Annotated in this window: 53 protein-coding genes and 2 pseudogenes (2 of these 55 only partly in view); 37 read left to right on the plus strand and 18 right to left on the minus strand. The window is 73.5% G+C overall.

Annotated features, from left to right (window positions below; translation table 11 throughout):
* Both ACWCV9_RS12640 and ACWCV9_RS12645 read right to left on the minus strand, forming a co-directional pair.
* Window positions 1–785, minus strand: partial view of an alpha/beta hydrolase gene (locus ACWCV9_RS12640; protein ID WP_450786039.1) — the 5' portion only. It extends 775 nt beyond the left edge of the window; only the first 785 of its 1560 coding nucleotides appear in the window; its start codon is at window positions 783–785; its stop codon lies beyond the left edge, outside the window.
* Window positions 786–920: 135 nt separating this feature from the next.
* Window positions 921–1961 (minus strand): Rv2578c family radical SAM protein, encoded by a 1041-nt coding sequence (locus ACWCV9_RS12645; protein ID WP_450786040.1) that lies wholly within the window; start codon window positions 1959–1961, stop codon window positions 921–923.
* A gap of 146 nt (window positions 1962–2107) precedes the next feature.
* Between ACWCV9_RS12645 and ACWCV9_RS12650 the strand changes: the two genes are divergently transcribed.
* From ACWCV9_RS12650 to ACWCV9_RS12695, 10 genes are all read left to right on the plus strand, one after another.
* Window positions 2108–2551, plus strand: a complete 444-nt coding sequence (locus ACWCV9_RS12650) for an SRPBCC family protein (RefSeq protein ID WP_450786041.1) — start codon at window positions 2108–2110, stop codon at window positions 2549–2551.
* Between the two features lie 179 nt (window positions 2552–2730).
* Entirely contained in the window at window positions 2731–5130 is a 2400-nt protein-coding gene (locus ACWCV9_RS12655; protein ID WP_450786043.1) for an MFS transporter, read from the plus strand.
* Window positions 5131–5283: 153 nt separating this feature from the next.
* Window positions 5284–7734: a SpoIIE family protein phosphatase gene (locus ACWCV9_RS12660; RefSeq protein ID WP_450786045.1), complete on the plus strand. Its 2451-nt coding sequence runs from the start codon at window positions 5284–5286 to the stop codon at window positions 7732–7734.
* 131 nt (window positions 7735–7865) lie between these two features.
* A complete protein-coding gene (locus ACWCV9_RS12665; protein ID WP_450786047.1) occupies window positions 7866–8585 on the plus strand; it encodes a class I SAM-dependent methyltransferase in 720 nt (239 codons plus the stop codon).
* A gap of 64 nt (window positions 8586–8649) precedes the next feature.
* Window positions 8650–9483 carry a M55 family metallopeptidase gene (locus tag ACWCV9_RS12670; RefSeq protein WP_450786048.1) on the plus strand — a complete coding sequence of 278 codons (834 nt, stop codon included), beginning with the start codon at window positions 8650–8652 and terminating at the stop codon, window positions 9481–9483.
* Window positions 9476–10780 (plus strand): M20/M25/M40 family metallo-hydrolase, encoded by a 1305-nt coding sequence (locus ACWCV9_RS12675; RefSeq protein ID WP_450786050.1) that lies wholly within the window; start codon window positions 9476–9478, stop codon window positions 10778–10780. Before ACWCV9_RS12670 ends, ACWCV9_RS12675 begins: the two co-directional genes overlap by 8 nt.
* 18 nt (window positions 10781–10798) lie before the next feature.
* A complete protein-coding gene (locus ACWCV9_RS12680) occupies window positions 10799–12754 on the plus strand; it encodes a prolyl oligopeptidase family serine peptidase (protein WP_450786052.1) in 1956 nt (651 codons plus the stop codon).
* Entirely contained in the window at window positions 12751–13674 is a 924-nt protein-coding gene (locus tag ACWCV9_RS12685; RefSeq protein ID WP_450786053.1) for a S66 peptidase family protein, read from the plus strand. Before ACWCV9_RS12680 ends, ACWCV9_RS12685 begins: the two co-directional genes overlap by 4 nt.
* Window positions 13675–13701: 27 nt before the next feature.
* A complete protein-coding gene (locus tag ACWCV9_RS12690) occupies window positions 13702–14253 on the plus strand; it encodes a GNAT family N-acetyltransferase (RefSeq protein WP_450786055.1) in 552 nt (183 codons plus the stop codon).
* Window positions 14254–14323: 70 nt separating this feature from the next.
* Window positions 14324–16288 carry a DUF5107 domain-containing protein gene (locus ACWCV9_RS12695; RefSeq protein WP_450786253.1) on the plus strand — a complete coding sequence of 655 codons (1965 nt, stop codon included), beginning with the start codon at window positions 14324–14326 and terminating at the stop codon, window positions 16286–16288.
* A gap of 5 nt (window positions 16289–16293) precedes the next feature.
* Here the strand turns inward: ACWCV9_RS12695 and ACWCV9_RS12700 are convergent, their stop codons facing one another.
* A complete protein-coding gene (locus ACWCV9_RS12700) occupies window positions 16294–16644 on the minus strand; it encodes a VOC family protein (protein ID WP_450786056.1) in 351 nt (116 codons plus the stop codon).
* Between the two features lie 80 nt (window positions 16645–16724).
* Between ACWCV9_RS12700 and ACWCV9_RS12705 the strand changes: the two genes are divergently transcribed.
* Window positions 16725–17168: a phage holin family protein gene (locus ACWCV9_RS12705; RefSeq protein ID WP_450786057.1), complete on the plus strand. Its 444-nt coding sequence runs from the start codon at window positions 16725–16727 to the stop codon at window positions 17166–17168.
* Window positions 17169–17199: 31 nt separating this feature from the next.
* On the opposite strand, the gene ACWCV9_RS12710 is transcribed toward ACWCV9_RS12705, so the two are convergent.
* The gene (locus tag ACWCV9_RS12710) at window positions 17200–18156 is read right to left on the minus strand and encodes an LLM class F420-dependent oxidoreductase (RefSeq protein WP_450786058.1); all 957 of its coding nucleotides are present in this window, start codon (window positions 18154–18156) and stop codon (window positions 17200–17202) included.
* 221 nt (window positions 18157–18377) lie between these two features.
* Here ACWCV9_RS12710 and ACWCV9_RS12715 point away from each other — a divergent pair, with 221 nt between their 5' ends.
* Genes ACWCV9_RS12715 through ACWCV9_RS12775 form a run of 13 tightly spaced genes read left to right on the plus strand, consistent with a single transcriptional unit; the run spans window position 18378 to window position 28034 of the window.
* Window positions 18378–19763, plus strand: coding sequence for an NAD(P)/FAD-dependent oxidoreductase (locus ACWCV9_RS12715; RefSeq protein WP_450786060.1), 1386 nt, complete (start codon window positions 18378–18380; stop codon window positions 19761–19763).
* Complete coding sequence (locus ACWCV9_RS12720; RefSeq protein WP_450786061.1) at window positions 19760–21607, plus strand: transketolase; 1848 nt, start codon at window positions 19760–19762, stop codon at window positions 21605–21607. Before ACWCV9_RS12715 ends, ACWCV9_RS12720 begins: the two co-directional genes overlap by 4 nt.
* Complete coding sequence (gene ligD, locus ACWCV9_RS12725; RefSeq protein ID WP_450786063.1) at window positions 21604–22539, plus strand: non-homologous end-joining DNA ligase; 936 nt, start codon at window positions 21604–21606, stop codon at window positions 22537–22539. The genes ACWCV9_RS12720 and ligD overlap by 4 nt, the downstream gene beginning before the upstream one ends.
* A gap of 44 nt (window positions 22540–22583) precedes the next feature.
* Complete coding sequence (locus tag ACWCV9_RS12730; RefSeq protein ID WP_450786065.1) at window positions 22584–22955, plus strand: gas vesicle protein GvpO; 372 nt, start codon at window positions 22584–22586, stop codon at window positions 22953–22955.
* 38 nt (window positions 22956–22993) lie between these two features.
* On the plus strand, window positions 22994–23416 hold the full coding sequence (locus tag ACWCV9_RS12735) for a gas vesicle structural protein GvpA (RefSeq protein WP_385842913.1): 423 nt from the start codon (window positions 22994–22996) through the stop codon (window positions 23414–23416).
* Window positions 23413–24183, plus strand: coding sequence for a GvpL/GvpF family gas vesicle protein (locus tag ACWCV9_RS12740; RefSeq protein ID WP_450786067.1), 771 nt, complete (start codon window positions 23413–23415; stop codon window positions 24181–24183). The genes ACWCV9_RS12735 and ACWCV9_RS12740 overlap by 4 nt, the downstream gene beginning before the upstream one ends.
* Before the next feature lie 30 nt (window positions 24184–24213).
* Complete coding sequence (locus ACWCV9_RS12745) at window positions 24214–24471, plus strand: gas vesicle protein GvpG (protein ID WP_450786068.1); 258 nt, start codon at window positions 24214–24216, stop codon at window positions 24469–24471.
* A gap of 1 nt (window position 24472) precedes the next feature.
* Window positions 24473–25132, plus strand: a complete 660-nt coding sequence (locus ACWCV9_RS12750) for a DNA primase (RefSeq protein ID WP_450786069.1) — start codon at window positions 24473–24475, stop codon at window positions 25130–25132.
* Window positions 25129–26298: an SRPBCC family protein gene (locus tag ACWCV9_RS12755; protein WP_450786071.1), complete on the plus strand. Its 1170-nt coding sequence runs from the start codon at window positions 25129–25131 to the stop codon at window positions 26296–26298. Before ACWCV9_RS12750 ends, ACWCV9_RS12755 begins: the two co-directional genes overlap by 4 nt.
* Window positions 26295–26654, plus strand: coding sequence for a gas vesicle protein (locus ACWCV9_RS12760; RefSeq protein WP_385842907.1), 360 nt, complete (start codon window positions 26295–26297; stop codon window positions 26652–26654). Before ACWCV9_RS12755 ends, ACWCV9_RS12760 begins: the two co-directional genes overlap by 4 nt.
* On the plus strand, window positions 26651–27529 hold the full coding sequence (locus ACWCV9_RS12765) for a GvpL/GvpF family gas vesicle protein (protein WP_450786073.1): 879 nt from the start codon (window positions 26651–26653) through the stop codon (window positions 27527–27529). Before ACWCV9_RS12760 ends, ACWCV9_RS12765 begins: the two co-directional genes overlap by 4 nt.
* Window positions 27526–27747, plus strand: coding sequence for a gas vesicle protein (locus tag ACWCV9_RS12770; RefSeq protein ID WP_385842905.1), 222 nt, complete (start codon window positions 27526–27528; stop codon window positions 27745–27747). The genes ACWCV9_RS12765 and ACWCV9_RS12770 overlap by 4 nt, the downstream gene beginning before the upstream one ends.
* A complete protein-coding gene (locus ACWCV9_RS12775; RefSeq protein ID WP_450786074.1) occupies window positions 27744–28034 on the plus strand; it encodes a gas vesicle protein K in 291 nt (96 codons plus the stop codon). The genes ACWCV9_RS12770 and ACWCV9_RS12775 overlap by 4 nt, the downstream gene beginning before the upstream one ends.
* A gap of 7 nt (window positions 28035–28041) precedes the next feature.
* Here ACWCV9_RS12775 and ACWCV9_RS12780 read toward each other — a convergent pair whose 3' ends face one another.
* The 3 genes from ACWCV9_RS12780 to ACWCV9_RS12790 form a co-directional block, all read right to left on the minus strand.
* Window positions 28042–28212, minus strand: coding sequence for a hydrophobic protein (locus ACWCV9_RS12780; RefSeq protein ID WP_450786076.1), 171 nt, complete (start codon window positions 28210–28212; stop codon window positions 28042–28044).
* Between the two features lie 42 nt (window positions 28213–28254).
* The gene (locus ACWCV9_RS12785; protein ID WP_450786078.1) at window positions 28255–29076 is read right to left on the minus strand and encodes a class I SAM-dependent methyltransferase; all 822 of its coding nucleotides are present in this window, start codon (window positions 29074–29076) and stop codon (window positions 28255–28257) included.
* 125 nt (window positions 29077–29201) lie between these two features.
* Entirely contained in the window at window positions 29202–30698 is a 1497-nt protein-coding gene (locus ACWCV9_RS12790) for a phosphatase PAP2 family protein (RefSeq protein ID WP_450786080.1), read from the minus strand.
* A gap of 52 nt (window positions 30699–30750) precedes the next feature.
* Here ACWCV9_RS12790 and ACWCV9_RS12795 point away from each other — a divergent pair, with 52 nt between their 5' ends.
* Window positions 30751–31401: a histidine phosphatase family protein gene (locus tag ACWCV9_RS12795; RefSeq protein ID WP_450786081.1), complete on the plus strand. Its 651-nt coding sequence runs from the start codon at window positions 30751–30753 to the stop codon at window positions 31399–31401.
* Window positions 31402–31455: 54 nt separating this feature from the next.
* Window positions 31456–33075: an ABC-F family ATP-binding cassette domain-containing protein gene (locus tag ACWCV9_RS12800; protein WP_450786083.1), complete on the plus strand. Its 1620-nt coding sequence runs from the start codon at window positions 31456–31458 to the stop codon at window positions 33073–33075.
* 63 nt (window positions 33076–33138) lie between these two features.
* Here ACWCV9_RS12800 and ACWCV9_RS12805 read toward each other — a convergent pair whose 3' ends face one another.
* Entirely contained in the window at window positions 33139–34254 is a 1116-nt protein-coding gene (locus tag ACWCV9_RS12805) for a baeRF2 domain-containing protein (protein ID WP_450786085.1), read from the minus strand.
* Window positions 34255–34287: 33 nt separating this feature from the next.
* Between ACWCV9_RS12805 and ACWCV9_RS12810 the strand changes: the two are divergent.
* A pseudogene (locus tag ACWCV9_RS12810) lies at window positions 34288–34598 on the plus strand (DUF6158 family protein).
* Window positions 34599–34663: 65 nt separating this feature from the next.
* On the opposite strand, the gene ACWCV9_RS12815 reads toward ACWCV9_RS12810, so the two are convergent.
* From ACWCV9_RS12815 to ACWCV9_RS12825, 3 genes are read right to left on the minus strand one after another with little or no spacing between them, the layout of a single operon-like run.
* Window positions 34664–35206 (minus strand): type 1 glutamine amidotransferase domain-containing protein, encoded by a 543-nt coding sequence (locus tag ACWCV9_RS12815; RefSeq protein WP_450786087.1) that lies wholly within the window; start codon window positions 35204–35206, stop codon window positions 34664–34666.
* A 16-nt stretch (window positions 35207–35222) separates the two neighbouring features.
* The gene (locus tag ACWCV9_RS12820) at window positions 35223–35837 is read right to left on the minus strand and encodes a diguanylate cyclase (RefSeq protein ID WP_385842896.1); all 615 of its coding nucleotides are present in this window, start codon (window positions 35835–35837) and stop codon (window positions 35223–35225) included.
* Window positions 35834–36211, minus strand: coding sequence for a DUF2795 domain-containing protein (locus ACWCV9_RS12825; protein WP_450786088.1), 378 nt, complete (start codon window positions 36209–36211; stop codon window positions 35834–35836). The genes ACWCV9_RS12820 and ACWCV9_RS12825 overlap by 4 nt, the downstream gene beginning before the upstream one ends.
* 329 nt (window positions 36212–36540) lie before the next feature.
* Between ACWCV9_RS12825 and ACWCV9_RS12830 the strand changes: the two genes are divergently transcribed.
* Window positions 36541–37497 (plus strand): DMT family transporter, encoded by a 957-nt coding sequence (locus tag ACWCV9_RS12830; protein ID WP_450786090.1) that lies wholly within the window; start codon window positions 36541–36543, stop codon window positions 37495–37497.
* Between the two features lie 39 nt (window positions 37498–37536).
* Here the strand turns inward: ACWCV9_RS12830 and ACWCV9_RS12835 are convergent, their stop codons facing one another.
* Window positions 37537–39333 (minus strand): thiamine pyrophosphate-requiring protein, encoded by a 1797-nt coding sequence (locus ACWCV9_RS12835; protein ID WP_450786092.1) that lies wholly within the window; start codon window positions 39331–39333, stop codon window positions 37537–37539.
* Between the two features lie 264 nt (window positions 39334–39597).
* Here ACWCV9_RS12835 and ACWCV9_RS12840 point away from each other — a divergent pair, with 264 nt between their 5' ends.
* From ACWCV9_RS12840 to ACWCV9_RS12850, 3 genes are all read left to right on the plus strand, one after another.
* Window positions 39598–40152, plus strand: coding sequence for a hypothetical protein (locus ACWCV9_RS12840; RefSeq protein ID WP_450786093.1), 555 nt, complete (start codon window positions 39598–39600; stop codon window positions 40150–40152).
* Window positions 40153–40333: 181 nt separating this feature from the next.
* The gene (locus tag ACWCV9_RS12845; protein ID WP_450786095.1) at window positions 40334–41590 is read left to right on the plus strand and encodes an aminotransferase class I/II-fold pyridoxal phosphate-dependent enzyme; all 1257 of its coding nucleotides are present in this window, start codon (window positions 40334–40336) and stop codon (window positions 41588–41590) included.
* Entirely contained in the window at window positions 41587–42645 is a 1059-nt protein-coding gene (locus ACWCV9_RS12850) for an MBL fold metallo-hydrolase (RefSeq protein ID WP_450786096.1), read from the plus strand. The genes ACWCV9_RS12845 and ACWCV9_RS12850 overlap by 4 nt, the downstream gene beginning before the upstream one ends.
* 3 nt (window positions 42646–42648) lie before the next feature.
* Here the strand turns inward: ACWCV9_RS12850 and ACWCV9_RS12855 are convergent, their stop codons facing one another.
* Together ACWCV9_RS12855 and ACWCV9_RS12860 are read right to left on the minus strand one after the other, a co-directional pair.
* A complete protein-coding gene (locus ACWCV9_RS12855; RefSeq protein ID WP_450786254.1) occupies window positions 42649–43269 on the minus strand; it encodes a DedA family protein in 621 nt (206 codons plus the stop codon).
* A 5-nt stretch (window positions 43270–43274) separates the two neighbouring features.
* A complete protein-coding gene (locus ACWCV9_RS12860) occupies window positions 43275–44048 on the minus strand; it encodes an MBL fold metallo-hydrolase (RefSeq protein WP_450786098.1) in 774 nt (257 codons plus the stop codon).
* Between the two features lie 84 nt (window positions 44049–44132).
* Between ACWCV9_RS12860 and ACWCV9_RS12865 the strand changes: the two genes are divergently transcribed.
* The 4 genes from ACWCV9_RS12865 to dnaK all read left to right on the plus strand — a co-directional run bounded on the left by ACWCV9_RS12865 (window position 44133) and on the right by dnaK (window position 49324).
* Complete coding sequence (locus ACWCV9_RS12865) at window positions 44133–44564, plus strand: hypothetical protein (protein WP_385842890.1); 432 nt, start codon at window positions 44133–44135, stop codon at window positions 44562–44564.
* A 92-nt stretch (window positions 44565–44656) separates the two neighbouring features.
* Window positions 44657–46771 carry a phage holin family protein gene (locus ACWCV9_RS12870; protein WP_450786100.1) on the plus strand — a complete coding sequence of 705 codons (2115 nt, stop codon included), beginning with the start codon at window positions 44657–44659 and terminating at the stop codon, window positions 46769–46771.
* A gap of 125 nt (window positions 46772–46896) precedes the next feature.
* Window positions 46897–47322 carry an OsmC family protein gene (locus tag ACWCV9_RS12875; protein WP_450786102.1) on the plus strand — a complete coding sequence of 142 codons (426 nt, stop codon included), beginning with the start codon at window positions 46897–46899 and terminating at the stop codon, window positions 47320–47322.
* A 130-nt stretch (window positions 47323–47452) separates the two neighbouring features.
* Complete coding sequence (dnaK, locus tag ACWCV9_RS12880; protein WP_450786103.1) at window positions 47453–49324, plus strand: molecular chaperone DnaK; 1872 nt, start codon at window positions 47453–47455, stop codon at window positions 49322–49324.
* A 30-nt stretch (window positions 49325–49354) separates the two neighbouring features.
* Here the strand turns inward: dnaK and ACWCV9_RS12885 are convergent, their stop codons facing one another.
* Both ACWCV9_RS12885 and ACWCV9_RS12890 read right to left on the minus strand, forming a co-directional pair.
* Window positions 49355–50218, minus strand: a complete 864-nt coding sequence (locus tag ACWCV9_RS12885; RefSeq protein WP_450786105.1) for a helix-turn-helix domain-containing protein — start codon at window positions 50216–50218, stop codon at window positions 49355–49357.
* A gap of 95 nt (window positions 50219–50313) precedes the next feature.
* Entirely contained in the window at window positions 50314–51141 is an 828-nt protein-coding gene (locus ACWCV9_RS12890; protein ID WP_450786107.1) for a helix-turn-helix domain-containing protein, read from the minus strand.
* A gap of 128 nt (window positions 51142–51269) precedes the next feature.
* Here ACWCV9_RS12890 and ACWCV9_RS12895 point away from each other — a divergent pair, with 128 nt between their 5' ends.
* Both ACWCV9_RS12895 and ACWCV9_RS12900 read left to right on the plus strand, forming a co-directional pair.
* Window positions 51270–51575 (plus strand): 4a-hydroxytetrahydrobiopterin dehydratase, encoded by a 306-nt coding sequence (locus ACWCV9_RS12895; RefSeq protein ID WP_450786108.1) that lies wholly within the window; start codon window positions 51270–51272, stop codon window positions 51573–51575.
* A gap of 5 nt (window positions 51576–51580) precedes the next feature.
* Window positions 51581–52327, plus strand: coding sequence for a class I SAM-dependent methyltransferase (locus tag ACWCV9_RS12900; protein WP_450786109.1), 747 nt, complete (start codon window positions 51581–51583; stop codon window positions 52325–52327).
* A gap of 37 nt (window positions 52328–52364) precedes the next feature.
* On the opposite strand, the pseudogene ACWCV9_RS12905 reads toward ACWCV9_RS12900, so the two are convergent.
* Window positions 52365–55022, minus strand: a pseudogene (locus ACWCV9_RS12905) (cellulose binding domain-containing protein).
* Window positions 55023–55170: 148 nt separating this feature from the next.
* Window positions 55171–56634, minus strand: partial view of a glycoside hydrolase family 48 protein gene (locus tag ACWCV9_RS12910; protein WP_450786110.1) — the 3' portion only. 1455 nt of this gene lie beyond the right edge of the window; 1464 of the gene's 2919 nt are visible here — the last part of the coding sequence; the start codon falls outside the window, past its right edge; it ends in the stop codon at window positions 55171–55173.

Here is a 56634-nt window from a genome sequence, read left to right on the forward strand (position 1 = left end):
TGCCGGGCGATCCACGCCATCAGCGCGCGGTGGCGGTCGTTGAAGGCGTAGTCCTGGCTCAGGTTGTCCTGGTACCAGACACCCGAGGGGTCCACGATCGAGTCCAGCACCAGCCGGCGCACCCGCTGCGGAAACAGCTTGGCGTAGACCGCGCCCAGGTAGGTGCCGTAGGAGTAGCCGAAGTAGCTGATCCTGGGCGCGCCGAGCGCCTCCCGGATCGCATCGAGGTCCCGCGCGGCGCTGACCGTGTCCATGTAGGGGAGTACGTCGGCGTGCCGGCGGCCGCACGCGGCGGCGAAGGACTGCGCCCGCTTCAGGTTCGCCTGTTCCACCGCGGCCGTGGCCGGCACGGTGTCCGGGCGCACCGGGGCGAAGTGGCGGGGCGCGCAGTCCAGGGCCGGGCCGCTGGCGCCCACCCCGCGCGGATCGAAGCCGATCACGTCGTACCGGGCCGCCACGCTGCGCGGCAGCGCGGCGGCGACGAAGCCGGCCAGCGCCAGCCCGCTGCCGCCGGGGCCGCCGGGGTTGACCAGCAGCGGCCCCTGGGAGACCGCGGCGGTGTGCGGGACGCGCGAGAGGGCGAGGCTGATCGTCCGGCCGGCCGGGTTCGCGTGGTCCAGCGGCACCCGCAGCGACGCGCACTGCATGCTCGGGTACTCGCTCGTGCCGCACTTCTTCCAGGCGAGCCGCGGAACGGGGGCGGCGCTCGCGCGCGCGGGGGCGGCGGTGACCGAGCCCGCCAGCACCGCGGCGGCTGCGCACAGCACGGCCGTGCGTCTTCTCATGGGGCCTCCCGGGACGGAGGGATCGGCGAACCGTGAGGTCACGGCTCTCGCCGGATCGTCCCGGCAACGGCGGCCCGAAGAACGCGTCCCGGCCAGAGTTGACCCGATTGGGCCGAGGGATGCCCTCGAACGCGCTCAGATGAGGGTCAGCTGGGTCGGCTCGGACCCGGTCGCGGGTTCGGCCGGCCGGATCCGGCGCGCCGCACGCGCGCGCGTGGGTCCGATGCCGTACTCCTGCGCCAGCTCGTGCACCTGACGGGTGATCCGGCGCTGGTACCACGTCGGCGCGTAGGCTCCTTGCGCGTACATGCGCTCGTAGCGGCCCACCAGGTCCGGGTGGTGGTGCGCCAGCCAGGCCATGAACCACTCGCGGGCACCCGGCCGCAGATGCAGCGTGAGCGGGGTGACCGAGGTGGCCCCGGCCTCCGCGATGGCCCGTACCGCGGCCCGCAGCTGCTCCGGACGGTCGCTCAGGAACGGGATCACCGGCGCCATCAGCACCCCGCAGCCGATGCCGTGCTCGCCGAAGGCCCGTACGACGTCCAGCCGGCGCTCGGGCGCGGGGGTGCCCGGCTCCACCGTGCGCCACAGCTCGGTGTCGAGGAAGCCCACGGAGACCGAGACGCCCACGTCCGTCACCTCGGCCGCCCGCACCAGCAGCTCCAGGTCGCGCAGGATGAGCGTGCCCTTGGTGAGGATCGAGAAGGGGTTCGCGTGCTCGGTGAGGGCCGAGATGATCCCCGGCATCAGCCGGTAGCGGCCCTCGGCGCGCTGGTAGCAGTCGACATTGGTGCCCATCGCGATGTGGTCGCCGCGCCAGCGCCGGGAGGCGAGCTGGCGGCGCAGCACCTCGGGAGCGTTCACCTTGACCACGATCTGGGAGTCGAAGCCGAGGCCGGTGTCGAGGTCCAGATAGCTGTGCGTCTTGCGCGCGAAGCAGTACACGCACGCGTGCGTGCAGCCCCGATAGGGATTGACCGTCCATTCGAACGGCATGCGCGAGGCGCCCGGCACCCGGTTCAGCACCGAGCGCGCCCGGACCTCGTGGAAGGTGATCCCGCGGAACTCGGGCGTGTCGAAGGTGCGGATCGTCACCGCGTCCGTGCCGAACAGGGCCGGCTCGGCCCGTCCGTGCTCGGTCTCCTCGGCGGGATCGGTGAGGTTGTCCCAGCGCATGACGCCTCCTCGGTAGCACTGCGGCCCAGAATAGAACATGTGTTCCCATGATCGTGCGGGCCCCGATTTGGGCGGCCGGGCGCCGGGGTGGTTGGCTTGCCGTGGTTGGTTACCAACCCCGAGCAACCAGGTCCTGGAGGAACGCAATGGCGCAGGTCGAGGCCACAACGGAGCGGGTCGTCGCGGCGGACGCGGAGAAGGTGTTCGACGCCCTCGCCGACTATTCCGGCACGCGGCAGAAGCTGCTGCCCGAGCACTTCAGCGAGTACGAGGTGCGCGAGGGCGGCGACGGTGAGGGCACCCTCGTCCACTGGAAGCTCCAGGCCACCAGCAAGCGGGTGCGCGACTGCCTGCTGGAGGTCAGCGAGCCCACCGACGGCGAGCTGGTCGAGAAGGACCGCAACTCCTCCATGGTCACCACCTGGCGTGTCACCCCCGCCGGCGAGGGGAAGTCCCGCGTCGTCGTCACCACCACCTGGCAGGGCGCCGGCGGCATCGGCGGCTTCTTCGAGAAGACCTTCGCGCCCAAGGGCCTCGGCCGGATCTACGACGCCCTGCTCGCCAACCTGGAGCGCGAGGTCACCAAGTAGCCCCAAGTGTCAGCCGGTGAAGGGGAGTTGATCTCCGGCATTGACCTCCGGAGTTGACCCCTTCACCGGTTCGGGTGGATCTCCACCCCGGCCCCCCGCGCACCGTAACCCGCCGCAGTTGTCCGCAGTTGCCTGCCTTAGGCGCGACATGTGACAGGTGTGACTGAGGGGAGCGGCACATGGGCGGGACGGCACTGGTGAAGCGCGAGCCGGACACGGCACCGGCCCCGGACGCCGTCGAGGCACCGCCGCCGCCCGCTCCGGCCGCCGCACTCGGCGCGGGCCGCGTCCGGCTCGTCTTCTTCGGGCTGATGCTCGCCCTGCTCCTCGCCGCGCTCGACCAGATGATCGTCGCGACCGCGCTGCCCAAGGTCGTCGGCGAACTGCACGGCCTGGACCGGATGTCCTGGGCGATCACCGCCTACCTGCTCACCTCCACCATCGGACTGCCCCTCTACGGCAAGCTCGGCGACCTCGTCGGCCGCAAGGGCGTCTTCCAGTTCGCCATCGCCGTCTTCGTCGTCGGCTCCGCGCTCGCCGGCCGGTCCCGGTCCATGGACCAGCTGATCGCCTTCCGCGCGGTCCAGGGCGTCGGCGCCGGCGGACTCATGATCGGCGTGCAGGCGATCATCGCCGACATCGTGCCGCCCCGCGAACGCGGCCGCTACATGGGCCTGATCGGCGCCGCCTTCGGCCTCGCCTCCGTCGCCGGCCCGCTGATGGGCGGCTACTTCACCGACCACCTCTCCTGGCGCTGGTGCTTCTACGTCAACGTCCCCTTCGGCCTGGTCACCCTCGCCGTCGTCACCGCCGTCCTGAAACTCCCCAGACCCGCCGCGCGCGGCCGCCTCGACGTGCCGGGCGCGCTGCTCCTCGCCGTCGCCTCCACCTGCCTGGTCCTGCTGACCAGCTGGGGCGGCACCGAGTACGCCTGGGGCTCGAAGCAGATCGTCGGCCTCGGCGCCGGCGCGGCGGCCGCCGCCGCCCTCTTCCTCGTCGCCGAGCGCTTCGCCGCCGAACCCCTCATCCCGCTCCGGCTCTTCCGCGACTCGGTGTTCAACGTCAGCGGCCTGGTCGGCCTGGTGGTCGGCGTGGCCCTGTTCGGCGCCGCCAGCTATCTGCCGACCTTCCTCCAGATGGTCGACGGGGCCAGCGCCACCGGGTCCGGGCTGCTGATGCTGCCCATGATGGCCGGGATCGTCGGCGCCTCCGTCCTCGGCGGACAGCTCATCAGCCACACCGGCCGCTACAAGGTGTTCCCCGTGCTCGGCAGCGCCGTCGCCGCCGTCGGCATGTGGCTGCTGTCCCGGCTCCAGACCGACACGCCCCGGCTGCACTACAGCATCTGGATGGCCGTGCTCGGCGCCGGCATCGGCCTGGTGATGCCCGTCCTCGTCCTGGCCGTGCAGAACTCCGTACGCCCCGCCGACCTCGGCACCGCCACCAGCGCCAACAACTACTTCCGGCAGATCGGCGGCAGCGTCGGCGCCGCGATCTTCGGCACCCTCTTCGCCGACCGGCTCACCCGCTCCCTGCGCACCGGACTGCCCCCGCGCGCGGGCGGCCGGCTGCCCGACCCCGACTCGCTCACCCCGCAGCTCGTCCACGCGCTGCCCCCGGCCCTGCGCGACGCCTACATCCGCGCCTACGCCGACGCGATGCCCCGGATCTTCCTCTACCTCGTCCCGGTGCTCGTCCTCGGCCTGCTCATCGCCTTCTTCCTCAAGGAGAAACCACTGGTGTCCCACCACACCCCCGCCACCGATCCGCAGACCGCGCCGGTGCCCGCCCCGCTCCCGCCGCCCCGGTCGTCGTACGCCGCCGGAGTCCCGGTCTGCGGCACCGTGCAGCACCCGGACGGCACCGTGGTGCCCCGCGCGGCGCTCACCCTGATCGACGCCGCCGGAGCGCAGATCGGCCGCGGCGCGAGCGGTGAGGACGGCCGGTACGCGCTGTCCACCCCGGGCTCCGGGGCGTACGTCCTGATCGCCGCCGCCGGCGGCCACCAGCCGCAGGCCGTCTCCGTCACCGTCGGCGAGCGCCCCGTCGAACTCGACGTCGTCCTCGGCGGCGCCGGCCGCCTCGCCGGCTGTGTCCGCACCGCCGACGGCACCCCCGTCCGGGACGCCACCGTCACCCTCACCAACGTCCACGGCGAGGTCGTCGCCGCCGTCCGCAGCGGCCGCGAGGGCGGTTACGTCATCACCGAACTGGTCGCCGGCGAGTACACCCTGGCCGCCAGCGCCCCCGCCTACCGGCCCGCCGCGCTCCCCGTCACCGTGCAGGCCTCCCGGGAGACCCGCCAGGACGTCGAACTCGCCGGCGGCGCCGTGCTGAGGGGTACCGTCCGGGCGAGCGGCGGACGCCCCGTGGAGGACGCGCGCGTCACCCTCCTCGACGCCGCCGGCAATGTCGTCGACACCCTCACCACCAAAGCGGACGGCACCTTCCGGTTCGTCGACCTCTCCTCCGGCGAGTACACCGTCATCGCCGCAGGTTACCCGCCGGTCGCCACGGTTCTCCAGGTCGCGGGCGGTGGCCGGACCGAGCGGGACCTCCAGCTCGGCCACGAGGACTGACCCGGGCACCGAGGCGGCGCACCGCCGCGACCGGCACCGATCCGGGGTGACCAATTCCAGGATTCGGCACACATCGCGACCGGACGTCGCCGTACGGTAGTGGCGGGCGGCACAGATCGTTTTGTACAGCCGTGGGGAGAGAGGGCCTGGGCCATGGACCGTGGCAGCGAGCGGGACACACCTCCCGGCCGCGGCGCCGGCAGCGCCGCGCCCGGCCGGATTCCGCTGGCCGTTGTCGTCGTCGACCGCAACGGCCTGGTGTCGCACTGGAGCAGCGGCGCGGGCCGGTTGTTCGGCGTGACACGGCAGCAGGCGGTGGGGCAGCCCGCGGCGGATCTGCTGCCCGTCTCCGGCGCGCTCCCCGACCAGGGCGACGCCATGCCGGACGCCTTCGAGTCCTACGACGGGCTCGGCCCCGACCTGGAGGCCTCGCTCGGCGGCGACACCGCCTACGCCACCGCGGGCCGCGCCCGCCTCGTGCCGCCCGGCCGGCACCCCGAGGGCGAGCGGATCGACGTGCTGTGGTGGGCCTATCCGCTGGTCGGCCCCGACGACTCCCGGCTGCTCGTGCTCGCCACCGATGCCACCCGGCTGTGCGAGGACCGCGGCCACGAGGACGAGACCGCCGAACGCATCTCGCCCGGCTTCGCCCGCCACACCGAACTGCCCGCCTCCGCGGAACTCGAACGGCGGCTGCCCGAGATCCTGCCCAACATGGGCCCCGGACTCAGCGGCCGCATCGTCTCCCAGGTCCTGGAACTCGGCTACCCGGTCCTGGAGTTCAGCCAGTCCGACCGGGTGCCGGTGACCCCGTACTGGGGCGTTCCGCGCCGCCCCGGACGCGGCAGCCGTACCGAGGCCGTCGTACCGCAGCCGCGGGCCGCGGGCGCCGTCGTGGTCCCGGCCGGCGCCGAACAGGAGCTGGAGTACGCCGCCGTCCGCGAGCGCCTGGAGTTCCTCAACGAGGTCAGCTCCCGCATCGGCTCCTCCCTCGACCTCGGCGAGACCATCCGCGAGGTCACCAGCGCCGCCGTCCCCCGGTTCGCCGACTTCGCCGGCACCCATCTGCGCGCCGCGGTCCTGGCCGGCGAGGACTTCCCGGACGGCCCGCCCGACGCCAGCACCGTGATGTTCCGCGTCTGGGTCGAACACAACGACGAACCCGGCCGCTGGGACGACACCGTGCCCGTCGGCGAGGCCTTCGCCTTCCCCGAGCACACGCCGTTCTACCGGTGCATGGTCACCGGCGAACCGGTGCTCGTCCCGCGGGTCACCGAGGAGCTGTCCGAGCGCATCTCCGGCGAGTTCGAGAAACGCGACCTCCGGCCGCTCATCGGCGGCAGGTCCCTGCTGATCGTCCCGCTCAAGGCACGCAACGTCGTCCTCGGCTTCATGGTGCTGATGCGCCGCCCGGACCGGCCCGCCTTCGACGACATGGACCGCACCACCGGCGCCGAACTCGCCGCCCGCGCGGGCCTCGTCCTCGACAACGCGCGCATGTACACCTACCAGGAGAACGTCGCCGACACCCTCCAGGACAGCATGCTGCCGCAGGTCGAGCCGAGGATGGCCGGCTGCGACATCGCCACCCGCTATCTGCCCGGCACCCGGCTCGGCCGGATCGGCGGCGACTGGTTCGACACCATCAAACTGCCCGGCTCCCGCACCGCCCTCGTGGTCGGCGACGTCATGGGCCACGGCCTCAACTCGGCCGCCATGATGGGCCAGCTGCGCACCGCCGTGCAGACCATGGCCGCCATGGAGACCCCGCCCGCCCAGCTGCTGCGCAACCTGGACGACCTGGCCCGCCGGCTCGGCGACAACTACCTCGCCACCTGCCTCTACGCCGTCTACGACCCCATCCGCGGCGAACTCCACCTCGCCAACGCCGGACACATCCCGCCCGTGCTGGTCCGGGCCGAGGACGGCAGCAGCCGGCTCCTCGAACTGCCCACCGGTGCGCCCATAGGGGTCGGCGGTGTCCCCTTCGAGGCGATCCGGGTCAAGGTCGCGCCCGGCGACCGGCTGGTGCTGTGCACCGACGGCCTGGTCGAGGTGCGCGGCACCGACATCGGCGAGGGCCTCGCCGCGCTCTGCGAGTCCGCCGCGCACCCGGCCGCCTCCATGGACGACGCCTGCGACACCATCATCCGCGCCCTCAACACCCGCGACGGCCGCAAGGACGATGTCGCTCTGCTCATGGCCCGCCTCAACGGCATCCCTGACGACCATGTCGCCGCCTGGCGGCTCGGCGCCGACCCCCGCGAGGTGGGCCGGGCTCGCCGCCTGGTCCGCGAACGGCTCCTCGACTGGGGTCTGCCGCAGGCCGTGGACACCGCCGAACTGCTGGTCAGCGAGGTCGTCACCAACGCGGTCCAGCACGCCGGGAGCGACCCGATCGAGCTGCGGGTGGTCCGCACCGACGCCCTGCTGTTCGAGATCACCGACGACGAGCCCGCCCTGCCGGCCATGGTGAGCGCCGCGCCCGACGACGAGTCCGGCCGCGGACTGCGGGTGGTCAGCCGGCTCGCCCGCGAGTGGGGCGCCAGCGCCAGCGGCCACCGCAAGACGGTCTGGTTCGAACAGGCGCTCACGGAACGGTAGTAAGGGGGGCGTGCCGTTGTCGGTGCGCCCCTCGCCGCTCCGTATATCTCGTGAAGGTGGCTCCAGGCCTCTTGCCCCGTCCCCGATCACCGCGATATCCCGATCACGGAACCGAACCGTGGGGAGATCGTATGAACGTCTCGGACAACTACCGCAGCGCCTGGGAGAGTTACTGGAGCGCCACCTCCGACGCCCGGGGCGAGGCCATATGGGACTCCGACCCCTCCCTCGGCGCCGCACCGCACGCCGAATTGCTCCTGCCGTACGCCGACCCGGGCCGTACCGTGATCGACCTCGGCTGCGGCAACGGCACCCAGACCCGGTACCTCGCCACCCGCTTCGCCCGCGCGGTCGGCGTCGACCTCTCGCACGCCGCGGTCGCCCACGCCCGCCGCGCCTCGGGCGGTGACGGGCCCGAGTTCCAGCAGCTCGACCTCACCGACACCGACGCGGTACGCGCCCTGCACGACCGGCTCGGCGACAGCAACGTCTATATGCGGGCCGTCATCCACCAGAGCGAACCGGCCGCACGCCCCGCGGTCGCCGCCGCCGTCGCCACGCTCCTCGGCACCGAGGGCCGTGCCTTCGTCGTGGAGCTGACCTCCGGCTCCCGGGACGTCCTCAAGCGCGCCGCCTCCCAGCCGGGCGGGCCGGGACCCAAGCTCCAGCGCGTCTTCGAGCACGGCCTGAAGCCCGCCGACGCCGACGACCAGGAGATCCCCCGGCTGCTCGAGGAGGCCGGCCTGGCCGTCCTGGACAGCGGAGAGACGGTCCTGCCCCAGACGGAACACCTCCTCGACGGCACCCGCATCGACCTACCCGCCCGGTGGTTCGTCCTCGCTGCCAAGTAAGGAGTTCTGCGTACCGGCCCGGGGTCGTGGTGCCGGTGGGGTGGGGCGCGTAACGTGAGCCGGCATGAAGATCCTCATCAGTGCGGACATGGAGGGGGCGACCGGTGTCACCTGGCCGGCGGACGTGCTGCCGGGGACGCCGGAGTGGCAGCGGTGCCGGGCGATGTTCACCTCGGACGTGAACGCCGCTGCCCAGGGCTTCTTCGACGGCGGGGCCGACCAGGTGCTCGTCAACGAGGCGCACTGGACCATGCGGAACCTGCTGCTGGAAGACCTGGACGAGCGGATCGAGATGCTCACCGGGCGGCACAAGGCGCTGTCCATGGTGGAGGGCGTCCAGCACGGGGACGTCGACGGCATCGCGTTCGTCGGCTACCACGCGGGCGCCGGCATGGAGGGCGTCCTCGCCCACACCTACCTCGCCAACCAGATCACCGGGGTCTGGCTGGACGACGTCCGCGCCAGCGAGGGCCTCCTCAACGCCCGGGTCGTCGCCGAGTACGGCGTCCCCGTCGTCCTGGTCACCGGCGACGACACCGCCTGCGAGGACGCGCTCGGCTATGCGCCCGAGGCGCTGAAGGTCGCCGTGAAGGACCATGTCTCGCGGTACGCGGCCGTCTGCCGCACCCCGGCCCGTACCGCCGCCGACATCCGCGCCGCCGCCAAGGAGGCCGCACGGCTCGCCGTCCGGTACGAGCCCGTGCACGGCGGCCCGCACACCGTCGCGGTGGAGTTCGACGCCGAGCATCTGGCGATGGCCGCAACCGTCGTCCCCGGTGTGCTGCGGACCGGGGAGCGCAAGGTGGCGTACCGCAGTCCGACCATGTACGAGGCCATTCGCACGTTCAAGGCGGTCACCACGATCGCCTCCGCCGCCGTGGAGGAGCAGTATGGCTGACCAGCAGGCCCTGGACGAGGTGGTCGAGTTCACCTCCGGCCTGATCCGGATCGACACCACCAACCGGGGCGGTGGCGACTGCCGGGAGCGGCCGGCCGCCGAGTACGCCGCCGAACGGCTGGCCGGCGCCGGCCTGGAACCGCTGCTGCTGGAGCGCACCCCGGGCCGTACCAACGTCGTCGCCCGGATCGAGGGCACCGACCCGTCCGCCGACGCGCTGCTGGTCCACGGCCATCTCGACGTGGTTCCGGCCGAGGCCGCCGACTGGAGCGTGCACCCCTTCTCCGGGGAGGTCCAGGGCGGCGTGGTGTGGGGGCGGGGCGCCGTCGACATGAAGAACATGGACGCGATGATCCTGGCGGTCGTCCGCTCCTGGGCCCGGCAGGGGGTACGGCCCCGCCGCGATCTCGTCATCGCCTTCACCGCGGACGAGGAGGCCAGCGCCGAGGACGGCTCCGGCTTCCTCGCCGACCACCACCCCGAACTCTTCGAGGGCTGCACCGAGGGCGTCAGCGAGTCGGGCGCCTTCACCTTCCACGACGGCGCCGGCCGGCAGATCTATCCGATCGCCGCGGGGGAGCGGGGCACCGGCTGGCTGAAGCTCACCGCCCGCGGCCGCGCCGGACACGGCTCCAAGGTCAACGAGGAGAACGCGGTGACCCGGCTCGCCGCCGCCGTCACCCGCATCGGCGAGCACCGGTGGCCGTCCCGGCTCACCCCGACGGTGCGGGCCGCCCTCGCCGAACTCGCCGCCCTCTACGGCATCGACGCCGACCTCACCGACCCGGACCTGCTGCTGGACAAGCTCGGCCCGGCCGCCCAGCTGGTGGAGGCGACCGTCCGCAACAGCGCCAACCCGACGATGCTGGCGGCCGGTTACAAGGTCAACGTCATTCCGGGCGAGGCGGTCGCCCATGTCGACGGGCGGTTCCTCGCCGGCACCGAGGAGGAGTTCCGCGCCACTCTGGACGAGCTGACCGGCCCCGACATCAGCTGGGAGTTCATCCACCGGGAGGTCGCCCTCCAGGCACCCGTGGACACGCCGACCTTCGCCCGGATGCGGGCCGCCGTCGAGGAGTTCGCGCCCGAGGGACACGTCGTGCCGTACTGCATGTCGGGCGGCACCGACGCCAAGCAGTTCTCCCGGCTCGGCATCACCGGCTACGGCTTCACCCCGCTGAAGCTGCCCGAGGACCTCGACTACCAGGCGCTGTTCCACGGGGTGGACGAGCGCGTACCGGTGGCGGCACTGGAGTTCGGCGTGCGGGTCCTCGACCGCTTCCTGCGCACCGCCTAGCCCACGGAGGACCGCCGGATGACCGAGGCGCCGTACGGATCCTGGCCGTCGCCCGTCGACGCGGCCCTGGCCGCCGCGCACGACGGCCGGCCCGAGTGGGTCGGCTTCGTCGGCGACGAGGTGTGGTGGACCGAGCCCCGGCCCGCCGAGGGCGGCCGCCGGGCCCTGGTCCGGCGCCGCGCCGACGGGCGGGCGGAAACGGTACTGCCCACGCCGTGGAACGTGCGCGGCCGCGTCATGGAGTACGGCGGCCGGCCCTGGACCGCGGTGCCGCGCGACGGGCATCCGCTCGTCGTCTTCGCGCACTTCGCCGACCGGCGGCTCTACCGGTACGAGCCGGGCGGCGAGCCCCGCCCGCTGACCCCGGTGTCCGCGGTGGGCGGCGGGCTGCGCTGGGCGGAGCCGCGGGTGGACCTGGCGCGCGGCGAGGTGTGGTGTGTGCTGGAGGAGTTCACCGGGGGCGGCCCCGGTGACGTCCGACGGGTCCTGGCCGCCGTACCGCTGGACGGATCGGCCGCCGAGGACCGCCGCGCCGTACGCGAACTCGCCCCGGCGCGGCACCGGTTCGTCACCGGGCCGCGGCTGTCGCCGGACGGCCGGCGCGCCGCCTGGCTGGGCTGGGACCATCCGCGGATGCCGTGGGACGGCACGGAACTGCTCGTCGCCGAGGTGACGGACGGGGGCACGCTGGAGCGGGTGCGCACCGTCGCCGGCGGACCGGACGAAGCCGTCGCCCAGGTCGAGTGGTCGTACCCGGACGGCGCCCTGCTGTACACCAGTGACCGCGGCGGCTGGTGGAACCTCCACCGCGACGGCACCCCGCTGTGCCCCCGCGAGGAGGAGTTCGGCGGGCCGCTCTGGCAGCTCGGCCTTCAGTGGTTCGCGCCGCTGGACAACGGGCTGATCGCGGTCGTCCACGGCCGGGGGCCGGCCGTGCTCGGGATACTGGACCCGGCATCGGGCGAGGTCGTCGACGCCGCCGGGCCGTGGACCGAGTTCGCGCCCACCCTCGCCACGCACGGCGACCGGGTGGCCGCCGTCGGTGCGAGCCCGCGCAGCGGCTACGAGGTCGTGGAGCTGGACACCGCCACCGGCCGGGCCCGCCCCGTCGGCGCCCGCCACCGCGACCCCGTCGACCCCGCCTACTACCCCGAGCCGCGCGTCCGCACCTTCCCCGGGCCCGGCGGCCGCCCGGTGCACGCCCACGTCTATCCGCCGCACCACCCCGAGTACACCGCCCCGGACGGCGAGCTGCCGCCCTATGTCGTCTGGGTGCACGGCGGTCCCACCGACCGGGCGCCGCTCGTGCTGGACCTGGCGATCGCCTGCTTCACCTCCCGCGGCATCGGTGTCGCCGAGGTGAACTACGGCGGCTCCACCGGATACGGCCGGGCCTACCGCGAGCGGCTGCGCGGGCAGTGGGGCGTGGCCGACGTCGAGGACTGCGCGGCCGTCGCCCGCGCCCTCGCCGAGGAGGGCACCGCCGACCCCGCCCGGCTGGCGATCCGGGGCGGCAGCGCGGGCGGCTGGACCGCCGCCGCCTCCCTGACCACCACCGACGTCTACGCCTGCGGCACCATCCGCTACCCGGTCCTGGACCTGGCCACCTGGGGCCCGCAGGACACCCACGACTTCGAGTCCCACTACCTCGAGTCGCTGGTCGGCCCGTTCACCGAGGTGCCGGAGCGGTACGCCGAGCGTTCGCCGACCCGCCACGCCCACCGGCTCACCGCGCCGTTCCTGCTGCTCCAGGGCCTGGACGACGCGGTCTGTCCGCCCGCCCAGTGCGAGCGCTTCCTCGCCCGCCTCGACGGCCGGGTCGTGCCGCACGCCTACCTCACCTTCGCGGGGGAGGGGCACGGCTTCCGGCGGGCCGAGACCACCGTGCGCGCGCTGGAGGCCGAGCTGTCGCTGTACGCTCAGGTGTTCGGACTGGACATGCCCGGTGTCCCGAGGACGGAGCTGCACACGTGAAGGAACTCCAGCGCCCCCGGCGCCTGGCCCCGGGCGCCCGGGTCGCCGTGGTCGCGCCCAGCGGGCCGGTGCCCGAGGAGCGGCTCCAGCTCGGGCTCGACGTGCTGCGCGGCTGGGACCTGGACCCGGTCGTGGCCCCCCATGTCCTGGACCGGCACGACGGGCTGCGCTATCTGGCGGGCCGGGACGCCGACCGCGCCGCCGACTTCCAGCGGGCCTGGTGCGACCCGTCCGTCGCCGCCGTGCTGTGCGCCCGCGGCGGCTACGGCGCCCAGCGCATGGTCGACCTGCTCGACTGGGACGCGCTGCGCGCCGCCGGACCCAAGGTGCTGGTCGGCTTCAGCGACGTCACCGCCCTGCACCAGGCCTTCGCCACCCGCCTGGGCCTGGTCACCCTGCACGGCCCGGTGGCCGCCGGGATCGACTTCGTCAAGAGCGCCCGCGCCCAGGACCACCTCAGGGCCACCCTCTTCCACCCGGAGACCGTGCAGTCCGTGGCCACCACCGGCACGGCCCTGGTGCCCGGCCGGGCCCGTGGTGTCACCCTCGGCGGCTGCCTCAGCCTGCTCGCCACCGACCTCGGCACCCCGTCCGCCCGGCCCGGCGCCCGCGGCGGACTGCTGCTGATCGAGGACGTGGGCGAACGGCCGTACGCCGTCGACCGGTTGCTGACCCAGCTGCTGCGCACCGGCTGGCTCGACGGGGTCACCGGGATCGGACTGGGCTCCTGGCACGGCTGCGGGCCGTACGAGGAGCTGCGACCCGTCCTCGCCGACCGGCTCGCCGGGCTCGGTGTCCCGGTCCTGGAGCAGATGGGCTTCGGGCACGGCGCGGACGCGCTCACCGTCCCCTTCGGCGTGGCGGCCGAACTCGACGCCGACGCGGGCACCTTGACCCTGGACGCGCCCGCGCTGCGCTGACCGGCGGCAAAACCGTAGGCTGACCGCATGCCGCACACCGCACCCCACTACCTCGCCGAGGGCCCGCGGGTGGCCATCCGCCACTTCACCCTCGCCGACGGGCCCGAGTTCACCGCGCGGGCCCGGGAGAGCAAGGACCTGCACCGGCCGTGGCTGTTCCCGCCGGACACCGAGCAGGCCTACGCCGACTACGCCGGCCGGCTGATCGAGGACCCGGGCAAGGCCGGTTTCCTGGTGTGCGAGAAGGGCAGCGGCGACATCGCCGGATACATCAACATCAACAACATCGTGCGGGGCGCCTTCCAGTGCGGTGCCCTCGGCTACGGCGCCTTCGCCCACGCCGCCGGGCGGGGCCTGATGCGCGAGGGCCTCGACCTGGTGATCGGGTACGCCTTCGGCCCGCTCGGACTGCACCGGCTGGAGATCAACGTCCAGCCCCAGAACACCGCCTCGATCGCCCTCGCCCGCGGCGCCGGATTCCGCAACGAGGGCTTCTCGCCCAGGATGCTCTACATCGACGGGGCCTGGCGCGACCACGAACGCTGGGCGCTCACCCAGGAGATGCGCACCCCCCGCTGAGCCCGCCGGGCACCCTTTGCGCAATCCTGACCGGCAGCGCCCCTGGCCGACTCACCGGCCGCCCGGTTCCCTGGTCATCGTGACGAGGATCCGACGTGAGGAACTGACGCTGCCCGCCGCACCGCTGGGCCCCGACAACCCCCTTCCCGCCCTGCGCCCCCTCGACGAGGTGCACCGCACCGACGACCGCGACCCGGCCGGCCCGCTCCGCCACGCACCGCTGCGCAGCCTGCTCCCGGTCCGGGTCCGCGACGGCTACGACCGGCACCGCGAGCCGCGCACCCTCGACGCGCTGGTGATCGAGAACGACCGGCTGCGCGCCACCGTCCTGCCGGGCCTGGGCGGCCGCGTCGTCTCCCTGCTCCACCTGCCCACCGGACGCGAACTCCTCTACCGCAACCCGGTGTTCCAGCCGGCGAACTTCGCCCTCAACGGCGCCTGGTACTCCGGCGGCATCGAATGGAACATCGGCGCCACCGGCCACACCGCCCTGTCCTGCGCACCCCTGCACGCCGCCCGGGTCGCCGCTCCCGACGGCGGGGAGATGCTGCGGCTGTGGGAGTGGGAGCGGCTGCGCGACCTGCCCTTCCAGGTCGACCTCTGGCTCCCCGACGGCTCCGACTTCCTCTACGCCGCCGTCCGCATCCGCAACCCGCACGAGCACCCGGTGCCCGCCTACTGGTGGTCCAACACCGCCGTCCCCGAGGAGCGCCGCATCCTCGCCCCCGCCGAGGAGGCCTGGTCCTACGGCTACGAACGCCGTCTGCGCCGCGTCCCCGTTCCCGTCCACGACGGCATCGACCGCTCCCACCCGCTCGACAGCCCCCACGCCGCCGACTACTTCTACGACATCCCCGAAGGTCGCCGCCGCTGGATCGCCGCTCTCGACGCCGACGGCCACGGCCTGGTGCAGACCTCCACCGACCTGCTGCGCGGCCGCAAGCTCTTCGTGTGGGGCAGCGGCCCGGGCGGACGCCGCTGGCAGGACTGGCTCACCGCACCCGGCACCGGCGGCTACTGCGAGATCCAGGCAGGCCTCGCTCCCACGCAGCTGGAGTACGTCCGCCTCGACGCCGAGAGCGAACTGTCCTGGCTGGAGGCGTACGGCCCGCTCGACGCACCCGTCGAAGGGGAGTGGGCCGGGGCCGTCCGGGGCGTGGCCGAGCGGCTGGAGTCGGCACTGCCCCGTGCCCGGACCGAGCAGGCGTACGCGGTCTGGCAGCCGTACGCCGACACCGAACCCGGCGAACACCTCGCCACCGGTTCCGGCTGGGGCGCGCTGGAGGTGCTGCGCGCCGGCTGGAAGCTGCCCGGCACCCCCTTCGCCGAGTCCACCCTCGGCCCCGACCAGGAACCCTGGCTGACGCTGCTGCGCACCGGCTGCCTGCCCACGCCGCGCCGGGCAGGGCCGCCCGGCGAGACCCTGGTCGCCCCGCACTGGCGGGACATGCTGGAGACCGCGCCCGCCACCCCGCACACCGAGTACCACCTCGGCATCGCCCAGTGGCACGCCGGCGACCGCGCCCAGGCGGTGCGCAGCTGGGAGCGCGCCCTCCCGCTCGCGCCCGTGCGCTGGCCCGCCGTGCGCTGCCTGGCCGTCGCCGACCGGGAGTCCGGCCACCACGAGCGCGCCGCCGACCGCTACCGGGGCGCCTTCGACGACCTGTGCCGCTCCCTGGCCGCACCCCCCGGTGACGACGACGGGATCCGGACCGCCGCCCTCGCCGCCCTCGCCGCACTCGGCCGGGAGGCCCTCGAAGCACTGCTCCGCGCGCGCCGCACGGCCGAGGCCCGGGCGGTGTGGGACCGGCTGCCGGCCGCCGTCCGGGGGCGCGGCCGGTTCCGGCTGCTGCTGGCCGAGCTGCTGCTCGCCGAGGGCCGCCCCGCCGAGGCGCGCGCCGTCTTCGACGAGGGCTTCGAGGTCCCCGACCTGAGGGAGGGCGAGGACGCCATCGGCCGGCTCTGGGCCCGCCTCACCGACGAGCCCCTGCCGGCCCGCTACGACTTCCGGATGCACCCGGACCCGGCGGTCTGACCGGCTCAGGCCCGCTGGTGGTCCACGTACTCGAAGACCGCCCCGTCCGGATGCACCGCGAGCAGATTGCGGCCCACCGGCGTCGGAACCGGCCCCGCCACCACATGGGCGCCCAGCTCCGTCAGCAGCCGGTGGGCCTCCTCGACATCCGGTACGGCGATGGTCGCGGCCACCTTGCGCAGCAGCTCCAGCTCCTCCTCGGGCCCGCTCATCAACAGGAACGACCCCACCGCGGCCACCCGCACACCACCGCGCTCGAAGCGCTGGGCTCTGCCGCCCGCGAGCCGCTCGTAGAAGGGGACGGCGGTTTCGAGGTCGTCGACGCAGATGCGCAGCGAGGCGCCCAGAATCTCCATGCGCCCGAGCCTAGTTGGCGTGACGGCGCACGTGCAGGGGGCGGGCGTTACCGGGCGTGAACGGCGGGTACCCGCAGGGTATGGACCGTTTGGATCACCTGGAACATCTCGACAAAGCCCTGGTCGACGAGCTGGCGCAGGTGGCACGCGAGACGGTGCGGGACGAGCTGCGCGAGCAGACCCGCAAGCAGCGCCGTACCGCCCTGCTCTACGCCGCGTCCGGCACCGCCGCCCTGTACGCGGGGGCCGCGCTGTCCCTCGCGCTGGGGCTGGCGCTGGCCCTGGGCCTGCCCGGCTGGGCGGCGGCCCTGATCACCGCGGGGATCCTGGGTGTGATCGCCTATGCCCTGCGCAGCGCCGCCCACCCCCATCACCCCAACACGGGCCGCCCCGCCGCCGGGCATGTCGTCGGAGGCACCGCCCCGACCGGCCCGCCGAGCGGCCTGGGCGTCCCCTATCCGCCGATTCCGCAGACGCCGCCGCGGCCCCCGGAGAACCCGGCAGCCCCGCACCACCGGGCCTGAGCGAGGGTGTGAGTGCCTCGGCCGATCGGCGTCAGCCGGTCAGCCGGGGCAGCACCTTCGTGCGGTAGAAGTCGAAGAAGCCGCGCTGGTCCGGCCCGATCTGGTTCACGTACACCCGGTCGAAGCCGGCGTCGGCGAACGCCCGCAGCGCCGAGACGTGCTGCTCGACGTCGTCGCCGCAGACCACCTTCTCCCGCACCGCGTCCTGTGTGACCAGCTCGTGCAGCTGCTCGAAGTGGCGCGGTGACGGCAGGATCTGCCCCATCTCGCCGGGCAGCAGCTCGTTGTACCAGAGCCGGTGCACCGTCCGCACGCACTCCTCGCGGTCGGTGCCGTAACAGACCTTGGTGCCGCCGCTGACCGGCTTGGCCCCGCCCCCGCCCTTGCGGAACCGGGTGACCATCTCCTCCTCGGGCGCCATGGTGATGTAGCCGTCGCCCACCCGGGCGGCCAGCGCGGTCGCCTTCGGACCGAAGCCGGAGATGTCGATCGGCACGGGCTCGTCGGGGACGGTGTAGAGACGGGCGTTCTCCACGGTGTAGTGGGTGCCGCGATGGCTGACCTCCTCGCCGGTGAACAGCCGCCGCATCACCTGGATCGCCTCCTCCAGCATCTCCAGCCGGACGGGCAGCGGGGGCCACCGGTCGCCGAGGATGTGCTCGTTCAGCGCCTCACCGGTGCCGACGCCGAGCCGGAAGCGGCCCTGGGTCAGCACCGCGCTCGTCGCGGCGGCCTGCGCCACCACGGCCGGATGGGTGCGTACGGTCGGGCAGGTCACGGCGGTCTCGATGGGCAGCGACACCGCCTCGGACAGGGCGCCGATCACGGACCACACGAACGCGCTCTGGCCCTGCGCGTCGTTCCACGGGTGGTAGTGGTCGGAGATCCACAGCGCCTGGAAACCGGCCTGCTCGGCCATCCGGGCCTGCTCGATGAGGTCGGCCGGGCCGTGCTCCTCGCTGGCCAGGAAATAGCCGTACTGGGGCATGGAAAGTACCTCCGCGCGGGCGAAGCTGTGCTGGGTGTGCTCCGGTCCCGGGCCGGGTACCGGGGGCCCGGCGGGCGAAACGCCACGAGCGCGGCCCGCGGGCGCGGACCGGGCGTACGGGTGACCGGCCCGGCGTTTGGGTGCCCCCGCCCCGGTTACGCGGAATGCCTCGGACGAGCCGTGTCCGAGCCGCACCACAGCCATACCGCCGGAGGCGCACCGTGAGCCGACCTCACATCGTGATCGTCGGCGCCGGTTTCGCCGGGTACCGGGCTGCCCGCACCCTGGCCCGGCTCACCCGGAACCGGGCCGACATCACGCTGCTGAACCCCACCGACTACTTCCTGTACCTGCCGCTGCTGCCGCAGGTCGCGGCCGGTGTCCTGGAGGCCCGCCGGGTCACCGTCTCGCTGCCGGGCACGCTGCACGGGGTGCGGCTGGTGCTGGGCGAGGCGGACGGGGTCGATCTCGACGGCCGTACGGTGCGGTACACCGACCCCGAGGGCGGCGCCGGCACCCTCCGCTACGACCGGCTGGTGCTGGCCGTCGGCAGTGTGAACAAGCTGCTGCCGATCCCGGGGGTCGCCGAGCACGCGCACGGCTTCCGCGGGCTGCCCGAGGCGCTCTACCTGCGCGATCACGTGACCCGGCAGATCGAACTCGCCGGTGTCTGTGACGACCCGGACGTCCGCGCCGCCCGGTGCACGTTCGTCGTGGTGGGCGCCGGCTACACCGGCACCGAGGTGGCCGCGCACATGCAGCTGCTCACCGACCGGCTGGCCCGGCGGCAGCGGCTGCCGGAAGGCGTGCGGCCGCGCTGGATCCTGCTGGACGTGGCGCGGCGGGTGCTGCCGGAGATGGACGAGCGGCTCTCCCGTACGGCGGACCGGGTGCTGCGGGCGCGCGGGGTCGAGGTCCGCATGGGCACCTCGGTGCAGGAGGCCACGCACGACGGGGTGCGGCTCACCGACGGCCGGGCCGTCGCCTCCCGGACCCTGGTGTGGTGCGTCGGCGTGCGGCCCGACCCGCTGGTCGAGGCGGTCGGGCAGCCGCTGGAGCGCGGACGGCTGGTCGTCGACGAGCATCTGCGGGTGCCCGGCCGGTCCGAGGTGTTCGCCTGCGGTGACGCGGCCGCCGTACCCGATCCGCGGGCCCCGGGGAAGTTCACCACGATGACCGCCCAGCACGCCTGGCGGCAGGGCCGGGTGGCCGGCGAGAACGTGGCCGCCTCACTGGGCCTCGGCCGGCGCCGGCGCCCCTACCGCCATCGCGAGCTGGGCTTCGCCGTCGATCTCGGCGGCGTGCGGGCCGCCGCCGACCCGTTCGGCGTGCCGCTGTCCGGGCCGGCGGCCGGCCTGGTCACCCGCGCCTACCACCTGGCCGCGCTGCCGGGCAACCGCGTCCGGGTCGCGGCCGACTGGTTGCTGGACGCCGTACTGCCCCGCCAGGGCGTCCAGTTGGGCCTCGTCCGCGCCTGGTCGGTGCCGCTGGACACCGCCTCCCCGGAACTCGCCCGGATCCCGGGCGGGCCCCCCGATCGACCGGCCGGCACTCCTGCCGGGCGCCATCCCGACGACTTCGTGCAACGAGACCGAGGAGACCGATGAAGACCGACGAACTCGCCGCCCTGGGACAGCAGCTGCGCGTGGACAGCGTGCGGGCGTCCGCCGCCGCGGGCTCGGGCCACCCCACGTCCTCGATGTCCGCGGCCGACCTGCTCGCCGTGCTGCTCGCCCACCATCTGCGCTACGACTTCGAACGCCCCGACCACCCCGCCAACGACCGCTTCGTCCTGTCCAAGGGACACGCCTCGCCGCTGCTGTACGCCGCGTACAAGGCGGCCGGGGCCATCGAGGACGGCGAGCTGGTCACCTTCCGCAAGCTCGGCAGCCGGCTGGAGGGCCACCCCACGCCCCGCCGGCTGCCGTGGGTGGAGACCGCCACCGGCTCGCTCGGCCAGGGCCTGCCGGTCGGGGTCGGCATCGCTCTGGCCGGCAAGCGGCTGGAGCGCAACGGCCACCGGGTGTGGGTGCTGTGCGGGGACAGCGAGCTGGCCGAGGGCTCGGTCTGGGAGGCCGCCGAACACGCCGGGTACGAGCGGCTCGACAACCTGGTCGCGATCGTCGACGTCAACCGGCTCGGGCAGCGCGGGCCCACCCGGCACGGCCACGACCTGGACGCCTACGCCCGCCGCTTCCAGGCCTTCGACTGGCACACGATCGAGGTCGACGGCCACGACGTCGACGCGATCGACCGGGCGTACGGGGAGGCGCTGTCCACGGCCGGGCAGCCCACGGTCATCCTCGCCCGCACCCTCAAGGGCAAGGGCGTCGCCGCCGTCGAGGACCGCGAGGGCCACCACGGCAAGCCGCTGCCGGACGCCGACGAGGCCGTCGCCGAACTCGGCGGCCGGCGCCAGGTGCGCTTCCGGGTCGGCGAACCGCCCGCCGCCGCCGTACTGCGCGACCTGACCACCGAGGTCCTCCGGCTGCCCCGCTACGACACCGGCGACGAGGTCGCCACCCGGGACGCCTTCGGCACCGCCCTCGCCGCGCTCGGCGCCGCCCGCGGCGACGTGGTCGCGCTGGACGGCGAGGTCGGGGACTCCACCCGCACCGAGGAGTTCGCCAAGGCCCACCCGGACCGCTTCTTCGAGTGCTACATCGCCGAGCAGCAGCTGGTCGCCTCGGCCGTCGGCATGGCCACCCGCGGCTGGGTGCCGTACGCCGCCACCTTCGCGGCCTTCCTCACCCGCGCCCACGACTTCGTGCGGATGGCGTCCATCAGCGGCGCCGGCATCAACCTGGTCGGCTCGCACGCCGGGGTCGCCATCGGCCAGGACGGGCCCTCGCAGATGGGCCTGGAGGACCTGGCGATGTTCCGGTCCGTGCACGGCTCGACCGTGCTCTACCCGTGCGACGCCAACCAGACCGCCCGGCTGGTCGCCGCGATGGCCGGCCTCGACGGCATCCGCTATCTGCGCACCTCGCGCGGCAAGACCCCGGTGATCTACGGCCCCGACGAGGAGTTCCCGGTCGGCGGCAGCAGGACGCTGCGCAGCAGCGATCAGGACCGGCTGACGATCGTCGCGGCCGGGGTCACCGTGTTCGAGGCGCTGGCCGCGGCCGACCGGCTCGCCGCGGACGGCATCCCGGTCCGGGTCGTCGACCTGTACTCGGTCAAGCCCGTGGACGCGGCCACGCTGCACCGGGCCGCCGAGGAGACCGGCTGCCTGCTCACCGTGGAGGACCACCATCCCGAGGGCGGCATCGGCGACGCCGTCGCGGAGGCCTTCGCCGACGGCCGGCCCGTGCCCCGGCTGGTCCGGCTCGGCGTACGCACCATGCCGGGCTCGGCCGCGCCCGACGAACAGCTGCACGCGGCCGGGATCGACGCCGCCGGTATCGCGGCGGCCGCGAAACTGCTGGTCGAGGAGGCGATCGTGCGGTGAGCGGCGGTGCCGCACGGCACATCCGGGCGGGCCGCCGCACGGTCGCGATCCAGCGGCCCGGCAAGGTCCTCTTCCCGGCCGGCGCGGGTGCGCCCGAGTACACCAAGGGCGACCTCGCCGACTACTACCGGTCCGTCGCCCGGTATCTGCTGCCGCACGTGCGGGGCCGCCCGCTGATGCTGGAGCGGTATCCGGACGGGGTCGGCGGGCAGCGGTTCATGCAGAAGCACACCCCGGAGCACTACCCGGACTGGATCACCAGGGCCGAGGTGGCCAAGGAGGGCGGCACCGTCACCCATGTCGTCTGCGACGACACCGCCACCCTCCTCCACCTCGCCGACCAGGCCTGCCTCACCCTGCACCGCTGGCTGTCCCGCACCGACCGGGCCCGTGGCCCCGACCATCCCGACCGGCTGGTCCTCGACCTGGACCCGCCGGGCGAGGACTTCGCCCCCGTCCGCGAGGCCGCCCACTGGCTGCACGAGCTGCTGGACGACCTGGGACTGCCCGCCGCCCCGATGACCACCGGCTCGCGCGGAGTGCACCTCGTCGTCCCGCTCGACGGCCGTCACCACGTCGACGAGGTACGGCGGTTCGCCCGCGACCTCGCCGAGTTCGCCGTGTCCCGCCACCCCGACCGGCTCACCACCGCCGCCCGCAAGGACGACCGCGGTGACCGTCTCTACCTCGACGTCCAGCGCAACGCCTACGCCCAGACCGCCGTCACCCCCTACACCGTCCGCGCCCGCCCCGGCGCCCCCGTCGCCGTGCCCCTGTCCTGGGAGCAACTGGACGACCCCGGCCTCGACGCGCGCCGCTGGACCATCGCCGACGCCGCCGACCAGGCCCGCAGCGGACCCTGGGACGGACTCGCCAGCCGCGGCCGCTCCCTGGGACCGGCCCGGCGCCGCCTCACCGAGATGCGGCACTGAAGGTTTGGCCAAGGGATGAACGGCCACTCGCAGGGAGAGGTGCCATGTCGAACACAGATCACACGGATAAGCCACAGAGTTCACAGAAAGCCCAGAAGTCACGGGAGGTGCACGGCACCCCGGACAGTGGCGCGGACGCCCCACGGCCGGAGCCGATGGAGGTACTGCGCCAGGCCCGCACCCAGCTCGCCGAACTCACCGGATACGCCCCCGAGTCGGTGTCCGCCTTCGAGCAGACCGAGGACGGGTGGGCGGTGGAGGTGGAGGTGCTGGAACTCGCCCGTGTCCCCGACACGATGAGCCTGATGGCGAGCTACCAGGTCGAGCTGGACCCGCAGGGCCGGCTCACCGGCTACCGCCGGGTGAGCCGCTACGAGCGCGGGCGGGCCGACGCCCGACGGTCCGGCGGCCGCTAGGCCGCCGCCCGAAACCAACCAAGAGGAGGAACGGCCGCATGACCGTTGTCCCGGCACAGCAGTCCGGCGGCGCAGGCGGCACGAGTGGCCTGTACGACGTACTGGAGCTGGTGCTCGACCGAGGGCTCGTCATCGATGCGTTCGTACGCGTGTCCCTGGTCGGCATCGAGATTCTGAAGATCGACGTACGGGTCGTCGTGGCCAGCGTCGACACCTATCTGCGCTTCGCCGAGGCGTGCAACCGCCTCGACCTGGAGGCCGGCCCGAACAAGTCCCCCGGCCTGCCCGAGATCGTCGGTGAGATCACCGAGGACGGCGCCCGCGGCAAGGCCAAGGGCGCGCTGTCCGGCGCCGCGCAGACCGTCTCCGACGCCTTCAAGCAGGCCCGCGGCGAGGCAGAGGAAGAATCCCGGCCGCGGCCGCGCAAGGCACCGACCCGCCGGAAGGAGGAGCAGGAGTGAGCACCTACGTCTACGGCATCACCGCGCGGTCGCACCCGCCACTCTCCGAGGGGATGACCGGTGTGGGCGATCCGCCCGAGCCGGTGCGCACCCTCACCACGGGCGAGCTGGCCGCCGTGGTCAGCGACGCCCCCGAGGGGCTCCGCGCCAGGCGCAGGGATCTGCTCGCCCACCAGAACGTGCTCGCCGCGGCGGGTGCGGCGGGCTGCGTGCTGCCCATGCGGTTCGGCAGCGTCGCCCCCGACGACGACGCCGTCACCGCGGTCCTCGCCGAGCGCGAGGAGCACTACCGGGAACGCCTCGCGGCCCTGGACGGCAAGGTCGAGTACAACGTCAAGGCCACCCATGTCGAGGACGCGGTGCTGCACCGGGTGATGGCCGAGCACGCGGACATCCGCGCCCTCGCCGAGGAGAACCGGCGGGCGGGCGGCGGCGGCTACGAGGCCAAGCTCCGCCTCGGCGAAATGGTCGCGGCCGCCGTCAAGGCCCAGGAGAGCGAGGACGCCGCCGAGGTGATCGCCCTGCTGGAGCCGGCCGCCGCCGCGGTCAGCGCGGGCCCCGAGTCCACCGGCTGGCTGCTCAACGTGTCCTTCCTGGTGCCCCGGGACGGCGCCACCGAGTTCCTGGCCGCCGTGGAGCGGATCCGGGACAGTCATCCGCACCTCGACCTGCGGGCCAACGGCCCGCTGCCGCCGTACAGCTTCGTGGACCCCGGCCCGGCCCAGCCCGCGAGCAGCACGGCCGATGCCGGCAGCGGAGCGCGATAGCGGCCGGGGCGCGGTCGGAAGGAGGCCCCCGTGGGACTGATCGGCGAGGTGCTGCTGCTGCCGTTCGCGCCGGTACGCGGCACCGGATGGGTGGTCCGGCAGCTGCTCCGGGAGGCGGAACGGATCTATTACGACCCCGCCACCGTGCGGGCCGAGCTCGCCCGGCTGGAAGAGCGGCTGGAGGCGGGTGAGATCACCGAGGAGGAGTTCGAGCGGCGCGAGGACGAACTGCTCGACCGGCTGGAGACCGCGCTTGGCTCCGGCCACCCCACAGGCGACGGGATGTGACATGAACCGAACGGCACTGGGCCTCGCGGTTGGGGCCGGATACTTCCTGGGACGGACGAAGAAACTCAAGATGGCCCTCGCGGTCGGATCCCTGGTCGCCGGGAAGAAGCTCAACCTCAGTCCGAAGATGCTCGCGGACCTGGCGAGCCAGCAACTGAAGAACAACCCGCAGTTCAAGGAGATCGGAGACCAGATACGCCAGGACCTGCGAGGGGCCGGCAAGGCCGCCTCCGGGGCCCTGGCGGAGCGGCAGATGAACGCGCTCGCCGACCGCCTGCACAACCGCACCTCCCAGCTGCGCGACGGCCTGGCCGGGGCCGTGCCCGGCACCGGTTCCGCCGAGTCCGACGACGAGGAGCCGGAGGGCGAGGAGCCGCGGGACGAGGCCCAAGGCGACGAGGACTCCGACGAGGGCTCGTCGCGCCGCGAGGGCGGTGAGAAGGCCGACCGGCGGGGCGACGCGCCGCGCAAGAAGGCGGCCGAGACGGCGCGCGACAAGAAGGCGACGGCGAAGGCCCCCGCCAGGAAGGCCCCCGCCGGGAAGGCGACGGCGAAGAAGACGGCCGCGGCCCGCAAGAAGGCCGCGAAGAAGACGGCCGCCGCGGGCGGCGCCGCCCGCGGCGGCTCCTCGGGGCAGTCGAAGGGCGGCGATGACCGATGACCGAGGCTGTCGGATCCGCCACGTCCGCGGCCGGCAAGGCCAGGGACGCGGCCGAGGAGAACCCGCTGGCCGGCCTCGCCCACAGCGAGGCAGCCGACCGGCTCAAGGCGGAGGCCCAGGACTTCCTGGCCGCCCAGGCCACGAAGATGCTCACCGGCCTCGGCCGCAAGCTAGGCGAGACCACGGGCAAGCTCAACGACATCGCCGAAGGCAAGAGCCCTGGATTCGCGGGGCTCGCGCTCGACGGCGGGCGCAAGCTCGCCGAGGGCAAGGGGCCGCTGCGTACCGCCCTGGAACTGGGCGGCTCCCGTGTCAAGGAGAACGTGATGAACGCCGTCAAAGGCCTCGGTGGGAGCAAGGGCAAGAAGGGCGGCGCGGGCAAGAAGCCCACCGTCATCATGGAGTCCATCGACGTCGGCGTACCGCTGCGCACCGCCTACGACCAGTGGACGCAGTACAAGGACTTCAGCGGCTTCGCCAAGGGCGTGAAGAGCGCGAGCCGCTCCGACGACACCCACTCCGACTGGCAGGCGAAGATCTTCCTGTCCAGCCGCAGCTGGAAGGCGCAGACCACCGAACAGATACCCGACTACCGCATCCAGTGGACGTCGGAGGGCGCCAAGGGCACCACCAAGGGCGTGGTCTCCTTCCACCGGCTGGAGGAGAACCTCACCCGGGTCCTGCTGGTCATCGAGTACTACCCGACCGGTCTGTTCGAGAAGACCGGCAATATCTGGCGCGCCCAGGGCCGCCGGGTCAGGCTGGACCTGAAGAACTTCGCCCGCTTCATCACCCTCAAGGGCGAGGCGGAGGACGCCTGGCGCGGCGAGATCCGCGACGGCGAGGTGGTGCGGAGCCACGAGGACGCCCTGGCCGAGGAGGAGCAGGAGAAGGAGCAGCGGGAGGACGAGGGCGCCGAGGCAGAGGCCGAGGAGCCGCAGGAGGGCGAGGAAGAGGAGGAATCGGAGGAAGAGGAGGACGAGCGCGAGCCCCGGTACGAGGACGAGGACGAGGAGCCCTACAAGGACGAGGCCGAGGAGGGTGAGGAGCCCGAGGAGGAGTACGAGGAGGACGAAGAGGACGAGGCGCCCGAAGGCGAGTACGACGAGGAAGAAGAGGAAGAGGAAGAGGAACCCGAGTACGCGGGAGGCGGGAGCCGTCGATGACGACCCCCAGCCGCTTCGGCGACTCCGGCAGCCGGTTCCCCGAGCCCTACGGGCAGGGCGGCGGCGCCAACCTCGCCGACATCCTCGAGCGCGTGCTCGACAAGGGTGTCGTCATCGCGGGCGACATCCGGATCAACCTGCTCGACATCGAACTGCTCACCATCAAACTGCGTCTGATCGTCGCCTCGGTGGACAAGGCCAGGGAGATGGGCATCGACTGGTGGGAGAGCGACCCCGCACTCTCCTCCCGGGCCCGCCGTGACGAGCTGGCCCGGGAGAACGCCGAGCTGAAGGAACGGCTGGCCCGGCTGGAGGAGCTCGAGCCGGGCCGGGCGCCGAAGGAGGAGGCACCATGACCGGACTGCGGTATGTGTATGCCGTCTGCCGCCCCTTCGACAAGCCTCTGCAATCCCAGCTCAGCGGCATCGGGGGTGCCCCGCCGGCGCTGCTGCGCCACCACGGGCTGGTCGCCGTGGTCAGCACGGTCCCGGAGGCCGACTTCTGCGAGGAGGCGCTCAAGGCCCACCTGGAGGACCTGGACTGGCTGTCCGCGACCGCCCGCGCCCACCAGGGCGTGATCGACGCGCTCACCACGGTCACCACCCCGCTGCCGCTGCGGCTCGCCACCGTCTTCCGGGACGACAGCGCGGTCCGCGTGATGATCGAGGCCCGTGAGAACGACTTCCGGAAGGTCCTCGAACGGCTGGAGGGCCGGGTCGAGTGGGGCGTGAAGCTGTATCTGGAACCCGGGTCGGACGAGTCCGCCGAGCCCGTTTCCGCCGCCGTGGCACGGCCCGCGAGCGGCCGCGACTATCTGCGCCGGCGGCGCGCGCACACCCATGCGCACGAGGAGCGGTGGCAGCGCGCCGAGGCGTTCGCGCACTCCCTGCACCAGCGGCTGTCCGGGCACGCCGAGGACTCCCGGTTGCACCCCCCGCAGAACTCCGCGCTGTCCGCGGCGCCCGGCCGTAACGTGCTGAACGCCGCCTATCTGGTGCCCCGGGCGCATTCCGAGGAATTCGTGGAGCTGGTGGACCGCACGAAGGACGAGGAACCGGGAATCCGGGTGGAACTCACCGGCCCGTGGGCCGCCTATTCGTTCACCGGATGGCCGCCGGAGGCAGAAAAGGACGAAGAAACGGGCGAAGAAACGAGCGGGAGAAAGGGCGGGGAATCGCGCGGTGAAACAGGCGCCGAAACGCGTGAGAAAACGGGGGAGGGGCGGCTGTGACCGTCATCGAGCGCCGTGAGATCGCGCTGGTCGACCTCCTGGACCGGCTGCTGGCCGGCGGAGTCGTCATCACCGGCGACATCACCCTGCGGATCGCGGACGTCGACCTGGTCCGCATCGATCTGAACGCGCTGATCAGCTCGGTGAACCGGTCGGTCCCGTCCCCCTTCGAACCGTTCGAACCGTTCGAACCCGAAGCCATCGAGGAGGCCGAGTGACCCCGCCCGACCGGACGCGCCGGCTCGACCTGGAACCCGACACCGTCGAACGGGACCTGGTGAAACTCGTGCTCACGGTCGTGGAACTGCTGCGCCAGCTGATGGAACGGCAGGCCGTGCGCCGGTTCGACACCGGTGAGCTGACCGAGGCGCAGGAGGAGCGGATCGGGCTCACGCTGATGCTCCTGGAGGAGCGGATGGGCGAGTTGTGCGACCGCTACGGACTGCGGCCCGAGGACCTCAATCTGGACCTCGGGCCGCTCGGGCCGCTGCTTCCGCGTGACTGAGCTCAGGTCACCATCGGTACCAGCGACCCCTGCCGCCGCTCGCGTCCGTACTGCGCACCAGGAATCCCAGCAGCCAGACGACCAGGACAGCCAGCGCGATCCACCACAGAATCTTTACCGCGAATCCGACGCCGAAGAGAATCAGCGCGAGAAGCAGTACCAGCAGGATGGGAACCATAGTGTGAACCTCCTGCATTCCGGGTTTCCAGAAATTCGCGGTTCAGGCTTCTTTTCGGCACAGAATCTCCCCGTGCAGGACCGCGAACCAGCCGTCCTCGCGCCGCCCCCACTCCCGCCAGGCCTCCGATACGGCCCGCAGCTGCTCCTCGGTGGCATGACCGCCCTGCACGGCCCGTCCGGCGTAGGCGGAGGCCAGGGTGCGGTCCGCCCACAGGCCGCTCCACCAGGCCCGCTCCTCGGCGGTGGCGAAGGTCCAGGTGCCGGTGGTCGCGGTGATCCGGCGCAGCCCGGCGGCCAGCGCCCAGGCCTTCAGCCGCCGCCCGGCGTCCGGCTCGCCGCCGTTGGCCCGCGCCACCCGCTCGTACAGGTCCAGCCAGTCGTCCAGGCCGGGCAGCTCCGGGTACCAGGTCATCGCCGCGTAGTCCGCGTCCCGTACGGCGATGTACCCGCCCGGTCGGGTCACCCGCACCATCTCGCGCAGCGCCTGCACCGGGTCGCCGACATGCTGGAGCACCTGGTGGGCGTGGACCACGCAGAAGGTGTCGTCGGGGTAGTCCAGGGCGTGGACGTCGGCGACCGCGAAGTCGACGTTGGGCAGGCCGCGCTCGGCGGCGGTCGCGCGGGCCTGCTCCAGGACGCCCGGCGCCTGGTCGACACCGGTGACGTGCCCGTCCGGGACCAGCTCGGCCAGGTCCGCGGTGATCGTGCCCGGACCGCAGCCGATGTCCAGGATCTTCATATGGGGCTTGATCGAGCCGAGCAGATAGCCCGCCGAGTTGGCGGCGGTCCGCCAGGTGTGCGAGCGCAGCACCGACTCGTGGTGGCCGTGCGTGTAGACGGCGGTCTCCTGTGCTTTCGGCATGACGCTGCCCCCTTGTCCTCGTACCGGCCGCAGCGGCCGGCGATACGGATCACCGTACGCGCCCATGCCGAATGGTGAGACTCCCGTTTCGCGATACGGACTGACGAGGTGTCAGTCAAAGGCCGTCAGAACCGCGTGCGCAGCGGGCGGTAGACCGTCAGGGCCTCCGGCAGCTTCTCCACCGTCACCTCGCCCGACACCGACGTCACCTCGCCGTCGTAGGCCAGGGGCGTGCCCGGCGCGACACCCGACAGGCGGAGCCGGTTCACCTGCACCGCGGAATGCGCCGGAGACCGGGTGAGCGGGCCCGCCAGGGCCGCCGCGAGCAACCGCAGCGCCGGCCGCCGGCCGCCGTGCACCACCCGCACGTCCAGCAGCCCGTCCGCCAGATCCGTACGCCGGCCCGGAGCGAGCCCCACCCGGTGGTAGACGCCGTTGCCGACGAACAGCAGCCACAGCGCCCGGCGTTCGTCCCCCACCTCCACTTGCAGCGGCCGCTTGTGCGCGCGCAGCACCCGCAGCGCGCCCAGCACCCCGGCCGGCCAGCCGCCGATCCGGGACGACCAGGTGTCCCGCTCGCGCACCAGCTCCGGATACACGCCCAGGCTCAGCGTGTTCAGGAACAGCCCCTCCGCGCCGTCGCAGACGAACCGGCCCGCGTCCACCCGGACCGCCTCCCCGTGCCGTACCGCCCGGGCCAGCGCCCGCTCGTCCTCCACCGTCAGGTCGTGCGCGAAGTGGTTGAGGGTGCCGCCGGGCAGCACCGCCAGCGGCAGACCGTGCCGCAGCGCCACCAGGGCCGCCGCGTTCACGGTGCCGTCGCCGCCGCACACCCCCAGCACCCGGGCCCGCGCCGCCGCGTCCGCCAGCGCGGCCCCGACGTCCTCGGGCGCGCACTCCACGACCTCCGCCCGCGGCAGCGCCGCCCGCAGCGCGCGCACCCGGTCCGCCGTGCCCGAGGCCCGGTTGGCGACCACCACCAGCCCCTCGCCCTCCGGCAGCGCGGGCGCCGCGGAGCGCGGCCGGGCGGGCCGCCGCAGCTGGGTGCGGGTCGGCACCAGGCGTCGTACCAGGAAGGCGGCGCCCACCCCGAGCGCCGCCCCCGCGAGCACATCGCTCGGGAAGTGCACCCCCGTGTACACCCGGGACATCGCCACCGAGAACGCCACCGGCGCCACCGCCGCACCCCACGCGGGGGACTCCAGCGCGACCCCGCACGCGAAGGCGGCCGCCGACGCGGCGTGCCCGGACGGGAAGGACGTGGTGATCGGCTGCCGCCGCAGCCGCCGGACCAGCGGCACGGGATCGAGCACCGGGCGCGGCCGGCGCACCGACCGCTTGCCGATCGTGTTGATCGTCAGCGAAGCCACGGCCAGCGAGGCCAGCCCCCGCACCGCCGCCCGGCGCGCCCTCGGGGTGCGGCTCCAGGCCATCGCGGCGGCCGTCGCCCCCCACAGCACCCCGTGGTTGGCGCTCCGGCTGAGCCTCGGCAGCACGCGCTCGGCGCCGGGCCAGTGCCAGGCGGCGGCCGACTCGAACAGCTGGGCGTCGAGGCCGAGCAGCCGCTCGCGCAGGGCGTGCCGGCCGGCCTTCGGAACAGTCAGGTCCACGTCTGGGCTCATGGGGTGCGGCTACCCTGAAGTGCCCGTTTCCTGCGTTGGAGGGGACCGTCGGATGCGCCTGCTCCTCGTCCGCCACGGCGAGACCCCGTCCAATGTGCGGGGCCTGCTCGACACCACCGCGCCGGGCCCGGGCCTGACCCCGCTCGGCGAACGGCAGGCCGCCGCGCTGCCCGAGGCCCTCGCGGACGAGGACATCGAGGCCGTCTACGCCTCCCCCCTGATCCGCGCCCGGCTCACCGCCGCCCCGCTGGCCGCCGTCCGTGGCATGGACGTCCTGGTCCGGGAGGGGATCCGCGAGCTGTCCGCCGGCGATCTGGAGATGGAGCCCGGCGACTCCCCGGGCGGCGAGCTGTTCCTGCGCACCGTGTTCGCGTGGGCGGCCGGCGACACCGCACTGCGCGTCCCCGGCGGGGAGAGCGGCGAGGAGGCCCTCGCCCGCTACGACGCCGTGATCGCCGAGGCCCACGCGAGCGGCGCCTCGACCGTCGCCATGGTCAGCCACGGCGCCGCCATCCGGGTGTGGACCGCCGCCCGCGCCGGGAACATCGGCGTCTCCTTCGCCGCCGCCCGCCCTCTCGCCAACACCGGCGTGGTGACCCTGGAGGGCACCCCGGCCGACGGCTGGACGGCACTGAGCTGGCAGGGCGCCACCATCGCCCCGACGGGCGAGCCGGGGCCCACGGGCGAGCCCCTGCGACCCTGACCGCCGCCCAACCCGTTTGCCTCCGTCCCCGGTCACCCCGGAGAATTCCGCCCCATGGGACACCTGGAAGCCGCGCATCTCGAGTACCACCTCCCCGACGGGAGGACCCTCCTCGGAGATGTGTCCTTCCGGGTCGGCGAGGGCACCGCCGTCGCCCTCGTCGGACCCAACGGCGCCGGAAAGACCACCCTGCTGCGGCTGATCTCCGGGGAGCTGAAGCCGCACGGCGGCACGGTCACCGTCAGCGGTGGCCTCGGCGTGATGCGCCAGTTCGTCGGTTCCGTACGGGACGAGACGACCGTACGCGACCTGCTCGTCTCGGTCGCCCCGCCCGGGATCCGCGCCGCGGCCGAGGCCGTGGACGCCGCCGAGCACGCGATCATGACGGTCGACGACGAGGCCGCCCAGCTGCGCTACGCGCAGGCCCTCGCCGACTGGGCCGAGGTGCGCGGCTACGAGGCCGAGACCCTGTGGGACATGTGCACCATGGCCGCGCTCGGCATGCCGTACGAGCGCGCCCAGTGGCGGCAGGTGCGCACCCTCTCCGGCGGCGAACAGAAGCGGCTCGTGCTGGAGGCCCTGCTGCGCGGCACCGACGAGGTGCTGCTGCTCGACGAGCCGGACAACTACCTCGACGTCCCCGGCAAGCGCTGGCTGGAGGAGCAGCTCCAAACCACCCGCAAGACCGTGCTGTTCGTCTCCCACGACCGGGAGCTCCTCGACCGCGCCGCGCAGCGGATCGTCTCCGTCGAGCCGGGCCCGGCGGGCGCCGACGCCTGGGTGCACGGCGACGGCTTCGCCACCTACCACGAGGCCCGCCGCGAACGCTTCGCCCGCTTCGAGGAGCTGCGCCGCCGCTGGGACGAGAAGCACGCCCAGCTGAAGAAGCTCGTGATCAACCTCCGCCAGGCCGCCGCCGTCAGCCACGAGATGGCCTCCCGGTACGCGGCCGCGCAGACCAGGCTGCGCAAGTTCGAGGAGGCCGGGCCGCCGCCCGAGCCGCCGCGCGAGCAGGACATCACCATGCGTCTGAAGGGCGGCCGCACCGGCGTCCGCGCCATCACCTGCACCGGACTCGGTCTGACCGGCCTGATGCACCCCTTCGACCTGGAGGTCTTCTACGGCGAACGGGTCGCCGTCCTCGGCTCCAACGGCTCGGGCAAGTCGCACTTCCTGCGCCTGCTCGCGGGCGAGGACGTCGCCCACACCGGGCAATGGAAGCTCGGCGCCCGCGTCGTCCCCGGCCACTTCGCGCAGACCCACGCCCACCCCGAGCTGGCCGGCCGCACGCTGCTCGACATCCTCTGGAAGGAACACGCCCAGGACCGGGGCGCGGCCATGTCCCGGCTGCGCCGCTACGAACTCACCCAGCAGGCCGAGCAGAGCTTCGACCGGCTGTCCGGCGGTCAGCAGGCCCGCTTCCAGATCCTCCTCCTGGAGCTGGCCGGCGCCACCGCCCTGCTGCTGGACGAGCCCACCGACAACCTCGACCTGGAATCCGCCGAGGCGCTCCAGGAAGGCCTGGAGGCCTTCGAGGGCACGGTCCTCGCCGTCACCCACGACCGCTGGTTCGCCCGCTCCTTCGACCGCTTCCTCGTCTTCGGCAGCGACGGCCGCGTCCGCGAGACCCCCGAACCGGTCTGGGACGAACGCCGGGTGGAGCGGGTCCGCTAGGACCGCAGGACGTACACGGGGTGGGGCGGGCCCGACGGCCCGCCCCACCCCGCTCCCGGCACCTCACTTCCAGCGCAGCAGCGCACCCAGCCCGCCGGCCGGCACCTCGTCCCCGGTCTCCTCCAGCACCGGCGTCAGGGACACCACCGGAGCGCCCGTCACCACGGCCGACCGGACCAGCGCGTCGTCGGCGCGGGCCGGCCACGCCTGCCGCTCACCGAGGTTCCGCAACTCGGTGCGCCGGGCGGCCAGCTGGTCCGGATCCTCACCGATCCACACCTCACGGCCGGTGTCCGGCGCGTCCGGGCGGATCAGCAGCTCCGCGAGCCGGTGCTCCCGCGCCGCCTCGATCAGCCCCGGCACGCCCTCCACGGCCGCCGCCCGCGCCTGCGCCTTCGGCGCCCGGGCCGCCCGGTACCGCTCCACCTCGGCCAGCAGCCGCTCCCGCACATGCCGGGCGCGGATCTCCGCGACCTCCTCGGGCAGCAGCCGGCTGCCCCTGCCGTGCGCCGCGGCGACGGCACGGTCCTGGAGCTGCTGGGGCAGCTGCTCGTGCACCGAGCGGCACTCCCGCTCCTCCCCGCAGAGGATCAGCAGATCGGCGCCGGTCTCCTCCTGACAGGCCGCCAGCGCCCCGGCGATCTCGCGGGCGTTGTGCTCCCAGGTGTTCTCGACCTTCAGCTGGAAGTGCCGCTCCGACCAGTCGGACGCCTTCGACCGGTGCATCGGCCACTGCCGGCCGGTCACCTGCCCGGCCTCCTCGTGCAGCAGCGCGCTGCGCAGCTCGAGGACCGCGCCCGTGCGGTCGATATAGGCCACCAGCGACACCGGATCCTCACCGGCCAGGTCCAGCAGCGGCGTCACCCGGGGCAGCGTGCCCCAGTACGCCTCGGCGTCCTGCGGTCCCGAGGTCAGCGGCACCTCCAGGACCACCTCGCCGTCCCGGGCGAACACGGCCCTGCCGTACGGCTCGGGCGCGTGCCGCAGCCGCTCGGCGGCCTCGAACACCGCCCGGCAGGTGGCCTCGTCCGCTCCCTGCGCGGCCAGCTCCCGGGCCACCGACTGGGCGATCAGATGGCGCCGCTGCTGCTGGTCCTCGGTGTGCAGGGAGGTGTCCACATATGCGGAGGCCCACGACCCCGGATGTTCGTACAGTGGATTCAAGAACCCTAGCTCCATGGATTCCTCCCGGACATCGCTCGGAGGCATTGCATGCCGGGCGGGTACCCGGACCGCAGACACGAACACGACGAGCGGGGAACACCATGACCGGAGTCGAGCCCAGCCGACTGGACGACCAGCAGCTCATGAAGGAGCTGGAGACGATCCACCGCACACGCCACGACACCCTCCTGTACGGCTCGAACGACGCGCTGCGCGCCCACAACGAGCGCATGGCCCAGCTGGAGGGCGAGTACCTGCGCCGCAACCCGCGCCGCCTGGTCAGCGCGGGCCGCACCCGCGAGGGCGCCCGGGAGCGCAGCTGCGCAGAGGCGGCGGCTCCGGGCACCTCCGGTACCTGACCGGCGCCCGGACAGGCGTCAGGGGCCGGCCCGAGCGGGCCGGCCCCTGACGCGCGGTAGGTCCGTCAGCCGGGCTCCCCGGCGAAGACATGCAGGAACGCGTCGCAGAACGCCTTCAGATCGTCCGGCTTACGGCTGGTCACCAGCTGGTTGGAGCCGTGGTCGCAGATCTTGACCCGCTCGTCCACCCAGGTGCCGCCCGCGTTGCGGATGTCCGTGCGCAGGCTCGGCCACGAGGTCAGCACCCGGCCCCGTACGACGTCCGCCTCCACCAGCGTCCACGGGGCGTGGCAGATCGCCGCGACCGGCCGGCCCCCCTCGAAGAAGTCGCGGACGAAGGCGACGGCCTTCTCGTCCATCCGGAGGAAGTCCGGATTGGCCACCCCGCCCGGCAGTACCAGCCCGCCGAACGAGCCCGCCGAGGTCTCGCCCACCACCTCGTCCACGGGGAACGTGTCCGCCTTGTCCAGATGGTCGAACGCCTGGATCTTCCCGGCCTTCGTCGACACCAGCACCGGTTCGTGCCCGGCGTCGGAGGCCGCCTTCCACGGCTCGGTCAGCTCCACCTGCTCGACGCCCTCGGGCGCCACCAGAAACGCGATACGCACGATTCTCCGCCTCCTTTCACCGGTTCCGTTTCCTCGCCCGCGCCGCCCGCCGGCAGCGCAGCAGCTCCTCGCCGTACGGCAGCAGCACACATGCGCCGATCGCCAGGCCGATCCCGGCCAGATAGCCGGGGGACAGCGGCCGCCGGCGGCGGACCAGACGCCATGCGTCCGGGTCGCCGCGCCCGCCCCGCAGCAGTGACCGCACCTGGTCGGAGTGCAGGCACATCAGCGAGGCCAGCCCCCCGAACGGCAGCGACTCCAGAAAGCTGTGGATGTGCTGCTCGACCGGCCGCACCTCGCGGTCGCTGTCCACGGCCGTGCGTACGTCCCACAGCGCGGTCGCCTCGTGCACCGCGGCCGCACCCAGCTGCACGGCCAGCAGCAGCGGGTTCACCTCGTAGCGCAGGGTCAGCGCGATGGGCAGGCCGACCTCCGCCATCATCAGCGAGTGGATCAGGGACTCCTTCGTCCCCGCCGTGTCCTCGATCCTGGTGCGCCGGTGCATCGCCCAGTCGGCGAGCCCCGGCACGAACCAGCCGGGCAGCAGCCCGTAGAGCAGAAACCGCGTGGTGACATCACCGACGTCCACGGTCGTGCCGCGCGCGATGTCCGCCGCCTGGTCTCGGCTCATGCGCCGCCCACCAGCGCCTCGGCCAGCTGGCTCACCGTGTCGAAGCGGTCCCCGTGCGGCAGCCGGGCCACCGCGTCGACCAGGGCGCCGGGCGCGTTGCCCCGGCGCAGCGACCGGGCCAGATCCCCGGCCCGTGCCGGGAACGCGTGCCGGCTCAGGTGCCGGGCCAGCTCCAGCCGCGTCCGCTCCAGCGACGCCGGTGCGCCCAGTCCGCCCACCGGTCCGCTGGTCACCTCCGGGTCGTCGTCGGCGGCCGGCTCCACGTCGTGCCACTCCTCGACCCGCGTCGGATGCCCGGACCGCAGCATGCCCCGCAACTCGTGCTTCATCTCGTCGTCCCGGTGGACGTTCAACCGGTCACTGCCTCGCTGCATGTCCTCCTCCAAGAGGGTCGAAGATCCGCATCGTGGCCACCGATCGGCTCGGTGCGCACACGCGTACCCGTCCAGACAGCCGCATAACAGCCCGTCCCCGACGAGTGCCGGGCGCGGATACGGGAGCCCGTGCACCGACTGCGAGCAGCTACGATGCGCGGGTGAACACCTACTGGCACGTCACCCTTCCGCCGCTCGGCGCCTGAGGGCGCAGACAGCGACGACCGGCTCCCGGCCCCGACCGGCCCCACCAGGCGGTCAGGGGTTCCTGTCGTGCGCCCGTTTCGACGCGAAGTCCCGAAACGCCGTGACGACAGAAGGCCACGACCGTGACCGTGCCGGACCACACCACCCTCACCACTCCTGCCGCGGCCGCCGCAACGCGCCCGCGCCGTTCCCGTACCCGCCTCCTCGGCGGACCCGCACCGATCCTCGCCTCGGCCGTGCTGTGGGGCACGACCGGAACCGCAGCCTCCCTGGCACCGGCCGGCGCACCGGCCGTGGCCATCGGCTGCGCCGGGCTCGCGCTCGGCGGGCTGCTGCTGTTCCTGACCGCCCGCGGCGCCCGCTCGCTGCCGGCCGCCTGCACCCGCGCCGAGCGCCGGCTGCTCGTCCTCGGCGCCCTCGCGGTGGCCGGCTATCCCGTCACCTTCTACCCGGCGGTCGCCCGCACCGGCGTGGCCGTGGCGACCGTGATCGCACTGGGCAGCGCACCGGTCTTCACCGGCCTGCTGTCCTGGCTCACCGGCCGGTCCCGGCCGACCGCCCGCTGGACCGGCGCCACCGCGGCCGCCGTCCTCGGCTGCACCCTTCTGGTGCTGGGCCCCACCCTCAGCGGTGACACAGCCCCGACGGACCTCGCCGGCATCGCGCTCGCCGCGGGCGCCGGGCTGTCCTACGCCGGCTACTCGCTGATCGCCGGCACCCTCATCACCCGCGGACACCCGTCCGGCACGGTCATGGGCGTGCTCTTCGGCGCGGCCGGGCTGCTCTGCGTCCCGCTCGTCCTGGCCGCCGGCCCGCACTGGCTCGGCACCGTCCGGGGCGCCGCGGTGGCGGGCTACCTGGCCCTGTTCAGCGGCTTCCTGGCCTACCGGCTCTTCGGACACGGACTGCGCCGCACCCCGGCGTCGGTCGCGACGACACTGACCCTGGCCGAGCCCGCCGTGGCCGCGGTCCTGGGCGTCACCGTCCTCGGTGAGACCCTGCCCGCCGCCTCCTGGTGCGGGCTGGCCGTCCTCGCCCTCGGCCTGACCGCCCTGACGCTCCCCGGCCGTCGCGGCTAGGGTTCCCTGCCGGGCGGCGGGGGTTACCAGCGCCACTTGCTAGTGCTTGTCGCGGCCCGGCAGGAACTCCTGCATCTTCGCCTTCAGCCCCTGCTTGATGACCGAGCCCCGGTCCGCGTCGCCCTTCAGGATGGACGCGGCCGTGGCCTCCATCTGCTCCCAGGTGGCGTGCGGCGGAATCGGGGGTACGGCGGGATCGGTGAGGAACTCGATCACGGCCGGCCCGTCGGCGGCCAGCGCCGCCCGCCAGCCCGCCTCGACGTCCTCGGGCTTCTCCACCCGCACCCCGGTCAGCCCCAGCGACCGCGCGAACGCCGCGTACTGCACGTCCGGGATCTCCTGCGAGGGCAGGAAGGAAGGAGCACCCTCCATCGCCCGCATCTCCCAGGTCACCTGGTTCAGATCGCGGTTGTTCCACACGCCCACCACCAGCCGCGGATCCGACCAGCGGTCCTGGTACTTCGCCGCCGTGATCATCTCCGCCAGCCCGTTCATCTGCATGGCGCCATCGCCGACCAGCGCGACCACCGGACGGTCCGGGTGCGCGAACTTCGCCCCGATCGCGTACGGCACCCCCGGCCCCATCGTCGCCAGCGTCCCCGACAGCGAACCCCGCATGCCCGGCCGCATGGTGATGTGCCGGGCGTACCAGTTCGCCACCGAGCCCGAGTCCGAGGTCAGGATCGCGTCGTCCGGCAGCAGCGGGTCCAGCGCCCGGGCGACGTACTCGGGGTTGATCGGGTCCGCAGACAGCCCCGCCCGCCGCTCCATCGTCTCGTGCCAGCGCCGTACGTTCGCGCACACCGTGTCGTACCACTCGCGCCCGCCCCGGTCGGCGTTCAGCAGCGGGATCAGCCGCCGCAGCGTCGCCTGCGCGTCGCCGACCAGGTTCACCTCGTACGGATACCGCATGCCGATCATGTGCGGGTCGATGTCGATCTGCACCCCGCGCGCCTTGCCGAACTCCGGCATGAACTGCGTGTACGGGAAGGACGAACCGATGGTCAGCAGGGTGTCGCAGTCCCGCATCAGCTCGTACGACGGCCGGCTGCCCAGCAGTCCGATCGGCCCGGTGACGTACGGCAGCTCGTCACTGAGCACGTCCTTGCCGAGCAGCGCCTTCGCGACGCCCGCGCCGAGCAGCTCGGCGATCTCCTGCACCTCCGCGACCGCGCCGGCCGCGCCCTGCCCGACGAGGATCGCCACCTTGTCGCCCGCGTTCAGCACGTCCGCCGCGCGGCGCAGCGCATCGTCCGTCGGCGTGGCCGTGTAGTCGCTCATGCCCAGGCTGGAGGGCACCATCTTGAACGCGTGCGTCGGCGGCGAGTAGTCCAGCTCCTGCACATCGCCCGGGATGATCAGCGCGGTCGGGGAGCGCCGCGCGTAGGCCGTGCGGATCGCCCGGTCCAGCACGTTCGGCAGCTGCTCGGGCACCGTCACGGTCTCCACGAAGTCCGAGGCGACATCCTTGTACAGCGTGTGCAGGTCGACTTCCTGCTGGTAGGAGCCGCCCATCGCGGTCCGGTTCGTCTGGCCGACGATCGCCAGCACCGGCACATGGTCCAGCTTGGCGTCGTACAGCCCGTTCAGCAGATGGATGGCGCCCGGCCCCGAGGTCGCCGCGCACACCCCGATACGGCCGCTGAACTTCGCGAACCCGACCGCCTCGAAGGCGGACATCTCCTCGTGCCGGGACTGGATGAACCGGGGCTTGTCCTCGGCCCGGCCCCAGGCGGCGAGCAGCCCGTTGATGCCGTCACCGGGATAGCCGAAGACCTGCTCCACGCCCCAGGCGCGCAGCCGCTCCAGAATGTGGTCGGAGACCTTGGTGCTCATCGAGGGGACCTCCCCGTGCATGCGGAACGGACGATCCGGTCAGCGGATACCGAGTCACCTGGGCGGCGGCCGGAAAACCTCCGGGAGGTGGCGGCGGTCCTGCTGTCACCCGGTCGGCCGCGTCTGTCCCGCGAATGGGCTCCGGCCGCGCGCGGTACGCCGCCCGCCGGGCTGTGATGGCAGCGAGGGCACACACGCGCCGCGCAACCGCCGTACCGCCGTCCGCCCCGCGTCATCCGTCACCGCTCGCCGAGGAGCCCGCCGATGCGCAGCACCGCCCGAGCCCTGTCCGTCGCCCTCGCCGTGGGCGCCTCGCTCGCCATAGCCGGGCCCGCCGCCGCGGACCCCGCCGAGGCCGGCCCCGGCACCTTCTCCATGACCTGCGATCCTGTCGGCGACCCGGCGGGCGGCGGCGAGGACACCGCGTCGAGCGTCGACGGCGCCTGCCCCGCCGCCCCCGGCAAGGCCGCCCAGCCCTGGAGCGCCCACCCCGAACCGTCCGACCACGGCGACGCCCCGGGGAACGCCCACGGCGACACCCCTGGTGACACTCACGGTGACACCCATGCGGACACCCACTCGGACACCCACCCGCTCGTCCCCGAGTACGACGACCACGGCTGCCGCGAGCCGCGCGCCGCCGACGGCTGTGCCCCGGCCGCGGTGCAGCACGGAGTCGGGGCCGGAACCGGAGGCAGCCTCGGCGGCTCGGTCCCCGCGCTGGTGGCCGGCGGCATCCTCGTCGCCGGGGCCGGTGCGGGAGCCGCCTACCGGCTGGGGGGCCGGCTGCGGCGCACCGGCGGGCCGGGGCGGGCATGACCCGGCGGACCACGGGACACGCCCCGCGGCACACGCCGGACCGCCCACGGAAAACCGCATCACGCCGACCGCAGGACACGGGCCGCGGAACACGGAACACGCAACGCACTACGCGGAACACGGAATACACCGAACGGTAGGCGGTAGACGGTAGAGGCACACGGACTGCGCGGAGGCGGACATGCGGCGGACGGACCCCGAGGACCACGGACCCGTCCGCTACGGCCCACCCCTGCCCGGCGACGGCCTCCCCGTGCTCCCCGAACTCTCGGCCGTCCTCGCCGCGGCCGCGCACCGCACCGACGCCCAGCCCGTCGGCGGCGCCCCCGCCCTCCTGGAGGCGGCCTGCGGCTACTGGACCCGGCGCGGCCTGCCCAGCATCCCCGACCAGGTGGCCGCCGGCCCCGGCGCCCCGGCGCTGCTGCTCGCGCTGACCGCCGCACTCGCCGGCGACGGCGCCGACGTCCTCGTGCCCCGCCCCTGCGCCGCCTGGTGGGCTCCCTACGCCAGGCTCCTCGGCCGGCCCGTCTTCCATGTGCCCACGCCCGCCGAGAGCGGCGGCGTCCCCGACCCGTACGCCCTGCTGGAGACCGTCCGCCGGGTCCGTGCCGAGGGCGGTGACCCGCGGCTGCTGGTGCTGTCCGTCGCCGACGACCCCACCGCCACCGTCGCCCCGCCCGAACTGCTGCACGAGACCGTCGAGGCCGCCGCGGACGAGGGCCTGTACCTGGTCAGCGACGAGACCTGGCGGGACACCGTGCACGCCCCGCACGAGACCGTGCTGCTCAGCCCCGCCGAGATGCGGCCCGACCGGGTCACCGTCGTCACCGACCTGGCCGGCGCCCTGCTGCCGCCCGGCTGGCCCGCCGCCGTGGCCCGCTTCCCTGCCACCGACGCCGGACGGCGCCTCCACGCGCGCGTGCTCGACATCCTCACCGCGCTCGGCGCACGGATCGCCGCCCCGCTCTCCGCGGTCGCCGGCTACGCCCTCGACGAACCCGAACCCCTCTTCGCCCGCCGCGAGGCCACGGTACGGCTGCACGCGCGCGTGGCCGCCGCCGCGCACGCCGCGGTGGTCGCCGGCGGAGCGCTCGCCCGGCCGCCGCAGGCCGGGCGCCACCTCTACGCCGACCTCGGCCCGCTGCGCGAGGTGCTCGCGGACCGCGGCGTCGGCGACGCACAGGAGCTGGAGGACCTCCTCACCGCCCGGCTGGGCATGCCCGCGCCCGGCGGCCACCGCTTCGGCGACGACCTCGGCGCGCTGCGCGTACGCCTCGCCACCGGGCCCCTGCTGGGCGGCACGGACGAGGAACGCGCGGAATGCCTCACGTCACCCGAGCCGTTGGAACTGCCACATGTGCACCGGGCATTGATCTCCTTGAGGTCTGTCTTCGACGATCTCCGCGACGACGCTCAGCGATGGGAGCCTCCTCGATGACGCAGCAGACGCAAGAGCCCGGACCGGCCCGGACGGCCCCCACCGCCGACCAGCCCGGCGCGCCGGCTCCCCTGGCGGCCCCCTTCCCCCCGCTGGCCGAACCCCGCCCGCTCGGCGAACACCGTGTGTGGCCCCGCACGTTCCACGACCGGCTCACCGCCCCCCTGCCCGGCCTGAAGGCCCTGGCCCGGTTCGCCCGCGAAGGCGCCGTACGCCCCCGCCCCGACGGCCTCGCCGACATCTCCCGGCTGCCGTACGCCCCCGCCGCGCTGCCCCGCGTCGGCACCCGCGGCCTCGCCGTCACCTGGGCCGGACACGCCAGCTGGATCGTGCGCATCGGCGGGCTCACCGTGCTCACCGACCCCGTCTGGTCCCGTCGGATCCTCGGCACCCCCGCCCGTATCACCCCGGTGGGCGTGCCCTGGGAGACCCTGCCCCGGGTCGACGCCGTGGTCATCAGCCACAACCACTACGACCACCTGGACGCCCCCACCCTGCGCCGGCTCCCGCGCGACACCCCCGTGTTCGTCCCGGCCGGCCTCGGCCGCTGGTTCCTGCGCCGCCGGTTCGACTGCGTCACCGAGCTGGACTGGTGGGAGGGGGCCGAACTGTCCGGGGTCCGCTTCGACTTCGTCCCCGCCCACCACTGGTCCAAGCGCACCCTGACCGACACCTGCCACAGCCTGTGGGGCGGCTGGGTGCTCACCTCGGCGGAGGGACAGCGCCTCTACTTCGCCGGCGACACCGGATACGGCCACTGGTTCTCCCGCATCGGCCGCCGCTACCCCGGCATCGACCTCGCCCTGATGCCCATCGGCGCCTACGACCCCCGGTGGTGGCTCAGCGACGTCCACTGCGACCCGGAGGAGGCGGTCCGGGCCACCCTCGACCTGGGCGCCCGCCGGATGGCCCCCATGCACTGGGGCACCTTCATCCTCTCGGCCGAGCCGGTCCTGGAACCCCTCACCAGGGTGCGCACGGCCTGGGAGAAGGCCGGACTCGACCGGGAGAACCTGTGGGATCTGCCGGTGGGGGCCTCCGGGGTGCTCGAGTGAGCACTACCGCAACCGCCGCACCACCCCCGGCGCCGCGCTGAACAGCACGGTCAGCCCCACCGCCACCAGCACGCCCTCCCAGGGCTCCGGGAACAGCGAACCGCCCAGAATCCCGATCACCTGATAGGTGGCCGCCCACGCCAGACAGGCGACCGCGTTGCCCCGGGAGAACCGCCGCAACGGCCACTCCGCCAGCAGACAGGCCAGCATCACCGGCACCCGCCCGGCGGGCACCAGCCGGGACAGCACCAGCACCGCGACCCCGTGCTCGGCCAGCCTGGTCCGCGCCTGCTCCAGCCGCTCCTCCGGCGCCCGCGACCGGATCGCCTCCAGCCACCGCGAACCGTTCCTCGACCGCAGCCCCCGCCGCCCCAGCCAGTACAGCGCCGCATCGCCCAGGAAGGCGGCCAGCGACGCCGTCACGAAGACCAACGCCAGCGAGAACGGCGCCGTCTGATGGAACGCCACCACCGCCGCCGAACTCACCAGCGCCCCCGTCGGCACCACCGGCACCAGCGCGCCGATCAGCACCAGCAGGAACAACGACGGATAGCCGAGCGCCTGTGGCGTCGACTCCGGCGGCACCGGCCGGGCCTCACCCGCGGCCAGGGCTATCGCGGACAGCCAGCTCACCGGGCGGCCTCCAGCCGTATGCTCTCCCCGTGCCCGAGCCGGTGCACCGCCACCGACGGCGCGGCCACCGCCGCCAGCCGCACGAACTCGTCACCCGGCGCATGGAACTCGTGCGGCCGGACCGCGTCCATGCCGAGGGGCCAGTACGTCCCGTAGTGCACCGGCACCGCGGCCCGCGGCGCCAGCCGGGCCAGCGCCCGCGCCGCCCGCCCCGGGTCCAGATGCCCCTCGCCGAGATACGGCCCCCAGCCGCCCACCGGCAGCAGCGCCACGTCCACCGGCCCGACCCGCTCGGCCATCGCGTCGAACAGCCCGGTGTCCCCGGCGAAGTAGGTCCGGGCCTCGCCCGTCACCACGTAACCGAGCGCGGGGGAGCGGCGCGGGCCCACCGGCAGCCGCCGCCCGTCGTGCAGGGCCGGCACCACCCGCACCGACACCCCGCCGGCCCGCACCTCGTCCCCGGGGACCACCTCGGTCAGGCGCAGGTGCCGCAGCCGGCGCAGGCCCGGGACCGCCCGTGGTGCGCCCCGGGGCACAAGCAGGCGCGTGCCCGGGGCCAGCGCCGCCAGCGACGGCAGATGCAGATGGTCGGCGTGCAGATGGGAGACGAGCACCAGGTCCGCGCGGCGGGCCTCGGCGGGCGGCACGGCACCGCGGCGGCGGCGCAGATGCGCCAGCCGGCGGGCGAACAGCGGATCGGTGAGCACCCGTGTGTTCGCGTCCTCCACCGTGCAGGTGGCATGGCCCCACCAGGTGATCTCCACCGGCACCCTCTTCGCCCCCTTCGCGCGACTCCCCGAAGCCTACGGGCAGGAGTAGGGTCGGCGGCGAAACCCGGAGGTGAGGGGGACGCCATGGGACAGCCACGGGGTGCCTTCGGCGTGCGCACGCCGGTACGGATCACCACCATCGCCAGCCTCACCCCGCTGGAGCAGCTGGAGGCCGACCCCTTCCTGGTGGACTCCCGCAGCCAGCACGCGATGTGCGCCCGCTGGGCGGCCGAACACGGCTATGTCGTCGCCCGGGAACTTCTCCTCGGCGGGCTGCGTTACGACCATTGCGCACTGTGGGAAGGGGTGCGGCCCGGGGTGGACGTGTTCGTCGCGCCCAGCCTGCGGGTGCTGGAGCGGGCCCTGTCCTCGGTGGAGGCGTTCACCGCCGAGTGCGCACGGCGCGGGGTGCGCGTGGAGACGGTGGGGCGGGCCGAACCGTCGTACGACGCCCAGATGAAGGCGCGGGTGCACCGCCGCCTGTCCATGCCGACGGCCGGGTACGACGGACGCTGACCCGGGGGCCCGGCCCGCGGTTCCGGCCGTGTGACAAGGTGGGGGCGGCCCCGGATCGGTCGAGCGGGGCCGGGATGTGAGGGGTGCGGGGCGTGCGGGGTGTGCGATGGCGGCGGGTCGTCGGCCAGGTCGGGCGCAGTGTCGCCGTATGGGCGGTGTCCACCCTCACCATGCTGGTCCTCGCCGCGGCCCTGCCCGACTTCCAGCTCCAGTCCGCCGACGGTGACAGCGCCACCCGCATCGCCGTCACGGCCGCCTGCGGCGCGGGGGCCTTCGGCGTCCTCTCGGCCGTGGTGTGGCCGCTGCTGGTGCGGCTGCTGCTGCTCGTCCCCGCCCTCGTCCTCGGCCTGCTGGTCTTCTTCCTCAACGGCTCCCTGCTGCTGCTCGCCCTGCGCATCAACCCCTCCGGCCGGGGCGCGGCCGCCCCGGAGACCGCCGTCATCGTGGCCGCCGTGATGTCCGCCGTCGCCTCGGCCACCGGCGCCGCCCTCGCCGTCCGGGACGACGAGGCCTACCGGCGCCGGCTGCACCGCCTCGCCGCCCGCCGCCGCAGACCGGGCCCGGGCTGCCCCGCGACGCCCGGCCTGCTCGTCGTCCAGCTCGACGGGGTCGGTCACGACGTCCTCACCGGGGCCGTCCGCAGGGGGCTGATGCCCACGGTCGCCCGCTGGCTGGCGGCGGAGCAGCCGGACACCGGGGACGGTGCGCGGGCGGCCGCGGACCGCACCCCGCCGACGCACCGCCTCACCCCCTGGCGCACCGACTGGTCCAGCCAGACCGGCGCCAGCCAGCTCGGCATCCTGCACGGCAGCACCTTCGACGTGCCGGCCTTCCGCTGGTACGAGAAGGACCGGGGCGAGGTGATGGTGTGCAACCGGCCCGCGAGCGCCATCGAGTTGCAGCGCCGTGCCGTGCTGCGCACCGGCGACGGCGGACTGCTCGCCGTCGACGGCGCCAGCCGCGGCAACCTGTTCAGCGGCGGCGCCGGCGAACAGGCCCTCGTGCTGTCCATCGCGGTCCGCCGCCGAGGCCGGGAGAACCGTTCCCGCGCCGGCTACTTCGCCTACTTCTCCGACCCGGCCAACGCCGTCCGCACCGCCCTGTCCTTCGCCGCCGAGGTGGCCCGGGAGATCGGCCAGTCCGTCCGCGCCCGCCTCTGCCGGCAGCGCCCACGGGTGAGCCGCGGCGGCCTCTACCCCCTGATCCGCGCCTTCGCCACCGTCGTGGAACGCGATGTCGTCGTCGCCGCGGTGATGGGCGACATGCTCGCCGGCCGTACCGCCGTCTACGCCGACCTCGTCGCCTACGACGAGGTGGCCCACCACTCAGGCCCGCACAGCCGCGACGCCGAGAAGGTCCTCCAGCGCCTCGACCGGTCCCTCGCCCTCCTCGAACGGGCCGCCGAACACGCCCCGCGCCCCTACCGGATCGTGGTCCTCTCCGACCACGGGCAGAGCCCCGGCGAAACCTTTCGCTCCCGCTACGGCCTCACCCTCGGCGACCTCGTCCGGGCCGGCTGCGGACTGCCCGTACCGCGCCGGGCGGAACGCACGCACAGCGGCGCCGAGGCCCGGGCCGCCGTCCGGGCCGCCCTGGGCCGGCCGGTGGAGGAGCACAGCGAGCAGCACCGGCCCGCCCGCGGCACCGAGCCGATCGTGCTCGCCTCCGGCAACCTCGGACTGGTCGCCTTCCCGGACGTGCCCCACCGCATGACCAAGGAGGAGATCGACGCCCGCCATCCCGCGCTGCTCGGCACCCTCGCCGACCACCCGGGCATCGGCTTCCTGCTGGTGCGCAGCGCCGAGCACGACGGCCTGGTGCTCGGCGCGCACGGCGTCGAGATCCCGCTGGCCGACCTCGACACCGACCCCGGCCCGCTGGCCCGCTTCGGCCCCGGCGCGGCCGACGCCGTCCGCCGCGCCCACACCTTCCCGCACACCGCCGACATCATGGTCAACTCCGTCTACGACCCCGCCGACGGCGAAGTCCTCGCCTTCGAGGAGCAGATCGGCTCCCACGGCGGGCTCGGCGGCGCCCAGTCCCGGCCGTTCCTGCTGTCCCCGCTGACGCTGTCCGCACCGGCCGACGACGGGGCGGAACCGGTCGGCGCCGAGGCGGTGCACCGCATCCTGCGCCGCTGGCTGGCCGAGCTGAACGGCCCCCAGGTCCCGCTCGGCACGGCCGCCGAGGAGGAACGGGCCGCCTGAAGCCGGGCCGCTTCGCGCGCCGTTCACCGCGCGGAGTGCCGGTCTTCGGCCTGCGCGGAGCCCGGATGTGATCGGATAGGGCACGGAAGACCCGCACAACGCGACTTCACCTGAAAGGAACCAACGTGGCCACCACGCGCACCGCGCACACCGAATGGGAAGGCAACCTGCTCGAGGGGAACGGCGTCGTCACCTTCGACTCCTCCGGCATCGGCTCGCAGCCGGTGTCGTGGCCCTCGCGCGCCGAGCAGGCGAACGGCAAGACCAGCCCCGAGGAGCTGATCGCCGCCGCCCACTCCAGCTGCTTCTCCATGGCCCTCTCGCACGGCCTGACCGGTGCCGGCACCCCGCCCACCCGGCTGGAGACCAAGGCCGACGTCACCTTCCAGCCCGGCGAGGGCATCACCGGCATCCACCTCACCGTGCGCGGCCAGGTGCCCGGCCTCGACGCGGAGGGCTTCGCCTCGGCCGCCGAGGACGCCAAGAAGAACTGCCCGGTCAGCCAGGCCCTGGCCGGTACGACCATCACCCTGACGGCCGAGCTGGCCTGACGCCCGCGCGCCGCCGGATGCCGCGTCCCCGCCGGGGGGCGCGGCATCGCCGTTCCTGGGCACCCGTGCATTGACAGGGCCGTACGCACGTCCTGTGCTGGAGGTGCGCCCGGGTGGAAGGGGACGGATCATGGCACGAGCGGTCGGAATCGATCTCGGGACGACGAACTCGGTGGTGGCCGTCCTGGAGGGCGGCGAGCCCACGGTCGTCGCCAACGCCGAGGGCGCGCGCACCACCCCCTCCGTGGTGGCGTTCGCGAAGAACGGCGAGGTACTGGTCGGCGAGGTCGCCAAGCGGCAGGCCGTGACCAACGTGGAGCGAACCGCCCGCTCGGTGAAACGGCACATGGGCGACGCGGCCTGGCGCTTCCCCGAGCAGGGCTCGGTGGACGGCACCCGGTTCCGCGCCCAGGAGCTGTCCGCGCGGGTGTTGCAGAAGCTGAAGCGGGACGCGGAGGCCTACCTCGGCGAGGACGTCACGGACGCGGTGATCACCGTACCGGCGTACTTCGACGACACCCAGCGGCAGGCGACCAAGGAGGCCGGCGAGATCGCGGGCCTGAAGGTGCTGCGGATCATCAACGAGCCGACCGCCGCCGCCCTCGCCTACGGCCTGGACCGCGGCGAGGAGCAGACCGTCCTCGTCTTCGACCTGGGCGGCGGCACCTTCGACGTGTCGCTGCTGGAGATCGGCGAGGGCGTCATCGAGGTCAAGGCCACCAACGGCGACACCCACCTGGGCGGCGACGACTGGGACCAGCGGATCGTCGAGCACCTGGTGCAGCGGTTCAAGGGGCAGTACGGCATCGATCTCGCCGCCGACAAGATGGCGGTGCAGCGGCTCCGGGAGGCCGCCGAGAAGGCCAAGATCGAGCTGTCCTCCTCCACCGAGACCTCGATCAACCTGCCCTACATCACCGCGTCCGCCGAGGGCCCGCTGCACCTGGACGAGAAGCTCACCCGCGCCCAGTTCCAGGAGCTGACCGCCGACCTGCTGGAGCGCTGCACGACCCCCTTCCACCAGGCGGTCCGGGACGCCGGGGTGCAGCTGTCCGCGATCGACCACGTCATCCTGGTCGGCGGCTCCACCCGGATGCCCGCCGTCACCGACCTGGTCCGCGACCTCACCGGCAAGGACCCGCACAAGGGCGTCAACCCCGACGAGGTCGTCGCCGTCGGCGCCGCTCTCCAGGCGGGCGTCCTGCGCGGCGACGTCAAGGACGTCCTGCTGCTGGACGTCACCCCGCTGTCCCTGGGCATCGAGACCAAGGGCGGCATCATGACCAAGCTGATCGAGCGCAACACCACGATCCCCACCCGCCGCTCGGAGATCTTCACCACCGCCGAGGACAACCAGCCCTCCGTCGGCATCCAGGTCTACCAGGGCGAACGCGAGATCGCCGCCTACAACAAGAAGCTCGGCGTCTTCGACCTCACCGGGCTGCCGCCCGCCCCGCGCGGCGTCCCGCAGATCGAGGTCGCGTTCGACATCGACGCCAACGGGATCATGCACGTCTCCGCCAAGGACCTCGCCACCGGCCGCGAACAGAAGATGACCGTCACCGGCGGCTCCGCCCTGCCCAAGGACGACATCGACCGCATGATGCGGGAGGCGGAGCAGTACGCCGAGGAGGACCGGCGGCGCCGCGAGACGGCGGAGACCCGCAACCAGGCCGAGCAACTCGTGTACCAGACCGAGAAGTTCCTCCGCGACAACCACGACCGCGTGCCCGACGCCACCCGCGGCGAGGTCGAGGAGGCCGTCGGCGCGCTGAAGACCCTGCTGGAACAGAACGCCGACACGGCCGCCCTGCGCTCCGGCGTCGAGCGACTGGCCACCGTCAGCCAGCGGATGGGCCAGGCGATGTACGAGTCCGCCGCCGCCCAGGGCAGCGCCGGCGCCGGCCCCTCCACGGAACAGACCGCGGCCCCCGACGAGGAGGGCGTGGTCGACGCAGAGATCGTCGACGAGGACCGCGACGCCAAGGGAGGCGCCGCCTGACCCCCCAGCACGGGTCCGGCGCGGCGGGCCTCAGCAGGCGTCGCGGAACTCCTCCAGCAGCTTCAGGGTGCGCTGGGCGGACGCGGCGCGGGCCGTCATATGGTCCAGCACCTCCAGATGCGCGCCGACCTCGCGGCGCGCGTCCAGATACAGGGCACCGGTCAGATACTCGGTGAACACCATGTCCGGCAGCTCCGGCTCGGCGAACCGGAAGAGGGTGAACGGCGCGTACGTCCCCGGATGCGGGCCCGCGGAGAACTCGGCTATCTGGAGCGTGATCCGGTCCCGCCGGGCGCACTCCAGCAGCCGGTCCAGCTGGTCCCGCATCACCTCGGTGCGCGCGCTCACCGGGCGCCGGAGCACCGTCTCGTCCATGATCACCCACAGGTGGGGCGGGTCGTCCCGCTCCAGCAGCCGCTGCCGCTCCATCCGCAGCGACACATGGCGCTCTATGCTGTCCGGCCGCGACTGCCCGATGGTGCCGGCCTCCAGCACGGCCCGCGCGTACTCCTCCGTCTGGAGCAGGCCCGGCACGAAGTGCGGCTCGTAGGAGCGGATGATCCGGGCGGCGCCCTCCAGGCTGACGTACAGGCTGAACCAGTCCGGCAGCACATCGTGGAACCGCTGCCACCAGCCCGGCTGGTTCGCCTCCTCGGCCAGCCGGACGAACGCGGCCGCCTCCTCCTCGGGCACCCCGTAGGTGGCCAGCAGCACCTGCACATAGGGGATCTTCAGGGCGACCTCGGCCATTTCCATGCGCCGTACGGTCGCCGACGCCACCCGCAGGACCCGGGCGGCCTCGTCCCGGCCGAGCCCCGCCGCCTCCCGCAGCTCCTGTAGCCGCTTGCCGAGCACCACCTGGCCCACGGTGGGCGCAGCCCGCCGTTCGCTCACGCCACGCCCTCCCCATGCGCCGCCGTACCCCGGCAGTCTGTCATGTGATCGCGTTCCGCACACCGGTGCCGGCCGCCCGGAGGGCCGCGGTGTCCTCAACCGGCCAGCGTGTGCAGGTATTTGCTCGTCGCCGGGTCAGCGGGCAGGAACGTCTCGATGGCCAGCTCGGCGACCGTGACGTCCATCGGGGTGTTGAAGGTGGAGATCGACGAGACGAACGACAGGATCCGGCCGTCGTGCTCGATCCGCAGGGGCAGCGCGAAGTACGGTACGGGCGCCTCGGGTTCGGCGCCGGGCGCCGGGTCGGGCACCGGGTAGGCGGCGACCTCCTCGTACAGGGCGCGCAGCGGCTCCGAGCGGTGCAGGGCGAGCTGACGCTCCATCTGGGCCAGCAGATGGCCGCGCCACTCCGGCAGGTTCCGGATGCGCGGCGCCAGCCCCTCGGGGTGCAGGGTCAGCCGCATCGCGTTCGGCGCGGGGGACATCAGCCGCTCCGGCACGCCCTCCAGCAGCATCGCGATACCCCGGTTCGCGGCGACGACCGTGTACGTGGCGTCCACCACCAGCGCCGGGTACGGCTCGTAGCCCTGGATGAGCCGTTCCATGCCGTCGCGCAGCCCGTCCAGCGCCGGGTCGTCCAGCGGCGTCTCCGGATAGTGCGGGGCGTAACCGGCCGCCAGCAGCAGCGCGTTGCGCTCGCGCACCGGCACGTCCAGATGCTCCGCGAGCCGCAGCACCATCTCCTCGCTGGGCCGGGACCGGCCGGTCTCCACGAAGGAGATGTGCCGGGCCGAGGAGTCCGCGCGGAGCGCCAGTTCCAGCTGGGAGACGCGGCGCCGTTCGCGCCAGGCGCGCAGCAGCGGGCCCACACCCTTGCCGGTGCCGGCGGCGGACGGGGCGGGAGCGGACGCGGCGGTCGTCATGCCGCCGACCCTAGCCGAGCGGCGGGCGCCGGGACGAGCCCGTCCGGACCCGGCCTGCGCACCCGGGTGGCGGGCGTGGCAGGCTGAACACATACCCCCGACCGCCCGCCAGGAAGGGAGACAGCCCCATGGCCGTCGAACCGCTGTCGCAGAAGGAGATCGAGGACCGGCTCGCCGAGCTGCCCGGCTGGTCGGTGGACGGCGACCGGCTCACCCGCACCTACCGGCTCGACTCGCACATCGCCGCGGCGGCGCTGGTCATGCACATCGCCGGCATCCAGAACGAGCTGAACCACCACTCCGACCTCACCCTCGGCTACAACACCGTCTCGCTCACCGTGCACACGCACAGCGCGGGCGGCGCCCTCACCGCGAAGGACTTCGGTCTCGCCCGCAAGGTGGAGGACATCGCGCCGGCTCACGGCGCACACTGAGGGGCGTGCTGGACTACGACAAGGAAGCCGACGCCTACGACGCGTCCCGGGGCGGCGAGGCCCGCGCCGAAGCGGCCGCCCGAGCGGTGCTCTCGCTGATCCCCGAGGGGCCCGGCCGGCTCCTCGACGCGGGCTGCGGCACCGGTATCGTCACCCGCCGGCTCGCGGCCGCCCGGCCCGGGCTGCGGGTGACCGGCACCGATCTCGCCCCGGCGATGACCCGGATGGCGGCGGCCCGGGTGCCCGGCGCGATCCTGCGCGCCGACAGCCGCCGGCTGCCCTTCCGCAGCGGCACCTTCGACGTGGTCACCAGCATCTGGCTGCTGCATCTGCTGTCCGGCGCCGACGTGGGCGCGGTCGTGGCGGAGTGCGCCCGGCTGCTGCGGCCCGGCGGTGTCTATGTCACCACCGTCGACAAGGCCGCCGCCCATGACGTCGGCAGCGACATCGACGCCGTCCTCGCCTCCCGGCCGCGCCGCCCCGCCCAGGACGCCGCCGCCGCCGTCACCGCGCACGCCGCCCGGCACGGGCTCCGGCCGGCCGGACACACCTCCTTCCCGGGCATCGGCCAGGGCCGCAGCCCCCGCAGCACCATCGCCGACCTGCGCCGGGGCTGGTTCACCCTGCTGCCGCCGGGGGAGCCGGACACGGAGCAGTTCGCGGCCCGCCTGGCCCGCCTCCCGGACCAGGACCACCCCCGCCCGGACCCGGTCTTCGCCCTGCGAGCCTTCTGCAAACCGACGGCTGAGTGAGGCCACCACGAGGTGCGGGGTGCCTTTGCCGTGAGGGTCAACCCACCGTGCAGGTCCGGCCGTTGAGGGTGAACGACGTCGGGCTGGAGTTGGCGGACGACCAGCTTGCGGTGAAGCCGAAGGCCACCGAGGAGCCTGCGGCCACGGTGCCGTTCCAGCTCAGGTTCTTCGCGCTCACCGTGGCGCCCGACTGCGTGTAGTCGGCGTTCCACAGCTGGGTGATCTTCTGGCCGTCGGCGAAGGACCAGTTCAGCGTCCAGCCGGACCACGCGTCCGGGCCGGTGTCGGTCACCCGCACATCCGCCTGGAAGCCGGCCGCCCACTGGTTGGTGACCTTGTACGTCACCGCGCAGCCGCCGGACGCCGGCGGGGTCGTACCCCCGCCGTCGCCGCCACCGGTGTCGGAGGTGTCGCCCTAGATGACCCCCCGGCCGTTGGTGGACACGTACACGCGGCCGTACACCCGCGGGTCACCGGTGATCGCGGTGCCCGTCCAGCCCCACTGGTGGGCGTCGTCGTTGATCCGCGTCCAGGTCGCGCCCTTGTCCGTGGAGCGGAAGATGCCGCGCACACCGCCGATCCGCGCGCTGGTGAAGAGCGTCCGGTACGAGGCTCCCGGCGCCGCCTTGCCGAAGCCGATGGTGTCGGCCTGCTCGACGTTCGGCAGCCTGGTGAAGCTCGCACCGCCGTCGGTGGAGTGCCACAGGCCGTACGCGCCGTCCGCCGCGCCGCCCGCCAGCCACACATCGCCCTTGGCGCCCGGCAGCGCCTTGAAGCGCACGCTGTCACCGCTCGGCAGACCGGAGGCCGCCGAGGTGGTGAAGGTCGCGCCGCCGTCCGTGCTGACGTAGAACGTGCCGGACTTGAAGCCGTAGAACGTCCTGGGGTCGACGCGGTCCGACTCGACGGTCGCGCCGGCCGGGATGCCGCTGGACACCGACCAGGACGAGCCGAGGCCCGTCGTGTACCGCACCCCCGTGCCGGCGGGGCTCCATACGAACCGGCTGCCGTCGGCGGCCGCCGCCACCGTGCCGCCGCCGCTGACCCCCGAAGGATCCGTGCCGCCGGACCAGTTGGCGCCGTTGTCGGTCGAGAACGCGATGTGAGGGCCGGAGTCGAGATCGCCGACGCGGACCACGATGTCGGGGTTGCTCTCCGCGAAGTCCAGGCTGGTGGTCGTGGTGAAGGTCGGCGAGGTGTACATCAGCGACGGCACCTTCGTCAGGTCCGTGTGCCGGAAGCCGCCGATGTCACCGAGCGCGCTGAACAGCCGGGCGTCACCGGACGGCGGGGACGCCAGGTCGTTCACCGCGGTCTCCTCCAGCCCCTGCACCATGGGCTTCACGGTGAACGTGCCGCCGCTGTCCCACCGGGTCAGGTTCTCGGTGCCGAACAGCGTCGCACCCGTGCCGTACATCATCCGGTCCGAGTCGAACGGGTCGATCTCCAGCGACTCCGTCATCCAGCCCAGCTTCGGCGTCTGCTCGGGCGGGGACGGGTTCGCGCCGAAGCTCAGCCAGGGGGAGGAGGACACATCGAGGGTGTACCGGTTCGAGCGGGTGGGGTACGACGTGTAGTCCCAGGCCTTGGTCCAGGTGGCCCCGCTGTCGGTGGAGCGGAAGATCTGGGTGTCCGGCCACCAGGAGCTGTACGCGGTGGCCATGAGGGTGGACGGGTGCTGGCGGTCGACGGTCAGTCCGCTGAACCCGTAGGAGGTGTCCGACTCCGCGACCGGGCTGATGTCCGTCCAGCTCCCGGTCGCCGTCGCATACCGAAACAGCCGGCCCTTGCCGCCGTCGTACGGGCCGCCCTTGTCGCTGTAGGCGACGTACAGATAGCCGTTCGCGGCGTCCAGCACGCCCTTGTGCGGCAGGTAGCCCGTCGGCTGCCCGGCCAGCCGGGTCCAGGTGGCGCCCGCGTCCGTCGAGCGGTACACCGCGTTGTCCTTGTCGGCGACCCCGACATAGATGGTCCTGGTGGCGCTCCCCGCCGTCCCGGTCGACTCGTCGAAGGTGACCCAGACGATCCCCTGGTTGTCACTGGCGTAACCGGTGGTGTCCGTCGGGTCCTGCTGGTAGTTCCCGGGGTTCGGGAAAGCCGTCACCTGCGACCAGGTCGCTCCGGAGTCCGTGGACCGCCACAGGCCCTTGCCGCTCGGCGCGCCCAGATACAGCACGCTGTCCTTGTTCGGGTCGATCGCGAGCCGCTCGCCCATGCCCCGTCCGGGCATGTTGCCGCCCAGCTTGAACGGCAGGTCCGCCTTCTGCCAGGTCGCCCCCCGGTCCGAGGAGCGCAGCACCGCCCCGTTCGTCGGGTCCCAGCCGTTGGTGTACGTGCCCACCGCCGCGTACACCTTGTCGGGGTTCACGGGGTCGGAGGCCAGGCCGGCCACGCCCATGTGTCCCCAGTCCTTCCAGCCGACCGAGTCCAGCAGCGGCGTCCAGCTCTTCGTCGACTGCTGCCAGCGGTAGGCGCCGCCGATGTCGGTGCGGGCGTAGACCAGGTTCTTCTCGGAGCGGTTGAAGACGATCCCGGGGACGAAACCGCCGCCGTCGATCCGGGCGTTCCGCCAGGTGTACGTGTCCGCCGCGAGCGTCGCCCGTGGGGCGGGGCCCGAGGCCAGCGCGGGCGGGGTGCCGGCGAGCAGGCCGGCGGCCAGTGCCAGCACGGCGGTCAGGATGCGGGTTCTGCGCACGAACGGAGTCCTTCCGTGGGGGAGTGGGGGAGTGGGGGGAAGGGAGGTGCGCGGGTATGGAACCGGGCGGCCCCCTGTGCGAGTGGGGGCCGCCCGGGTGACCCCGTCTTCCTGTGACGGGGTCGTGCACGCGGAGCGTCAGCGGGGACTATTCGAGGAGCTCCGCGTACGAGCCCATGGCCATGGCGACGTCCGCCTCGGCCCAGAACCGGTGGTACGTGAAGGTGGGCGCGGCGCCGCCCTTGAGGTAGGCCTCGATCTTCGACCAGGCCGGGTCGTTCTTGTAGAAGGAACGGATCGAGCTGAAGGTGGACGAGGAGTTGATCGCGTCGCCGTTCGGCATGGTGCCGGTCCAGCCGCTCGGCACGGACACGCTGTCACCGAACCGGCTGTAGTCGCTGCGGGTCTCCGGGACGGCGATGCCCAGGCTGTCCTGGTAGTTGTTCCACATGCCGTCCAGCAGCGCCTTCGCCGTCGACTTCGCGGTCGCGTCACCGGACTTGGCGCCGTAGTACGTCAGGGTCTTGGCGTACGCCGCCGCCACGCCGACGTCGTTGGTGTAGTCGGCGACGGTGACATGGAGCCCGCTGTTCGATCCGGGACTCGACGGGTTCCAGGTGTCGGGCTGGCCCGACCACTGGAGGGTCGCCGGGATCTGGTAGGTGCCGTCCGGGTTGATCGTGGTCTTGGACAGCGCCCACTTCACCCACTTGTCGAGGATCGCCTTCGCCGTGGCGTTCCCGGTCTGCTGGTAGTACTCGGCGACCCGCTCCATCGACCAGGCCTGGAAGCCGAACCACTGGTTGGACGGCGGGTCGTGGTAGACCGGCTGCCAGTCGTAGTACATGCCGTAGAAGGTCGACGTACCGGCGGGCGGGCTGGCGTACCGGCCCTGCCAGCTGTTGGTCGCGCCGCCCGCGATGGCGCCCTCGGACGACTGGAGCCACCGGTAGAACTCCAGCTGCCGCTGGAGGGACTTGCCCCAGTCGGCAACGCCGGTGGCCGACTTGGGCTCCAGGTCGGCATAGCTGCTCAGCGCGTAGGCGGCGAGGGGGTTCTGGTAGCCGCCGTGCACATGGCTGGAGCCGATCCGCCATGCCCAGCCCGAGTTGGTGTCGGTGGCGCCGCCCCAGGCGTAGTACCAGGACAGCAGGTAGTGCGAGGCGTCCTTGCCGGTGCCGGCCGCGCAGGTCGAGGCCCCCACACAGTTGCCGATCTTCTTGAAGTACTTGTCGTACATCGCGTACCGCAGGTAGTCGCCCATCTTCGCGGCCTTGGCCACCGTCGCGGACACGTCGCTGCCCTTGCCCTGCTGCTTGGCCCACACGTCCGCCCAGTACGCCGCCTGCACCGCACGCGCGTCGGCGTCCGGGGCGTCGGTGTACTTCCACTGCTTGGAGTAGGAGTTGTCGCCGGTGAACAGGTCCAGATAGCCGTTCTTGCCGCCGTACTTGAAGGCGTCGCAGGTCGGCTGCGGGATGGTCTCCCACACCGACTCCTGCGGGCCGCGCTGGAAGGTGTTCAGATACGACGGGCCGCTCGCCGTCGGGCCGCCCTCGCAGGTGCCGCCCGGGGTGTCGCCGTAGCCGTAGACGTTGTCGACGTCCTCGAT

The sequence above is a fragment of the Streptomyces sp. NPDC001606 genome, assembly GCF_053596835.1.

Excerpts from the sequence above, each read along its gene's own strand:
- ACWCV9_RS12720 (WP_450786061.1), top strand. The coding sequence starts at position 19,760 with ATGAAGACCGACGAACTCGCCGCCCTGGGACAGCAGCTGCGCGTGGAC.
- ACWCV9_RS12835 (WP_450786092.1), bottom strand. The coding sequence starts at position 39,333 with ATGAGCACCAAGGTCTCCGACCACATTCTGGAGCGGCTGCGCGCCTGG.
- ACWCV9_RS12705 (WP_450786057.1), top strand. The coding sequence starts at position 16,725 with ATGGACCGTTTGGATCACCTGGAACATCTCGACAAAGCCCTGGTCGAC.
- ACWCV9_RS12765 (WP_450786073.1), top strand. The coding sequence starts at position 26,651 with ATGACCGGACTGCGGTATGTGTATGCCGTCTGCCGCCCCTTCGACAAG.
- ACWCV9_RS12680 (WP_450786052.1), top strand. The coding sequence starts at position 10,799 with ATGACCGAGGCGCCGTACGGATCCTGGCCGTCGCCCGTCGACGCGGCC.
- ACWCV9_RS12690 (WP_450786055.1), top strand. The coding sequence starts at position 13,702 with ATGCCGCACACCGCACCCCACTACCTCGCCGAGGGCCCGCGGGTGGCC.
- ACWCV9_RS12650 (WP_450786041.1), top strand. The coding sequence starts at position 2,108 with ATGGCGCAGGTCGAGGCCACAACGGAGCGGGTCGTCGCGGCGGACGCG.
- ACWCV9_RS12660 (WP_450786045.1), top strand. The coding sequence starts at position 5,284 with ATGGACCGTGGCAGCGAGCGGGACACACCTCCCGGCCGCGGCGCCGGC.
- ACWCV9_RS12645 (WP_450786040.1), bottom strand. The coding sequence starts at position 1,961 with ATGCGCTGGGACAACCTCACCGATCCCGCCGAGGAGACCGAGCACGGA.
- ACWCV9_RS12820 (WP_385842896.1), bottom strand. The coding sequence starts at position 35,837 with ATGAGCCGAGACCAGGCGGCGGACATCGCGCGCGGCACGACCGTGGAC.
- ACWCV9_RS12665 (WP_450786047.1), top strand. The coding sequence starts at position 7,866 with ATGAACGTCTCGGACAACTACCGCAGCGCCTGGGAGAGTTACTGGAGC.
- ACWCV9_RS12800 (WP_450786083.1), top strand. The coding sequence starts at position 31,456 with ATGGGACACCTGGAAGCCGCGCATCTCGAGTACCACCTCCCCGACGGG.
- ACWCV9_RS12750 (WP_450786069.1), top strand. The coding sequence starts at position 24,473 with ATGAACCGAACGGCACTGGGCCTCGCGGTTGGGGCCGGATACTTCCTG.
- ACWCV9_RS12655 (WP_450786043.1), top strand. The coding sequence starts at position 2,731 with ATGGGCGGGACGGCACTGGTGAAGCGCGAGCCGGACACGGCACCGGCC.
- ACWCV9_RS12675 (WP_450786050.1), top strand. The coding sequence starts at position 9,476 with ATGGCTGACCAGCAGGCCCTGGACGAGGTGGTCGAGTTCACCTCCGGC.
- ACWCV9_RS12780 (WP_450786076.1), bottom strand. The coding sequence starts at position 28,212 with ATGGTTCCCATCCTGCTGGTACTGCTTCTCGCGCTGATTCTCTTCGGC.
- ACWCV9_RS12760 (WP_385842907.1), top strand. The coding sequence starts at position 26,295 with ATGACGACCCCCAGCCGCTTCGGCGACTCCGGCAGCCGGTTCCCCGAG.
- ACWCV9_RS12850 (WP_450786096.1), top strand. The coding sequence starts at position 41,587 with ATGACGCAGCAGACGCAAGAGCCCGGACCGGCCCGGACGGCCCCCACC.
- ACWCV9_RS12710 (WP_450786058.1), bottom strand. The coding sequence starts at position 18,156 with ATGCCCCAGTACGGCTATTTCCTGGCCAGCGAGGAGCACGGCCCGGCC.
- ACWCV9_RS12825 (WP_450786088.1), bottom strand. The coding sequence starts at position 36,211 with ATGCAGCGAGGCAGTGACCGGTTGAACGTCCACCGGGACGACGAGATG.
- ACWCV9_RS12890 (WP_450786107.1), bottom strand. The coding sequence starts at position 51,141 with ATGACGACCGCCGCGTCCGCTCCCGCCCCGTCCGCCGCCGGCACCGGC.
- ACWCV9_RS12840 (WP_450786093.1), top strand. The coding sequence starts at position 39,598 with ATGCGCAGCACCGCCCGAGCCCTGTCCGTCGCCCTCGCCGTGGGCGCC.
- ACWCV9_RS12805 (WP_450786085.1), bottom strand. The coding sequence starts at position 34,254 with ATGGAGCTAGGGTTCTTGAATCCACTGTACGAACATCCGGGGTCGTGG.
- ACWCV9_RS12755 (WP_450786071.1), top strand. The coding sequence starts at position 25,129 with ATGACCGAGGCTGTCGGATCCGCCACGTCCGCGGCCGGCAAGGCCAGG.
- ACWCV9_RS12845 (WP_450786095.1), top strand. The coding sequence starts at position 40,334 with ATGCGGCGGACGGACCCCGAGGACCACGGACCCGTCCGCTACGGCCCA.
- ACWCV9_RS12700 (WP_450786056.1), bottom strand. The coding sequence starts at position 16,644 with ATGGAGATTCTGGGCGCCTCGCTGCGCATCTGCGTCGACGACCTCGAA.
- ACWCV9_RS12735 (WP_385842913.1), top strand. The coding sequence starts at position 22,994 with ATGACCGTTGTCCCGGCACAGCAGTCCGGCGGCGCAGGCGGCACGAGT.
- ACWCV9_RS12670 (WP_450786048.1), top strand. The coding sequence starts at position 8,650 with ATGAAGATCCTCATCAGTGCGGACATGGAGGGGGCGACCGGTGTCACC.
- ACWCV9_RS12865 (WP_385842890.1), top strand. The coding sequence starts at position 44,133 with ATGGGACAGCCACGGGGTGCCTTCGGCGTGCGCACGCCGGTACGGATC.
- ACWCV9_RS12785 (WP_450786078.1), bottom strand. The coding sequence starts at position 29,076 with ATGCCGAAAGCACAGGAGACCGCCGTCTACACGCACGGCCACCACGAG.
- ACWCV9_RS12730 (WP_450786065.1), top strand. The coding sequence starts at position 22,584 with ATGTCGAACACAGATCACACGGATAAGCCACAGAGTTCACAGAAAGCC.
- ACWCV9_RS12790 (WP_450786080.1), bottom strand. The coding sequence starts at position 30,698 with ATGAGCCCAGACGTGGACCTGACTGTTCCGAAGGCCGGCCGGCACGCC.
- ACWCV9_RS12895 (WP_450786108.1), top strand. The coding sequence starts at position 51,270 with ATGGCCGTCGAACCGCTGTCGCAGAAGGAGATCGAGGACCGGCTCGCC.
- ACWCV9_RS12795 (WP_450786081.1), top strand. The coding sequence starts at position 30,751 with ATGCGCCTGCTCCTCGTCCGCCACGGCGAGACCCCGTCCAATGTGCGG.
- dnaK (WP_450786103.1), top strand. The coding sequence starts at position 47,453 with ATGGCACGAGCGGTCGGAATCGATCTCGGGACGACGAACTCGGTGGTG.